Source organism: Delftia sp. 60, from assembly GCF_002754395.1.
Classification (GTDB): Bacteria; Pseudomonadota; Gammaproteobacteria; order Burkholderiales; family Burkholderiaceae_C; genus Comamonas; species Comamonas acidovorans.
Genome location: NZ_PEFD01000001.1, coordinates 5,711,917 through 5,768,358, shown reverse-complemented (window position 1 = coordinate 5,768,358; position 56,442 = coordinate 5,711,917). Strand labels below are relative to the sequence as shown.

Genomic DNA, 56,442 nt, shown 5'->3' with positions numbered 1-56,442 from the left:
TGCGCAGTGCGGCCTCCTTGGCTTCGCGCTCGCTGCGTTCCTTTTCCTGCAGGCGCGCCTGCAGCACCTGCAGGGCCTTGGCCTTGTTGCTGTGCTGGCTGCGGCCGTCCTGGCACTCGGCGACGATGCCCGTGGGCAGGTGGACCACACGCACGGCCGAGTCGGTCTTGTTGATGTGCTGGCCGCCGGCGCCGCTGGCGCGGAAGGTGTCGATGCGCAGGTCGGCCGGGTTGAGCGTGATGGCCTGGGTTTCGTCCGGCTCTGGCATGACGGCCACGGTGCAGGCGCTGGTGTGGATGCGGCCCTGGGTCTCGGTGGCCGGCACGCGCTGCACGCGGTGGCCGCCGGATTCGAAGCGCAGGCGACCGTAGACATCCGAGCCTTCCACGCGCAACACCACTTCCTTGTAGCCGCCCAGCTCGCTCTCGTTGGCGCTCATGATCTCGACCTTCCAGCCCACGGCGTCGCAGTGGCGCGTGTACATGCGGGCCAGGTCGCCTGCGAACAGGGCCGATTCGTCGCCGCCCGTGCCTGCGCGGATTTCGAGGTAGGCGTTGCGCGCGTCATCGGGGTCCTTGGGCAGCAGCAGGCGCTGCAGCTCGTCCTCCAGCTGGACCAGCTCGGCCTCGGCGCTGGCGATTTCCTCCTGCGCCATGTCGGCCATGTCGGGGTCGGAGAGCATGTCCCGCGCGGCGGCCAGATCGGCCTCGCGCTGGCGGTGGCGCGCATAGCGGCCTGCAATGGCGGTGACGTCCGCGTGCTCGCGCGAGATGGCGCGGTACTGCTTCATGTCGCCCATGATGTCTTCGCGCGAGAGCAGGAAGTTGAGTTCTTCAAGGCGCTGGGCGTAGCGCTCCAGTTGTTGGCGCAGAAAGTCTTGCATGGTGTGGGGCGTTGGTGCGAAGGGCTGCTCGGGCAGCACTGCAGCGGGAAACGTGGGGGCCTGGAAGGGCGGATGGGCCGTAAAAACCGGGAGGGGCGGGGAGGGTCCGCAAGTGCGGCCGGGGCGCCACAGGCCCGCTGGCGCGCGGCCCTGCGCAGGGGCGGCGAGCGCCGCTAGAGCGCCTTGTCGGGGGCCGTGCCGCGCGGGCCGCTTTGGGCCGAGCGCAGGAACAGGCGCGAGACCGTGTCCATGGTCTGGCTGCGCTGGTCGGCATCGCCCTTGTGCAGCTCGGCCAGGGTGCCGTGCAGCATTTTCTGCGTGAGGCCGCGCGACAGGGCCTCCAGCACGGTGTCGATGTCTTCGCCCTTGGCCAGCAGCTTCTTGGCGCGCGCAATCTCCAGCGCACGCCATTCATCGGTCTGGGTGTTGAGCTGGCGGATCAGCGGCACCACGCCGGCCTGCGGGCGGCGCTGGTCCAGCCAGTGCATGAAGCTTTGCACGCCGTGGTCGATGATGACTTCGGCCTGCTCGACCGCTGCCTGGCGCTGGGCCTGGCCCGTGCGCACCACGGTGGCCAGATCGTCCACGGTGTAGAGGTAGACGTCGCGCAGGTCCTTGACCTCGGATTCGATATCGCGCGGCACGGCCAGATCGACCATGAACATGGGGCGGTGCTTGCGCTTCTTGAGCGCGCTTTCCACGGCGCCCAGGCCGATGATGGGCAGGCTGGACGCCGTGCAGCTGATCACGGCATCGTATTCATGCAGATGGTCGGGCAGGTCGGCCAGCCGCATGGTGCCGGCGCCGAACTGGGCAGCCAGCTTCTCGCCGCGCTCCAGCGTGCGGTTGGCGATCATGATCTGCTTGGGGTGGCGGGCCGCGAAGTGGGTGGAGACCAGCTCGATCATCTCGCCCGCGCCCACGAACAGCACGCGGATCTGGGACAGGTCTTCGAACAGCTGGCCGGCCAGCCGCACGGCGGCAGCGGCCATGCTGATGCTGTGGGCGCCGATCTCGGTGGAGCTGCGCACTTCCTTGGCCACCGCGAAGCTGCGCTGGAACAACTGGTTCAGCGTGCTGCCCAGGGCGCCTGCGTTCTCTGCGGCGCGCACGGCATTCTTCATCTGGCCCAGGATCTGGGCCTCGCCCAGCACCATGGAATCGAGCCCGCTGGCCACGCGGAAGGCATGGCGCGCCACATGGCCGTCTTCCAGCAGATAGGAGTGCGAGCGCAGCAATTCGGACGAAATACCGCCGCTGTTGGCCAGCCAGTGCAGGGTATGGTCCATGGCCGGCATTTCGGCCGCACAGTAGATCTCGGTACGGTTGCAGGTGGAGAGAATGGCGGTCTCGACGGCGCTGTGCTGGCGGCCGGGGCCGGTCAGCGATTCGCGCAGGCCCTGCAGCGTGGGCACGATCTGGTCAAGCGCGAACGCGAAACGTCCCCGCATATCAAGCGGAGCCGTGTGGTGGTTGATGCCGAGTGCCCAGACTGCCATAACCCGGGATTATAAAATTTCGCGCAGTTTCAGGCATCCCTGATCACAACACCCTGGAATCGGAGCCCGCACATGGGATGGATTGCGAGTACGAATCATTGGCTGAACTTCCTGGCGCCTGCACTTTTCCTGTCGCCGGCCCTGATGTTGTGCGCGCTTTTGATCTATGGAAAATCGCAGCAATCCCTTGCCTGGTGGTTGCAGGTTGCTATCAATTTGGTTGTTGGTGCGCTGGTGTTGCTGGCCGGTTTGTGGTGGTTCGGGCGCGATGCAAAGATGGCCACCTACACCGCCCTGGTACTCGTGATGGCGCTTTGCCAGTGGGTGCTTTCGCGCGGCTGGCGCTGATGGCTGACAGCAAAGATTGATGCAGATCAACGGAAGAGGGCGTTTCTCCCGGCGATCAGGGGCCTGAGACTGCGGCTGGAGGCACGGCACCCGGCGCGGCCTGCTCCAGCAGCCATGCGCGGAACTGCACAAACGCTTCGGAAGGCGCACGCGCGGCCGGCCGGCACAGAAAGTAGCCGCGTTCGATGTGGACGGGTGCAGGCAAGGCAAGGGCCACGCGGCCGGCGGCCAGGTCTTCCTCCACCAGGCAGCGCTGCACCAGGGCCACGCCCATGCCGGCGGCCACGGCCTGGACCAGCAGGGCCACCAGTTCGAAGTCCGCCGCTGGCGCGGGGCAGGGCCCGGGCAGGCCGAGGTGGCTCATCCAGCGCGCCCAGTTGCCCGGATAGTTGGTGTGAAACAGCAAGGGGCGCGCAAGCACATCCGCTGCGCTGCGAATGGCTTGCGGGCCCTGCAATTCGCGCGGATGGCAGATGGGCACCAGATCGCGGCCCACCACATAGTCGGCTACCACATGGGCGGGCCAGGGCTCGCTGCCCACGCGCAGCCAGCCGTCGATCTCGGCGGCGGACAGCGGGTCATCGCGCCGGTAGGGGGCGAACGAAAGGACGATGCCCGGATGCAGGGCATTGAATCGCGGCAGGCGTGGAATCAGCCAGTGGCTGAACAGCGTGGGAACGACCGACAACCGCAGTTGCGGGCCGAAGTGGCGCCTGCGTGCGGCGGCCGAGGCCGATTCAATGGACTGGACGGCAGGCTCGACGGCCTGCAGATATTCACGGCCAGCCTCGGTCAGCACGCTGCGCCGGCCCTGGCGCTCGAAGAGGGCAAAGCCCAGGTGCTCTTCCAGCCGGGCGATGGCGCGGCTGATGCCGCCCTGGGTGACATACAGCTCCTGGGCTGCCAGCGAGTAGCTGCCCAGGCGCGCCGCCGCCGCAAAGGCGTGCAGCTCGGAAAGCGAGGGAGAGTGCATGCGCATGACGGACGCAATTATGACGGTTTGTCATAGTTGCTTGCCGTCTTGTCTCTTTTCGCGCGTGCGGCGGCTGTCCAGAATCGGCGCCTGTTCCGCGAAGCCCTGCCCTGCAGCAGGCCGCTCTTTCATCCATCACGAGAGGAAACACACCATGGCAATGCGCCGCACCCTGTTGTCCAGCCTGGCCGCCTGCGCCGCCACTGCTCTTTTGGCTCCCGTCGCCTGGGCCCAGGGCCCGGCTGCCGACTATCCCAGCCGGCCGATCCGCCTGGTCGTGCCGTTTGGCGCGGGCGGCTCCACCGATATGGTGGCGCGTCTGCTGGCCGAGAAGATGAGCGTGATCCTGGGCAAGTCCGTGGTGGTGGACAACCGGGGCGGGGCGGGCGGCTCCATTGGCGCCTCCGAAATTGCGCGTGCTGCGGCCGATGGCTACACCATCGGCATGGCCACGGTGAGCACGCATGGCTCCAACCCGGCCATCTTCCGCAAGCTGCCCTACGACCCGATCAAGGACTTCGCGCCCATCACCAATGTGATGTCCGTGCCCAGCGTGTTCGTGATCAACGCCAGCGTGCCCGCCAAGACCATGAAGGAGTTCATCGCCCTGGCCAAGGCCAACCCGGGCAAGTACAGCTTTGCCTCGCCGGGCACAGGCTCCCTGGGCCACGCCAACATCGAGAATTTCATGAACCTGGCCGGTATCGACCTGCTGCACATCCCCTACAAGGGCGCGGGCCAGGCCATCACCGACGCGCTGGGCGGCCAGGTCAATGCCATGACGGACAACCTGCCCTCCACGCTGCCCCACATCAAGGACGGCAAGCTGCGCCCGCTGGCCGTGCTGGCCTTCAAGCGCGTCGACGTGCTGCCCGACGTGCCCACCTACACCGAGCTGGGCTTCCCGCAGATGGGTGATGGCGGCTGGTTCGGCCTGGTCGCACCTGCCGGCACGCCGCGCCCCATCATCGACAAGCTCAATGCGGCTGCGCACAAGGCCATGGCCATGCCTGACTACCTGGAAAAGCAAAAATCCATCTCGGGCGAGTCCATGGGCAACACGCCCGAGGAATTTGCCAAGCAGATCAAGGCTGCCATCGAGCGCTACACGGCCGTGGCCAAGCGCGCCAACATCAAGCTCGACTGATGGACCGCATGGCACAGACCGATTTCCTGCGCCCCCGGCCGGACACCCCGGTCGTGGTGCATCCCGCCACCGGCGAGGTGCTGCCCATCGTCTGCGACTCGCCGCACAGCGGCACGTCCTATCCCGAGGATTTCGGCCATGCCGTGCCCATGTCCCTGCTGCGCCGTGGCGAGGACACGCATGTGGCCGCGCTCTGGGACCGGTGGCCCGCGCATGGCGCAACGCTGATCGAGGCCACCTTTCCGCGCACCTACATCGACCCCAACCGCAGCGAGGCCGACCTGGACCCCGCCCAGATCGACGGCCAGTGGCCCGTGCCCCTGGCGCCCAGCGTCAAGACCCGCCAGGGCCTGGGCCTGATCTGGCAGCGCATCAGCCGCGACGGCGTGGCCACGCCGCTGTATGAACGCCCGCGCACGGTGGCCGAGGTGGAGCACCGCATCGCGCGCTACTGGCGTCCCTACCATGCGGCGCTGGCGCAGGCCATTGATGACAGCGTGCAACGCTTTGGCGGCGTCTGGCACCTGAACCTGCACTCCATGCCCAACGATGTCTACAAGCGCCTGGGCCGCACCGATGCGCCGCCACTGGCCGACTTCGTGCTGGGCGACCGCGACGGCACGACCTGCGCGCCCGAGTTCATCCAGCTGGTGGGCGAGACGCTGGCGGGCTTTGGCTACAGCGTGGCCTACAACGAGCCCTACAAGGGCGTGGAGCTGATCGGCCGCATAGGCCAGCCGCACCTGGGCCGGCACAGCCTGCAGATCGAGATCCGCCGGCCGGTCTACATGGACGAGGACACGCGCGAGCCCAACGCGGGCTTCGAGCCGCTGCGCGGCCATCTGCGTGAGCTGATGGCCGTGGTCGCGGCGCATGTGCGCGCTGAAATGGCCGGGCGAGGCTAGGCCGGGCTGGCGGGGTCGCCGGGCAGGGGCGGCGTGCCCGGTGTGCCCGGCATGCCTGTCACCACCGGCGCCGCCACCGAGGTGGTGGCCGGTGGCGACAGGTACAGGCCCGCGCCCTTGAGCGAGGCAAGGATGCTGAACAGCACATCGCTGCGCACCCCGCCCGCATTGCGCGGGTTGCCCACGTAGCCGATGGCCAGGAAGGTCAGCGTGCCGTTGGCAATGCCTTCGAGCTGCACCACAGGCTCGGGCGTGTCCAGGATGCCTTCATGCGTGCGAAAGGCTTCCAATATCAGGGTGCGCATGCGTTCGGCATCGGTGTCCAGCGGTGCGGGCAGGCGCAGCAGCACGCGCCCGGGCGCGCCGGCCAGCGTCATGTTGCGCACGGTCTTGGTGATGAATTCCGAGTTGGGCACGATGACGGTGGAGCGGTCGCCCAGCTGGATCTCGGTGGCGCGCACGTTGACGCGGCGCACGTCGCCCTCGGTATCGCCCAGCACCACCCAGTCGCCCACTTTCACGGGCCGCTCGGCCAGCAGGATCAGGCCCGAGATGAAGTTCTGCACGATGGCCTGCAGGCCAAAGCCAATGCCCACCGACAGCGCGCTGGCCACCCAGGCAATGCGCTCCACGCTGATGCCCAGCCCCGCCAGCGCCACGGCCACCACGAAGATGCCGCCCACATAGCCCAGCAGCGTGGTGATGGAGCTGCGCATGCCCGGCTCCAGCGAGGTGTTGGGGAAGTAGCGGTCCGTCAGCCAGCGCTTGATCACGCGGATCACGATCAGGCCCGTGACGATCACGGCGAATGCGGTGAACAGGGCCTGCGGCGCCATGGTGAAGTCACCCACCTTGAGGCTGTGGTTCACCGTGCTGCCGCGGCGAAACACTTCGTCCGGCCCCGTGCCCAGCGGGGCCAGCAGGGCGATCACCATGTAGAACAACAGGGCCACGCGCAGCAGGCCCGAGACCAGGACCGAGGCCTGGTCCAGCAGCCGGCCCTCGATACCCAGGCTCTGGTTCAGCCGGGTGCCGAAGCTGCCCTTGGACGACAGCAGGGCCTCGCACAGATCGTCGCCCAGCTGGAACAGCAGGTAGGTGGTGGCAAAGACCACGCCGGTCCACACCATCTGGCGCGCCAGCGTTCCGGCCAGCGCCACGTAGCCGGTCACGGCCAGCGCAATGGTGGCAATGCTGGCCACCGCCGCGCAGGCCACGAGCAGGCCCACCCACAAGGGCCGGGGCGGCGCAGGCTCTGCCTGGGCGCCGTCTTCCTGCGCCACTGGCGCCGGCGCGCGCAGATGCCGCAGGGCCAGCATGACCACGGCCGAAATCAGCAGGGCCGACAGGGCGTGCACCGTGACCTCGGCGGCCAGGCTGGCGCCGATGATGGCGTTGACTTCGGTCACCAGGCCGTTGAGCGCGGCTCCGGCGGCAATCCACCAGGGATAGGGGCTGAGCCGCTCGGCCAGCTCGTCCGACACGCCGGGCAGGCGCCAGGAACTGCGCCTGCGCGACAGCAGGGTCTGGCCCAGCGACACCACGAAGGCGCCGAACAGCGTGACCTGCACACTGGCCTTGGCCAGCGCGTCCAGCGATTCGCTGAAGCCATCGCCGGCCTTGAGCACGCTCCAGGCCAGTTGCGCTGCCAGGCCGATCAGCAGCGTGTTGATCAGCACGGTGGCCGCCGCGCGCAACGAGCGGCGCAGGCGGCCGCTGGGCAGGCGCGCGGGCGCGGCGCGCACCAGCAGACGCTCGGCCAGCCAGGGGCCGAGCAGGGCGATCAGCAAGGCGGCGGCCAGGCTGGCGATGAAGCCGCCCCGGCGATCGGACGCCAAGGTGGAGGCGACGGCCTGTCGCAGCTCGCGCCCCAGGCCCTGCAGGCGCGCCGCGTCCAAAGGCGCGGCAGCGCGCAGGTTGCGCCAGAAGGGCCGGCCCAGCGGCGAGTCGGTGCGGGCCGTCAGTGCGGCCTGGAATTGTTCGCGGCGCTGGCGTATCAGCTCGTTGCCGCGCTGGTCGGCATCGACCGACACCAGCCGCGCGAGTTTGAGTTCGGAATCCACGGCACTGCGCTGCCTGGCCAGGCTGGCGCGCTGCTCGGCCACATCGGGCGCATCGGCAGGGGCGCCTTTTTCGGGCGCGGGGCCCAGGCCGGCCAGGCGCGAATCGATGTCGGCCAGTTCCTCTGTGCGGCGGGCTGCGACCTGGTCGGCCGCCGTGCCTATGGCCGCAGCCTCGTCCAGCAGCTTGCGGCCGTCATCGTCCTCGGCCAGCTTGCGGGGAATGGCGTCCAGCTGCTTGCGCAGATCGTCCACGCTGGGCAGGGCGGGCCTGCCGTCGGGCGCCGCCGTGGCCGCCGCTGCCGTGCGGTCCTGCGCATGGGCCGGAGCGGGCGCAGTGAGGACCAGCATGGCCAGGACCATCAGGCCAGTGGCCAGGCATTGGCGCAAGGCCTGCGCCCACGTAGGGCGCAGCGGGAGAGGGCACGGGCGGGGCGGTGTCATGGACGCACATTGTGCGGCGGGCCGCCGCGACGGTTGTTTCCAAAGGTCCGGCCCCGCCAGCCGGCAGCCGTCTCAGCGCGATGCGGGACTGAACATATCGACACGGTCGGTGATGACGCCGTCCGTGCCCAGGTCGATCAGGCGCTGCGCGGCCCACTCATCGTTGACCGTATAGCTGCTGCAGCGCAGGCCCGCGCCATGCACCTTGGCGACCAGAGCGGCATCCCACAGCGCATGGTTGAGCACCATAGCCGCGCAGCCCAGGTCCAGCGCGGTGCGCAGGTCGGCGTCGCCCGTGGCATCGGCCAGCTTGTCCACCAGCAGGCCCCGCGGAATGTGCGGTGCCGTGTCGCGTGCGCCCTTGAGCGCATCGGTCTTGAACGAAGTGAACAGCGGCTGGATGCGGTCCCTGGGCCAGATGCGGTTCATCAGCTCGCCCGTGGCGCGGCCCGTGGCCTCTTCCTGGCCGGGCGTGGGCTTGATCTCCACGTTCAGGAAGAAGTGGTTGGCCAGGCACCAGCGCGCCAGGGCTTCCAGCGTGGGCAGGGCCTCGCCCGCAAAGGCGCGCGAGTGCCAGCTGCCGGCGTCCAACTGGGCGATCTCGCCCATGGACAGGTCGCCACCCGTGCCGTGGCCGTTGGTGGTGCGCTCCAGCGTGGCGTCGTGCATCAGGAACAGCACGCCGTCGGCAGACAGCTTGGCATCGCACTCGAACATGCGATAGCCATGCGCGGCGCCCAGGCGGAAGGCGGCCATGGTGTTCTCGGGCGCCAGCTTGCCTGCGCCGCGGTGGGCCACCCACAGGGGGTAGGGCCAGGATTTCAGGTTCTCGGTCATAGCGAGTCCGTCAAAAGAAGGGAGCTTGGATGGAAAAAGAGAGCCTCTGGGGCTCTCTTGGAAAAGGTCGGAGAGCCGGCCTTCAGGGGATCAGATCCGCTTTCCGGATTCTGCGTCGAACCAGTGCAGGCGACGCTCTTCGGAAGGACGCACGCGCATGGTCTCGCCGGACTTGGGGAAGGGCGCGCCTTCGTCGATGCGCACCGTCATCGTCTCGCCATTGAGCGAACCATAGACCAGGCGCTCGGCACCCAGCATTTCAACGGTGTCCACCTTGATTTCCCAGCCGCCTTCGCTGACGACGACCAGGTGCTCGGGGCGGATGCCCAGGATGCGGCCGGCCGTGCCGCCGGGCGCGTTCTTGAGCAGGTTCATCGGGGGCGAGCCGATGAAGCTGGCCACGAAGGTGGAGGCGGGCGTGTGGTAGACCTCTTCGGGCGTGCCGAACTGCTCCATCACGCCGCCGTTCATGACGATCATGCGCTGGGCCAGGGTCATGGCCTCGACCTGGTCGTGGGTCACGAACAGGCTGGTGATGCCCAGCTCGGCGTGCAGCTTCTGGATCTCGATGCGGGTCTGGCCGCGCAGCTTGGCGTCCAGGTTGGACAGCGGCTCGTCGAACAGAAAGACCTTGGGTTGGCGCACGATGGCGCGGCCCATGGCCACGCGCTGGCGCTGGCCGCCCGACAGCTGGCGCGGCTTGCGGTCCAGCAGGTGGGACAGCTCCAGGATCTTGGCGGCCTTGTCCACGCGGCGCTTGATCTCCTCGGGCGGCACCTTGGCGATCTTCAGGCCGTAGGCCATGTTCTCGTAGTTCGACATATGCGGGTACAGCGCATAGTTCTGGAACACCATGGCGATGTCGCGCTTGGCTGGTTCCACGTCGTTGACCACCTTGTCGCCGATCAGCAGCTGGCCGTCGGAGATCTCCTCCAGGCCCGCCACCATGCGCAGCAGGGTGGACTTGCCGCAGCCCGAAGGGCCGACGATGACGACGAACTCGCCGTCCTTGATTTCGGCGTTGACGCCGTGCAGTACCTGGTTGGCCGACGGGCCCTGGCCGTAGCGCTTGATCAGGTTGCGAAAGGAAATGGATGCCATACGAAGATTCTGGTTGAGTCGCAGAGCGAAGGGCGCTGGCGCTTGCTCTGCGGGGTTCTATACGGTGGGTTGGGGCGGTGGCGGGCGGTTTACTTTTCGGTGTCCACCAGGCCCTTGACGAACCAGCGCTGCATCAGGATCACCACGGCGGCGGGCGGCAGCATGGCCAGCAGGGCCGTCGCCATCACCACGTTCCAGTCGTTGCCGGTATCGCCGCTGGCCACCATGCGCTTGATGCCGATGACCACGGGGTACATGTCTTCCGAGGTGGTCACGAGCAGCGGCCACAGGTACTGGTTCCAGCCGTAGATGAACTGGATCACGAACAGCGCCGCGATCGAGGTCTTGGACAGCGGCACCAGCACATCCTTGAAGAAGCGCATGGGGCCTGCGCCGTCGATGCGGGCGGCCTCCACCAGCTCGTCCGGCACCGTCAGGAAGAACTGGCGGAACAGGAAGGTGGCCGTGGCCGAGGCGATCAGCGGAATCGTCAGGCCGGCGTAGCTGTTGAGCATGCCCAGCGTGGAGACGACTTCGTAGGTGGGGCCGATGCGCACTTCCACCGGCAGCATCAGGGTCACGAAGATCAGCCAGAAGCAGATCTTCTTGAACGGGAAGCGGAAGTACACCAGCGCGAAGGCCGACAGCAGCGAGATCGCGATCTTGCCCACGGTGATCACCATGGCCGAGACGAAGCTGATCCACATCATGCGTGCCACGGGCGCGCTGGAGCCGGGGCCCGAGCCGCCGAACAGCGCGGCCTTGTAGGTTTCCCAGAAGTTGCTGCCGGGCACCAGGGGCATGGGCACCTGGATGATGTCCTGCGGCGTGTGCGTGGAGGCCACGAAGGCCAGGTACAGCGGAAAGCCGACGATGATCACGCCCAGCACCATGATCAGGTGCGAGAAAAAGGAGAGAAGGGGACTGCGTTCAACCATGATCAGTACTGCACTTTCTTCTCGACATAGCGGAACTGGATCACGGTCAGTGCAACCACGATCACCATCAGCACGACGGATTGGGCAGCCGAGCCGCTCATGTCCATGGCCTTGAAGCCGTCGTGATAGACCTTGTAGACCAGGATGGAGGTGTCCTGTCCCGGACCGCCCTGGGTCGTGGCGTCCACGATGCCGAAGGTGTCGAAGAAGGCATAGACCACGTTCATCACCAGCAGGAAGAACGTGGTGGGCGACAGCAGCGGGAACTGGATGTCCCAGAAGCGGCGCATGGGGCCCGCGCCGTCGATGGCGGCGGCCTCGATCAGCGACTTGGGGATGGACTGCAGGCCCGCAAGGAAGAACAGGAAGTTGTAGGAAATCTGCTTCCAGATCGCGGCGATGACGATCAGCGTCATGGCGTTGCCGGAGTTCAGCAGGTGGTTCCAGTCATAGCCGATCATGCGCAGCGCATAGGCCACGACGCCGATGGACGGCGAGAACATGAACACCCACAGCACACCCGCCACGGCGGGCGCAACGGCATAGGGCAGCAGCAAAGCTGTCTTGTAGGCAAGCGCGCCCTTGATCACGCGGTCCGCAAAAATGGCCAGCATCAGCGACAGCGCAATGCCGAACACCGCCACCAGCACGGAAAAGATGGCCGTGGTCTTGAACGAGGCCAGGTAGGCAGGGTCATCCAGCAGGTGCTGGAAGTTGGCAAACCCCACCCATTCGGTGGAGAAGCCAAACGTATCCTGCGCCTGGAACGACTGCACGATGGCCTGGCCTGCAGGCCAGAAAAAGAAGACCAGCACGATGACCATCTGTGGTGCTATCAGCAACCACGGCAGCCAGGCGGATCGAAAAAGAACGCGTTTTTCCATGACGGAACTCGGTAGAACAAAACAGCCCGCAAACCGGATGGCCGTGGGGCCGCCGGTTGCGGGCCTGTGATGCACGGTGCGGGCTGCCTGCGCAGCGGCCACACCGCAGATCACATGGGAGGATTACTTGTTGGCCCGGGCGAAGCGGCCCAGTTGCTCGTTGCCACGGGTGACAGCGGTGTCCAGGGCTTGCTGGGGAGTCTTCTTGCCAGTCCAGATCTGTTCGGTTTCCTCATCGATGATGGTGCGGATCTGAACGAAGTTGCCCAGGCGGATGCCGCGCGACTTGTCGGTGGTCTTGCGGATCATCTGCGTCACGGCGGTGTCGGTGCCGGGATGCTTTTCGTAGAAGCCCGAAGCCTCGGTCAGCTTGTACGCAGCGGTGGTCACGGGCAGGTAGCCGGTGCGCTGGTGGCTGGCGGACTGGATCTTGGTGTTGTTCAGGAAGTTGAAGAAGTCAGCCACGCCCTTGTAGCGTTCGGCGCTCTTGCCGGCCATCACCCACAGGGAGGCACCGCCGATGGCCGTGTTCTGGGGCGCGCCCTTCACATCGGCGTAGTAGGGCAGTTGCGACTGGCCGAAGGCGAACTTGCCTTCCTTGACCACGCGGGCATACAGGCCGGAGGAGCCGGTGATCATCGCGCACTCGCCGGAAGCGAAGGCTGCGTCAGGCACGTTGCCGCGGCCCTTGTAGACGAAGCTGCCATCCTTGGCGGCCTTGGCCAGGTTCTCGAAGTGCTTGACGTGCAGCGGCGAGTTGAACACCAGCTTGGCATCGGTGCCGTCAAAGCCGTTGTTCTTGGTCGCGTACAGGGTGTTGTGCCACAGCGAGAAGCTTTCCAGCTGGGTCCAGCTCATCCAGCTCGTGGTCAGTGCGCAGCGGTGGCCCGAGGCCTTGAGCTTTTCGGCGGCGGCGAACACTTCGGGCCAGGTCTTGGGCGGCTTGTTCTCGTCCAGGCCTGCCTTCTTGAAGGCGTCCTTGTTGTAGTAGAAGATGGTGGTCGAGCTGTTGAGCGGATAGCTCATCATCTGGCCGTTGGGGGCGGTGTAGTAGCCGGCCACGGCGGAGATGTACTCGCCCTGGTCGAACTTGAAGCCGCCGTCGTTCATGATCTTGGTGACGGGCACCACGGCGCCCTTGGAGGCCATCATGGTGGCCGTGCCCACTTCGAAGACCTGCAGGATGTCAGGCGCGTTGCCGGCGCGGAACGCGGCGATGGCGGCCGTCATCGACTCGTCATACTGGCCCTTGTACGTCGGCACGATCTTGTACTGGGTCTGGCTGGCGTTGTACTCCTTGGCCAGGTCGTTCACCCAGTCGCCCAGGGCTGCGCTCATCGAGTGCCACCACTGGATTTCGGTTTGGGCTTGTGCCGAGATGGTGGTGGCCGCGATCGCGGCTGCCATGGCCAGTTGCTTCAGTTGCATGAGGACTCCTCTAGTTCGGTGACGGTTTCAGACCGCTGCCACGGTAAGGCAGGGGCATGACATGTCTGTGTCATTGTTTTCGGATGCTTCGTACCGCACTACAGGCCAAACCCGGTGAGCCGCTGGTCCCGTATGTCAGTCGTGTGACAAAAAATGACACGCGAAGCGGCGCTATTTTAGGTCAATACCATTTCGTTTCAAAAGCCGGGTTGTTCGTATTGGCTCGTTTGTGCTCTTTCTGTATAAGGCACCTTCATCGGGCTCCGCAAGATCCCGCCACGTTGGCGAGGGCAGGCTTCGCGGGCCGAGACGGCGCGCCGTCCAGAGCCCCGTGGGAAGCGCATCCTCGGGGCGCTCGCTTAAAATTGCGCTCCCACTTGGCTTAGCGGCGCCCCGAGAGCGCCAGACACGGTCTACCCCATGAATGTACCGATTGCGTTGGCAGCCCTGCAGGCACAGGCTGCCGAACCTGCGCGTCTGCGAGAGATTCCCTACAACTACACCTCGTTTTCCGATCGCGAGATCGTGATCCGCCTGCTGGGCACGTCCATGTGGGATGTGCTCAACCAGCTGCGCCAGGAGCGGCGCACGGGCCGCTCCGCCCGCATGCTCTACGAGGTGCTGGGGGACATCTGGGTCGTTCAGCGCAATCCCTACCTTCAGGACGACCTGCTGCACAGTCCCGACCGCCGCAAGTCGCTGGTGGAGGCCCTGGAGCACCGCCTGGGCGAGATCGACAAGCGCCGTGCTCCGCAGCAGGACCCCGTGCGCGATGCGCTGGTGGGCCAGCTGGTGGATGCAGCGCGCCGCGCCGTGCATGAGTTCAACGCCACCTTCGTCGAGGCCGAGCAACTGCGCCGCCGGGTGCAAAAGAGCCTGGGCCGCCACACGGCCAAGGACAACATCAAGTTCGACGGTCTGTCGCGCGTGGCCCATGTGACGGATGCCACCGACTGGCGCGTCGAATACCCCTTCGTCGTGCTCACCCCCGATACCGAAGCCGAGATGGCCGCCCTGGTGCGCGCCTGTATCGAGCTGCGCCTGACCATCATTCCGCGCGGCGGCGGCACGGGCTACACGGGCGGTGCGATCCCCCTGACCTGGCGCAGCGTGGTGATCAACACCGAAAAGCTCGAAGCCATGACCGAGGTGGAGATGCGCCGCATTCCCGGCGTGGACCACGAGGTGCCCACCATCTTCACCGAAGCCGGCGTGGTCACGCAGCGCGTGGCCGATGCGGCCGAGCGCGCGGGCTTCGTCTTCGCCGTGGACCCCACATCGGCCGAGGCCTCGTGCATCGGCGGCAACGTCGCCATGAATGCGGGCGGCAAGAAGGCCGTGCTCTGGGGCACGGCGCTGGACAACCTGGTGTCCTGGCGCATGGTCACGCCCGATGCGCAGTGGCTGGAAGTCACGCGCGTGGGCCACAACCTCGGCAAGATCCATGACGCCGAGATGGCCAGTTTCGAGCTGCAGTACTTCGAGGCAGACGGCAAGACCCTCATCCGCAGCGAGCGCCTGGATATTCCCGGCCAGAAATTCCGCAAGGAAGGCCTGGGCAAGGACGTGACTGACAAGTTCCTGTCGGGCCTGCCGGGCATCCAGAAGGAAGGCTGCGACGGCCTGATCACCAGCGCGCGCTGGGTGGTGCACCGCATGCCCGAGCACACGCGCACGGTCTGCATGGAGTTCTTCGGCAACGCCAAGGACGCCGTGCCCAGCATTGTCGAGATCAAGGACTTCATGTTCGCCGAGCAAAAGCGCTCGGGCGTGCTGCTGGCCGGCCTGGAACACCTGGACGACCGCTACCTGAAGGCCGTGGGCTACGCCACCAAGAGCAAGAAGGGCAACGGCCATCTGCCCAAGATGGTGCTGCTGGGCGACATTGCCGGCGACAACGCCGACGATGTGGCCCGCGTGGCCGCCGAGGTGGTGCGCATTGCCAACTCGCGCAACGGCGAAGGCTTCACGGCCGTCAGCGCCGAGGCGCGCAAGAAATTCTGGCTGGACCGCAAGCGCACGGCCGCCATCTCGCGTCACACCAACGCCTTCAAGATCAATGAAGACGTGGTGATCCCGCTGCCCCGCATGTGGGAGTACACGGACGGCATCGAGCGCATCAACATCGAACTGTCGCTGCGCAACAAGCTCAAGCTGTGCGATGCGCTGACGGACTTCTTCCAGCACGGCGACCTGCCGCTGGGCAAGCAGGACGATGCGGGCGACATCCCCTCGGCCGAGCTGCTGGAGGACCGCGTGCAGCAGGCCCTGGCTCTGGTGGCCGACGTGCGCACGCTGTGGCAGGGCTGGCTGGACGATGTCGAGAACCTTTTCCCGCAGCTGCAGGACCATACGCTGCGCGCCAGCTGGAAGACTCAGCTGAAGGCGCCCATGGCCCAGATCTTCGCGGGCGCGGCCTTCCAGCCTCTGCTGGCCGAAGTCAACGCCATCCACCAGCGCGTGCTCAAGGGCCGTGTCTGGGTGGCGCTGCACATGCACGCTGGCGACGGCAACGTGCACACCAACATTCCGGTCAACAGCGACGACTACGAGATGCTGCAGACCGCCCATGAGGCCGTGGCACGCATCATGGTGCTTGCGCGCCATCTGGACGGCGTGATCTCGGGCGAGCACGGCATCGGCATCACCAAGCTGGAATTCCTCAGCGACGACGAGCTGGCGCCCTTTGCCGCCTACAAGCAGCGCGTGGACCCCGAAGGCCGCTTCAACAAGGGCAAGCTGATCCGCAACGAGAAGCTGCAGGCCCTGGTGGGGCAGAGCCATGACGGCCGCTCGCCGCGCGAATCGCTGATGTTCGCCGACCTGACCAACGCCTACACGCCCAGCTTCGGCCTGATGGGGCACGAGTCCCTGATCATGCAGCAGAGCGACATCGGCGCCATCGCCGACTCGGTCAAGGACTGCCTGCGCTGCGGCAAGTGCAAGCCCGTGTGCGCCACCCACGTGCCGCGCGCCAACCTGCTGTACAGCCCGCGCAACAAGATCCTGGCGACCTCGCTGCTGGTCGAGGCCTTCCTCTACGAGGAGCAGACGCGCCGCGGCGTGTCGCTGCGCCACTGGCAGGAGTTCGAGGACGTGTCGGACCACTGCACGGTCTGCCACAAGTGCTTCAACCCCTGCCCGGTGAAGATCGACTTCGGCGACGTGACCATGAACATGCGCAACCTGCTGCGCAAGATGGACAAGAAGAGCTTCCGGCCCGGCAACAAGCTGGCCATGGCCATGCTCAACGCCACCAATCCGGACACCATCAAGTTCATGCGCTCGGCCATGGTCGGCGTGGGCTTCAAGGCCCAGCGCCTGGCCTCCGACGTGCTGCACAGCCTGGCCAAGAAGCAGACCCAGCGTCCGCCGGCCTCGGTGGGGCGTGCTCCCCTCAAGGAGCAGGTGATCCACTTCGTCAACAAGAAGCTGCCCGGCGGCCTGCCCAACAAGACGGCGCGCGCCCTGCTGGACATCGAGGACAAGGACTACGTGCCCATCATCCGCAGCCCGCAGACCACGAGCGCGGACACCGAGGCGGTGTTCTACTTCCCCGGCTGCGGCTCCGAGCGCCTGTTCAGCCAGGTGGGCCTGGCCACCCAGGCCATGCTCTGGCATGCCGGCGTGCAGACCGTGCTGCCACCCGGCTACCTGTGCTGCGGCTATCCCCAGCGCGGCAGCGGCCAGTTCGACAAGGCCGAGAAGATGATCACGGACAACCGCGTGCTCTTCCACCGCGTCGCCACCACGCTCAATTACCTGGACATCAAGACCGTGGTGGTCAGCTGCGGCACCTGCTACGACCAATTGCAGGGCTACGAGTTCGGCAAGATCTTCCCGGGCAGCCGCATCATCGACATCCACGAGTACCTGCTGGAAAAGGGCGTGACGCTGCAGGGCAAGGAGGGCTACCTCTACCACGACCCCTGCCACTCGCCCATGAAGCTGCAGGACCCGATGAAGACCGTCAAGGCGCTGGTGGGTGAGGGCGTGGTCAAGAGTGAGCGCTGCTGCGGCGAATCGGGCACGCTGGGCGTCACGCGCCCCGACATCTCCACGCAGATCCGCTTCCGCAAGGAAGAGGAACTCAAGAAGGGCGAGGCCGCGCTGCGCGCCAGCGGCGCCCTGGCCGAGAAGGACAACGTGAAGATCCTCACCAGCTGCCCCAGCTGCCTGCAGGGCCTGTCGCGCTACGGTGGCGACATGAACAACGGCCTGCTGGAAGCCGACTACATCGTGGTCGAGATGGCGCGCCAGATCCTGGGCGAGAACTGGATGGCTGAATATGTTCAGCGCGCCAACGCCGGCGGCATCGAACGGGTTCTGGTCTGATGGCTGCTCCCGCTTCCTGCCCCCTGTGCGCCACAGACGGCGGCGTGCCCATCTGGCGCGGCCCGCGCCTGCGAGTGATCCGCGCGCAGGAGGAGGGCTTTCCGGCCTTCTACCGCGTGGTCTGGAATGCGCATGCGGCCGAGTTCTCCGACCTGGACGCCGCCGACCGCCAGCACTGCATGGATGCCGTGGTCGTGGTCGAGCGCGTCTTGCGTGAGCGCCTTGCGCCGGCCAAGATCAACCTGGCGGCGCTGGGCAACATGGTGCCGCACCTGCACTGGCATGTGATTGCGCGCTTTGACTGGGACAGCCATTTCCCGGGCGCGGTCTGGGCCCCGGCCCAGCGCCCGCGCAATGGCGAGCGCGAGGCCGAGGTGGCAGCGCGCTTGCCAGCCATAGACACGGCGCTGGTCCAGGCACTCGATGCCTGGCAGCAGCACCCCGCCACTGAATGAGGAGCACCGCATGGCCGGCCTGACCCCTGACACCCCAACCCCAGAAGCCCTGACCGTGCACGGCGCATCGCGCGTGCTGGAAGTGGCCTACTCCGACGGCGCAAGCTTTCGCATCCCCTTCGAGCTGCTGCGCGTGTACTCGCCCTCGGCCGAAGTCCAGGGCCATGGCCCGGGCCAGGAAGTGCTGCAGACGGGCAAGCGCGAGGTGTCCATCACGGCCATCGAGCCCGTGGGCAACTACGCCATCAAGCCCTTCTTCAGCGACGGGCATGAAAGCGGCCTGTACACCTGGGAATACCTCTACGAACTGGGCCGCCGCCAGGACGAGTTCTGGGCGCAGTACCTGGACCGGCTGCAGGAGTCCGGCATGGACCGCGACACGCCCATGCCCGGCAAGGCCAGCGGCGGCGGACACGGCTGCGGCAGCCACTGACGCCGCGCACGGGTGCGCGCTGTATGGCGCCGTTCCCCTCGCACCACATTCCGGACCTCTGTACGGCACAGGGTTATTGGGGGTGGTGCTATATTTAAAATAGCTTGAAAGTCTTTGTTTGAAGGCGTTTCAAGCTGTTTGTTCTTGATAACCCTTGCCCGGCAAAGCCCGTGGCCACACGGGGTTGTCGCTGTACGCATTACTACTGCTTGCTTAGCATCGTTGTTATGAGCACCACACATTTCGGATTCCAGTCGGTGGACGAGCGCGAGAAGGCCAGCCGCGTGCGCGGCGTGTTCGACTCGGTCGCTTCGCGCTACGACGTCATGAACGACCTGATGTCGGGTGGTCTGCACCGTGCCTGGAAGGCCTATACGGTGATGGTGGCCAACCTCAAGGAAGGCGACAAGGCACTGGACATCGCGGGTGGCACGGGCGATCTGGCCCTGGCCTTCGCCAAGAAGGTCGGCTCCACCGGCCAGGTGGTGCACACCGATATCAACGAAGCCATGCTGCGCGTGGGCCGCGACCGCCTGATCGACAAGGGCGTCATCCTGCCCACCATGGTCTGCGATGCAGAAGCCCTGCCGTTTCCCGACAACCATTTCGATCTGGTCAGTGTGGCCTTCGGCCTGCGCAACATGACCCACAAGGATGCGGCGCTCAAGGAAATGAACCGTGTCCTGCGCCCCGGCGGCAAGCTGCTGGTGCTGGAGTTCTCCAAGGTGGCCAAGCCTCTGGAGAAAGCCTACGACTGGTACTCCTTCAAGATTCTTCCGGCCATGGGCAAGCTCGTGGCGGGCGATGACGCCAGCTACCGTTATCTGGCCGAGTCCATCCGCATGCACCCCGGCCAGGAGGAACTCAAGCGCCTGATGCAGGAATGCGGCTTCGGCCATGTGGACTATCACAACATGACGGGCGGCATTGCGGCCCTGCATGTGGGAATCAAGTGCTGAGCGCGCGAGGCGTTCGGTGAGGTGACGGCAACACGATTATTCGAGGAGATGACATGAAAAAGCTATGGTCTATGGTCTTGGTCGCGATGCTGGTGGTGGTCCACGGCACGGCCGACGCCAAGCGCATGGGCGGTGGCGGATCGGTGGGCAAGCAGTCGAGCAATGTGACGCAGCGTGAAGCTACGCGCGCGCCGGCGCAGAACACGCCGCCGCAGAACGCCGCCACACAGAACGCTGCGGGCAAGCCTGCCACGCCGCCTGCGGCCGCTCCGGCCAAGAAGCCCTGGGGCGCCATGCTCGGCGGCCTGGCCGCCGGCCTGGGTCTGGCATGGCTGGCCCACTCGCTGGGTCTGGGCGCCGCCTTCGGCCAGTTCCTGCTGATCGCCCTGCTGGCCCTGGTCATCATGGTCGTGGTGGGCATGGTCATGCGCTCGCGCCGTGCAGCGGCCGGCGCGCAGCAGGCATCGTCCAGCCCCTTCGCCTTCCAGAACGCGGCCCCTGCGGGCGCGGGCAACATGGGTGGCAACGTGGACAGCGCACCGCTGGCACGCCAGTACAACCCCGAGAAGGTCGGCAACGACGCCTCGGCCCGTCCCTGGGAGCAGAACCACCAGCCGGCCGCCCTAGCCTCGGGTTCCGGCGTGCAGATCGGCTCTGCCCTGGCAGGCTCGCAGAACTGGGGTGTGCCTGAAGGCTTCGATACCGAAGGCTTCCTGACGGCTGCCAAGCGCAACTTCGTCACCCTGCAATCGGCATGGGACCGCTCGGACATCGCTTCGCTGCGCGCCATGATGACCGACGAGATGCTGACCGAGATCCGTGGCCAGCTCAGCGAGCGCGAAGTGCAGCGCCCTGGCCAGCCCAACCAGACTGACGTGGTCATGATCGATGCCCAACTGCTGGGCATCGAGGATCTGGGCAATGACTACATGGCCAGCGTGGAATTCTCCGGAATGATCCGCGAGGACGCCTCGGCAGGCCCCACGCCCTTCCGCGAGGTCTGGAACATGACCAAGCCCAAGAGCGGCAGCAGCGGCTGGCTGGTCGCCGGCGTCCAGGCACTGCAGTAAGTAATTTGCAGAGGACCGGCGCAAGCCAGGGATGCGACAGGGGTCACGCCATGGGCTGGCCACTTGTCTCGACCGGATTTGCGTCGGCCGCATCCTCTCACTTCGGGAATAATCGGGGACTATGGCAACACAGTCCCCTTTTTCTTTTCTGAACGGTCTCATGGAACGCGTGATGGCCGGTCCGCAACCGCCGCAATGGCTGGTCAGCGAGGTGCATCAGCGCCTCGTGCTGTTCCTCAACCATGTGCTGATGCAGGAGAAAGAGGCGATGGAGCGCCTCGTGCGGCAAAAGGGCCGCGTGGCGCGCGTGCAGTGGCGCGGCTACTCCATGGCCCTGCAGATCACGCCCGCCGGCCTGTTCAACGTGGCGCCCGAAGGCGCGCAGCCCGACCTGCTGCTTGAAGTCACCGAGACCTCGCCGCTGGCCCTGGCCCAGGTGGCCCTGCGCGGCGACAAGCCCTCCATCCGCATCGAGGGCGACGTGCAACTGGCCGCCGACATCAACTGGCTGGTGGACCACGTCGAATGGGACGTGGAGGAAGACCTGGCCCGCATCATCGGCGATGCGCCCGCGCACACCGTGGCCAAGGTCGCGCGCAGCGCCGCCCAGGCGCTGCGCCAGTTCGTGGGCGCCCGCATGGCCGGCAAGCCCGATGCCGATGCCCCCGCCCCAGAGGCCGCACGTGCGGCAGCGCCCGCCAGCGCGCCCGTTGGTTCCCCCGTGGTATCCCTGCCCGGTTTCGAGAACGACAAGCCATGAGCCGGTTTCTTCGCGGGCTGACCATCCTCTGGGTGGTGTTCCGCTACGGACTCGACGAGCTGGTGCTGTCGAGCTTCGAGCATCCCTGGATGCGCCGCGCACGCGCGGTGCTCACGCTGGGCCGGCGGCTGGACAAACCGCGCGGCCAGCGCCTGCGCGAGGCCCTGGAGGAGCTGGGGCCCATCTTCGTGAAGTTCGGCCAGGTGCTGTCCACACGCAGCGACCTGATGCCGCCCGACGTGGCCGAGGAGCTGGCCCGGTTGCAGGACCGCGTGCCGCCCTTCGATTCGCAGATTGCGGTGGACACCATCGAGCGCGCCTTCCGCAAGAAGCTGGACCAGATCTTCGTGAGCTTCGAGCGCGAGCCGGTGGCCAGCGCCTCCATCGCCCAGGTGCACTTTGCCGTGATCAGCGACCGCAACGGCGTGCAGCGCGACGTGGCCGTCAAGGTGCTGCGTCCGGGCATGAAGACCGTGATCGACAAGGACCTGGCGCTGATGCACATGATGGCGCGCTGGGTCGAGCGCCTGTCGGCCGACGGCAAGCGCCTCAAGCCCCGCCAGGTCGTCGCCGAATTCGACAACTACCTGCACGACGAGCTGGACCTGATCCGCGAAGCCTCCAACGCCGCGCAGCTGCGCCGCAACATGGAAGGGCTGGACCTGGTGCTGATCCCCGAGGTGTACTGGGATTTCTGCCGCAACGACGTGATGGTCATGCAGCGCATGACCGGCGTGCCCATCAGCCAGGTCGAGCGCCTGCGCGAAGCCGGCGTGGACATCCCCAAGCTGGCACGCGACGGCGTGACCATCTTCTTCACCCAGGTCTTTCGCGATGGCTTCTTTCACGCCGACATGCACCCGGGCAACATCATGGTCAGCCTGGAGCCCGAGACCTTCGGGCGCTACATCTCGCTGGACTTCGGCATCGTCGGCACGCTGACCGAGTACGACAAGGAATACCTGGCGCAGAACTTCACGGCGTTCTTCCGCCGTGACTACAAGCGCGTGGCCGAGCTGCACATCGAAAGCGGCTGGGTGCCGCCGAGCACGCGCGTGGACGAGCTGGAGGCCGCCATCCGCGCCGTCTGCGAGCCGTACTTCGACCGTCCGCTGGCCGAGATTTCGCTGGGCATGGTGCTGATGCGCCTGTTCCAGACCTCGCGCCGCTTTCAAGTCGAGATCCAGCCGCAACTGGTGCTGCTGCAAAAGACGCTGCTCAACATCGAAGGCCTGGGGCGCCAACTGGACCCCAACCTGGACCTGTGGAGCACGGCCAAGCCCTTCCTCGAAAAATGGATGCTGGACCAGATGGGCCCGCAACGGCTGTGGCGCGAGCTGCTGGCCGAGGCGCCGCGCTATGCCAAGCTCATTCCCGAGCTGCCGCGCCTGATCCATCGCCGGCTCACGCGCAACTCCGGCGAGCACGACGAACTGCTCAAGGAGCTGCTGCAGCAGCAAAAGCTCACCAACCGCCTTTTGCAGGCCATCGTCAGCGCCGGCATCGGCTTTGTCATCGCGCTGATCCTGTTGCAACTGGTGGTGCGGCTGCGCTGGTACTGAGAACACTGACGGGTTTCCGGACCTCTCCCTTTTCCCACTTTGAAACAGGAGTGCCAGCGTGCTGCTCTCTATGGTGATCGCCTACCTGTTCGTGACCATCGCCATTGGCCTGTTGGCGGCCAGGCGGGTCAAGAACACGGCCGACTTCGCAATTGCCGGGCGCCATCTGCCCATGTACATGATCATCACCACCACGTTTGCCACGTGGTTCGGCTCGGAGATCGTGCTCGGCGTGCCCGCCAAGTTCATCGAGGGCGGCCTGCGCGGCGTGGTCGAAGACCCGTTCGGCGCGGGCATGTGCCTGATCCTGGTGGGCCTGTTCTTCGCGGGCAAGCTGTACCGCATGACGCTGCTGACCATCAGCGACTACTACCGCCACCGCTATGGCCGGTCCATCGAGATCGTCTGCTCGCTGATCATCATGCTCAGCTACCTGGGCTGGGTCTCGGCCCAGGTCACGGCCCTGGGCCTGGTGTTCAACCTGCTGTCGGGCGGCACGGTCAGCATTCCCGTGGGCATGGCCATCGGCGTGGTGTCCATCCTGGCCTATACGCTGTTCGGCGGCATGTGGTCGGTGGCGGTGACGGACTTCCTGCAGATGATCATCCTGGTCGTCGGCCTGGTGGTGCTGGCCTGGTTTGCCAGCGACATGGCTGGCGGTGCCGGCAAGGTCATCGACCTGGCCGTGAGCCGCGATCTGTTCCAGTTCTGGCCCGAGCCCAGCTGGCATGAAATCCTCTTCTTCTTTGGCGCGGCCATCACCATGATGCTGGGCTCCATTCCCCAGCAGGACGTGTTCCAGCGCGTGATGTCGGCCCACAGCGAGAAGGCCGCCACGCGCGGCACCGTCATCGGTGGCTCGGCCTATATCTGCTTCGCCTTCGTACCCATGTTCCTCGTGGCCAGCGCGCTGATCATCATGCCGCAGGAGGCAGCGGAGTTGCTCAAGCAGGACCCGCAGAAGGTGCTGCCCACCCTGGTCATGGACAAGATGCCCTTCGTCATGCAGGTGCTGTTCTTCGGCGCGCTGCTGTCGGCCATCAAGTCCTGTGCCTCGGCCACGTTGCTGGCGCCCAGCGTGACCTTCACCGAGAACATCTGGCGCCAGTTCCGCACCCAGGCCAGCGACCGGGAAATGCTGCTGGCCATGCGCATCAGCGTGCTCGTCTTCAGCATCTGCGTGCTGGCCTACTCGATCAAGATGGAAGGAACGCCCATCTATGAGCTGGTCTCCAGCGCCTACCAGGTGCCGCTGGTCGGCGCCTTCGTGCCGCTGGTCTTCGGGCTGTACTGGAAGCGCGCCACCACGCAGGGCGCCATTTGCGCCGTGGCACTGGGCATTGGCGTGTGGGTGGTCTTCATGACCACTCCTGCTTTGCACGAGGCATTTCCGCAGCAATTGGCGGGCCTGCTGGCGGCTGTGACGGGGATGGTGGCCGGGTCACTGGCACCGCAGTGGCTGGCCAATCGCAGCGCAGACATTCTTGAATTCAGCCCCGAAAGGTAAGCGCAGCTGCCTCGTTATTTGCGAAAACAATTGATGACAGTCATCAATAGTTATTAACTATATAGTCGGCGGCTGGGATTGTGGAGGTCCCGGAATGCTGACTTGGGTGGTGTGAAGCACAGGTCGTGACAGTACGGCGGACCTCCGAATAGCAAACGCTTGGGAGGAAGCACCGTCATGAAAACACTCAAACTGATTGCGAGGGCTCGCCGGCTGAAGCTGCGGCCTGTCGCTGGCGTCCGGTTCCGATGGAGTTGGCTTGGAGGCGCCTTGCTTGTGCCAGCCCTGTGCGGCCAGGTGGCAATGGCTGCGCCGAGGATCCCGGTCGCGCCGGTCATTGTCTGGAGCGAGGACTTCGAAAACCCGCAGACACCCCCATCACCACGGAGGGGCGGGATCTGCTGGTCTACCAGGGCGCGGACCCTGCGGGGCAGATGTATACCGCCGACCCCCTGTACCGGATGAGCGCCAACCAGTGCAATGGCATAGTCACGTCCTTCAACCAGGATCCAACTTCGGCGACGATGAGTGCGGCCTGCGGTTCCCAAGGCAATTGGAACGCCCTGCAGCAGATGGCGGAGGTCGCAGGGCGCTATCAGGGCCAGAGTGCGGCGGATGCGGTCAAAAATCACGTCATGGCGATGCTTACAGCGAATGGGACCTTTCCTGCTGGCGCAACTGCCTTTCGCACCAAGGCCAATATTCCGCAAAGTTCCGGCAGCAGATTCCTCACGGCCCGTGCCGATGTGGTGGCGAACTTCTGCTCGTCAGGATTCGTCGCTCCGTTGCTGCGTTTTTCTCTTGTCAATGACGCTAATGCGGAACTGCCCATCTCCATGAACGCTGTCGATCCATGCGTGGATGGTGTGTCGTTCAATACGATGCCTATCGGTATTGGGATCATACAAACGGCCAGGGCCCAGACAGTGACCTCTCCCGGAGCCCTGCTCTTCAGCGGAGCCTCTGTCGGGTTTGTTCTGCACAACGACCAGACCAGCTCCATGGGCAACGATTCGTCGATCGACAACGCGCAGATCATCGATGTCACGCCGCAGCTGGACAAGGCCTTCTCGCCTGCCAGCATCCAACTCGGCCAGGTCTCCCAGCTGACCATGACCATCACCAATACGACCGATCTGCTGCGCAAGCGAGGCTGGTCGTTTACCGACAACCTGCCTGCAGGACTGGTCGTCGAGGGCAATGCCAGCACCACCTGCCCCGGCACGACCGTGCAGGCGGCAGCAGGCGGCAGCACCGTGACCGTGTCCAACGGAGACCTGGCCCAGGGCGCCGCCTTCTGCGAGGTGAGCCTCGACGTGCGCCCGACCGCGGCAGGCAGCTTCACCAACGGTCCTTCCAACCTCTCCCTGATCGGCCTGAACCAGCCGGCCACCCTGGTCGTGCTGGCGGTTGCGCCAGCGGCCGACATGCAGGCCACCTCCATCACGCTTCCCCTGACCATGACGGTGGGCGCGCCGGTGTCCGGCAGTTTCAGCTGCACCAATGCCGGCCCCAGTGCGGCCACGGCGGCCTCGTGCGTGATCTCCGGCCTGCCCGCCGGGGCGACCACGTCCTGCACACCCAGCGTGCCCACGGCCTCGCCATTGGCATCGGGCGGCAGCATCGCCTGCACAGTGCAGTTCACGCCCACCACAACGGGCACCATCGCGGCCTTGGTGACGGCGAGCAGCAGCACGGTGGATCCGGTGCCGGCCAACAACACCAAGGCCCACCCCTTCAACCCCGTGGAGCGGGCCGATATGCAGGCCACCAGCGTCACGCTGCCGGCCACCGCCAACGTGGGTGTTCCCGTGAAGGGATCGTTCGTCTGCACGAATGCCGGCCCCAATGCGGCGGCCTTTGCCAATTGCTCCATCGCAGGGCTGCCGGCAGGTGCCAGCACCTCATGCACGCCTGCGGTGCCGACAGGCACACCGCTGGCCTCTGGCGCAAGCATTTCCTGCACGGTGAGCTTCACTCCCACCACGCAGGGCAGCCTGACGGCCACGGTGACGGCGGTCAGTGGAACCACGGACCCGGAGCCGGCCAACAATTCGCGTGACCAGGAGTTGGTGGTTGCTGCCGCATTGACGCCGGAGCCGGTCCCCGCCACCGGGGTGCCCGCCCTGGTGCTGATGGGCCTTGCCGTCATGCTGGCCGGTATGGGGATGCAGCGGCGCCGGGCACGGCGCTGAACATGGACGCGGCAGGCGCCCCGGCAGCGGGGCCGGCACCGCCCTGATGGAATGCCAGTCCGCGCGACTGGCATTTTGCATTTCGGGCCATCAGGTACCGACTGATGCATGCGGCTTGCGGCTCTCCGGCCTGGGCCTTTGGGGGCAAGGCAGCCGCAGTATCGGGCGGATGCCTATAATCGAAAGTTTTGCATCTTCTCTCGTATAAGCATTAGCGCCATGCCTATTTATGCATACAAGTGTGGCTCCTGCGGTCATGCCAAGGACGTGCTGCGGAAAATCTCGGATGCTCCGCTGACGACCTGCCCGGCCTGTGGTGCCGAGGCCTTTTCCAAGCAGCTGACGGCTGCCGGCTTCCAGCTCAAGGGCTCGGGCTGGTACGCGACCGACTTCAAGAACAGCGGCAGCAAGAGCGCCGCCACGCCGGCTCCTGCGGCAGACACCCCGGCCTCGGATACATCTGCCGCACCTGCGGCAACTGCGCCTGCTGCGGCCCCCGCATCTGCTCCCGCACCCTCCACGGGCCATTAATCAAGGCTTGCATTTCTCATGTCCGCTCTGCGCAAATGGCTGTTCGCCGGCCTGCTGGTGATTGTTCCTCTGGTGATCACGCTGGGCGTGCTCAACTGGATCATCGGCACGCTGGACCAGACGCTGGCCATCCTGCCCGAGGCCTGGCATCCGGACCGACTGCTGGGTTTCCACATTCCCGGCTTCGGCGTGGTGCTCACGCTGCTGATCCTGCTGGTGGTTGGCGCTGCGGCCAGCAACTTCATCGGCCGCAAGCTTGTCTCCTGGGGCGATGCGGTGGTCAGCCGCATTCCCGTGGTGCGCTCCATCTATTCCAGCGTCAAGCAGGTGTCCGACACCGTCTTCTCGGACAGTGGCAATGCGTTTCGCACCGCCGTGCTGGTGCAGTGGCCGCGCGAAGGCGTCTGGACCGTGGCTTTCGTCACCGGCTCGCCCAGCGGAGAGGTCGCCGCCTATCTGCGTGACGAATACCTGAGCGTCTTCGTGCCGACAACGCCGAACCCGACGGGCGGCTATTTCGTCATCGTTCGCAAGAGCGATTGCATCGAGCTGGAAATGAGCGTGGATGCCGCGCTCAAGTACATTGTTTCGATGGGCGTGGTGACTCCTCCGGATCTCACACTGCCCGCGGAATCCAAATAACAAACTGTCGCGCCCATCCCGGGCGCAGGAAGCTTTTCATCATGGCCATGCGCTCCCATTACTGCGGTCTAGTGACCGAAGCCCTGATGGGCGAAACCGTTACCCTGTGCGGCTGGGTGAACCGTCGCCGCGACCATGGCGGCGTGATCTTCATCGACCTGCGCGACCGCGAAGGCTATGTGCAGGTGGTCTGCGACCCCGACCGTGCCGAGATGTTCAAGACCGCCGAAGGCCTGCGCAACGAGTTCTGCGTGCAGGTCAAGGGCCTGGTGCGCGCACGTCCCGAAGGCACGACCAACGACAAGCTCAAGAGCGGCCAGATCGAAGTGCTGTGCCACGAGCTGAACGTGCTCAACGCCTCGGTCACGCCCCCGTTCCAGCTGGACGACGAGAACCTGTCCGAGACCGTGCGCCTGACCAACCGCGTGCTGGACCTGCGCCGCCCCTACATGCAGCGCAACATGATGCTGCGCTACCGCACGGCCATCCAGGTGCGCAACTTCCTGGACAAGGAAGGCTTCATCGACATCGAAACGCCCATGCTGGGCAAGAGCACGCCCGAAGGCGCGCGCGACTACCTGGTGCCCAGCCGCGTGCACGATGGCGAGTTCTTCGCCCTGCCGCAGTCGCCCCAGCTGTACAAGCAGATGCTGATGGTGGCCGGCTACGACCGCTACTACCAGATCACCAAGTGCTTCCGCGACGAAGACCTGCGCGCCGACCGCCAGCCCGAGTTCACGCAGATCGACTGCGAGACCTCGTTTCTGGACGAAGAGGAAATCCGCGCCATCTTCCAGCGCATGATCACCGAGGTCTTCAAGACCCAGCTGGACGTGGATCTGGGCGAGTTCCCGATGATGACGTACCAGGATGCGGCCTTCCGCTTCGGCTCGGACAAGCCTGACCTGCGCGTCAAGCTCGAGTTCACCGAACTGACCGAAGTCATGAAGGACGTGGACTTCAAGGTGTTCTCCACCCCCGCCACGACCAAGGGCGGCCGCGTGGTCGCGCTGCGCGTGCCCGGCGGCTCGCAGATCTCGCGCGGCGAGATCGACCAGTACACCGAATTCGTCAAGATCTACGGCGCCAAGGGCCTGGCCTGGATCAAGGTCAACGAAGTGGCCAAGGGCCGCGATGGCCTGCAGTCTCCCATCGTCAAGAACCTGCATGACGCGGCCATTGCCGAGATCCTCAAGCGTACGGGCGCACAGGACGGCGACCTCATCTTCTTCGGCGCCGACAAGGAAAAGATCGTCAACGACTCCATCGGCGCGCTGCGCCTGAAGGTGGGCCACAGCGAATTCGGCAAGGCCAACGGCCTGTTCGAGAACCGCTGGGCGCCGCTGTGGGTGGTGGACTTCCCCATGTTCGAGCACGACGAGGAAAACGACCGCTGGGCGGCCGTGCACCATCCCTTCACCTCGCCCAAGGACGGCCACGAGGAACTCATGGTCACCGACCCGGCCAACTGCCTGGCCAAGGCCTACGACATGGTCCTGAACGGCTGGGAGCTGGGTGGCGGCTCGGTGCGTATCCACCGCGCCGACGTGCAGAGCAAGGTGTTTGACGCGCTCAAGATCTCGCCCGAAGACGCTCGCGCCAAGTTCGGCTACCTGCTGGACGCGCTGCAGTACGGCGCGCCCCCGCACGGTGGCCTGGCCTTCGGCCTGGACCGCCTGATCACGCTGATGACGGGTGCCGACTCCATCCGTGACGTGATCGCCTTCCCCAAGACCCAGCGCGCCCAGGACCTGCTGACGCAGGCACCTTCGCCCGTGGACGAAAAGCAGCTGCGCGAGCTGCACATCCGCCTGCGCAACCCGCTGGCAGCCACCCAGGGCTGAGGACCGGGCCTGGCGGCTTGATACGGACGGCAGAAGCTGGCACAGCTTCTGCCGTTTTTCTTTTTGCGGAGAGCTTTCATGCGTTTTCAAGGCATTGCATCGCTGGCGCTGGCTGTGCTGGCAGGGCTGGGCCTGTCCGGCTGCGGGGAAAAGAAGACCGAGCTGGGGCAGGGTGGCTCGGAGATCACCGGCTCCGCCGGGCCCCTGGGCGCGAACAATGGCTCGCGCGAACTCGTGCGCTGCGACGCGCCCGTGGCCACGCTGGCCCTGGCCGAGAATCCCAACGGCTACGTCATGGGGTCGGGCTACCAGCTGCCCGCCTCGCCCGTGCCGCTGATCAAGCTGCTGGCCCAGCAAAGCGGCTGCTTTCGTGTGGTGGACCGGGGCGCGGGCCTGCGCGGCACGGTGCAGGAGCAGGACCTGAAGAACGCCGGCGTACTGCGCGAGAACTCCACGGTGCGCAAGGGCCGTGGCTATGAGGCGCAATACACGCTGACGCCCAGCCTGACCTTCAGCGAGCAGGACGCGGGCCGGGGCCTGGCCGGCGTGGTTGCCATGATTCCGGTGCTGCGGGACATCGCGGGGCTGGCCGGCATGGTCGAGCAGGTCAAGTTCAAGGAGGCGCAGACCGCGCTGCTGCTGTCGGACAACGAAACCACCGAGCAGGTGGCCGCTGCCACGGGCGCCGCCCGCACCACCGATCTGGGCGTGGGCGGCATGGTGCTGGGCCGCCTGGGCGCGGCGGGCGCGGGCTGGAGCAATACCAACGAGGGCAAGGTCATCGCCGCCGCCTTTCTGGATGCGCACAACCAGCTCGTGCATCAGGTGCGCGCGCTGCAGGCCAAGGAGCTGCCACCGCCCGTGGCGACCAAAGCGGTCCAGGGCAAGGGCTGATGCCTGCCATGCCAGGCTACAAGATCCCTGAATCGGTGCTGGTCGTCATCTACCGCGATGACGGGCAGGTGCTGCTGATGCGCCGCACGGCACCGGCGCCTGAGGGCGGGGAGTTCTGGCAGTCGGTGACGGGCAGCAAGGACCATGAAGGCGAGTCCTGGCGCGAGACCGCAGTGCGCGAGGTGCGGGAAGAAACCGGCATCGATCCCGAGGCGCCCGGCTGCCTGCTGCAGGACTGGGCGCTGGAGAACATCTACACCATCTACCCGGCCTGGCAGCACCGCTATGCGCCCGGTGCATGGCACAACCGCGAGAGGGTTTTCGGCCTGCGGATTCCGTCCTACACCCCTGTGTTCTTGAATCCGAGGGAACATACCGCATCTGCTTGGCATCATTGGCATGACGCTGCCGAGCGCTGCTACTCCCCGTCCAATGCGGAAGCCATCCTGATGCTGCCGCGATTCGCTTCACTGGAGCTGGACTGATCCCGATCCCTGTGTTCCTGACCGCCTATGACTGACAACGTGAAATCCTCCCACGAGGTGGACCCCGGCCCGTCCATACTGCGCGTCGCGACCTACAACATCCACAAGGGCGTGCAAGGCATGGGTCCCGTGCGCCGCCTGGAGATCCACAACCTGGGACACGCTGTGGAGCAGCTCGATGCCGACATCGTCTGCCTGCAGGAAGTGCGCAAGATGAACCACAAGGAGGCCGCCTACTTCGAGCGCTGGCCCCAGGTGTCGCAGGCGGAGTATCTGGCTCCCCTGGGCTACGAGGCCGTCTACCGCACCAATGCCTACACGCGCCATGGCGAGCATGGCAATGCGCTGCTCACCCGCTGGCCCGTGGTGGGCCACCAGCACGAAGACATCTCCGACCACCGCTTCGAGCAGCGGGGCCTGCTGCATGTGGAGGTGGAAGTGCAGAACCGGCGCGTGCACACCATCGTGGTGCACCTGGGCCTGATCCCCGGCAGCCGCGTGCGCCAGGTCTCCCAGCTCAAGCGCTTCATCGAGCGCGAGGTGCCGCCCGGCGCGCCCGTGGTGGTGGCGGGCGACTTCAACGACTGGGGTGGCCAGATCAAGCGCATGCTCGGCGGTTTCGGCCTGTACGAGTACGACGAATTGCCCAGCGTGCCCACCTATCCCTCGCGCCTGCCGCTGGCCCAGCTGGACCATGTCTACGTGCGCGGCCTCACCCCGCTGGGACTGCATGTGCCCAAGGGACGCATCTGGTGGCGCATGTCCGACCATCTGCCGCTGATTGCCGAATTCCGCCTCTAGCCCCGGGTTCTGTCACACAAGCCATTCTTTTGCTATTGAAATGATAGCTTTCGGCGCGGGCAGAACCTGCGTTTGGGTGGAAAATCCCTTGCGTGCCATGCGGCGGGTTTCGCTGTTACCATGCCAGCCATGTTCAGAGAACTAGTCGACATGAAACAAGACAGCCAGGCCGAGGGCACCCCCGTCTCGGTCAAGATCCGCGAACGGTTGAAGCAGGCGCAAAAGCGCTTTCATGCGAACGACAACATCTCCGAATTCATCGAGCCCGGTGAACTCGAGCTGCTGCTCGACGAAGTCCAGGACAAGATGCAGGGCGTGCTCGACAGCATGGTCATCGACACCACGCACGACCACAACACGCGCGCCACGGCGCGCCGCGTGGCCAAGATGTATGTCAACGAGGTGTTCCGCGGCCGCTATGTGGCGCAGCCCGCCATCACCGAGTTCCCCAACGCCGAGCACCTCAACGAGCTGATGATCGTCGGCCCGATCACGGTGCGCAGCGCCTGCAGTCACCATCTGTGCCCGGTGATCGGCAAGATCTGGATCGGCGTGCTGCCCAACAAGAACACCAATGTCATCGGCCTGTCCAAGTACGCGCGGCTGGTGGACTGGATCATGGGCCGCCCCCAGATCCAGGAAGAGGCCATCATCCAGCTGGCCGACCTGATCCTCGACAAGACCCGCCCTGACGGCCTGGCCGTGGTCATGGAGGCTTCGCACTTTTGCATGTCCTGGCGCGGTGTGCGCGAGATGGACAGCAAGATGCTGAACTCCGTCATGCGCGGCGCCTTCCTCACCAATCCTGAACTGCGCCGCGAGTTCCTCTCGCTGGTGTCCAGCCGCAGGTAACTCCCCGGGGTGGCGTCCCCGGACGCCTCAAGCAACACCCCAGGCTGCGCAGTGCGCGGCCTTTTTTCTTTCCCGCGCCACGCCCCGCTTTCCCCGGACCTGCCCATGTCGCTGCAAGCCTTTGCCCTGATCATCATTGCCGGCCTCATCCATGCCGGCTGGAACATCGTGGCCAAGAAGGCGGGCGGCGACTCGCGCTTCGCTTTCTTCACCTCGGTCATCATGATGGTGATCTGGGCACCGCTGGGCTGGTGGGTGGGGCGCGATGTGGTGCCCACATGGGGCCGCAACGAATGGCTGGTGGTGCTGGCCAGCGGCCTGCTGCACGTGGCCTACTACGTGACCTTGCTGCGTGGCTACCGCAGCGCGGACCTCACCGTGGTCTATCCGCTGGCGCGCGGCTCGGGGCCGCTGCTGTCGTCCATGGTGGCGGTGGTCTTCCTGGGGGAGCAGATTTCCTCGCTGGGCGTGCTGGGCATTGCCGGCGTGGTGGTTGGCGTGTTCCTGATCGCGGGCGGCCCCGGCCTGCTGCGCGCACGCCATGACCCCGAAGCGCGCGAGCGGCTGCGGCTGGGCCTGTGGTACGGCCTGCTGACGGGCGCCTTCATCGCCAGCTACACCGTGGTGGACGGCTACGGCGTGAAGATGCTGCTGATGTCGCCCATCCTCATCGACTACATGGGCAACTTCGTGCGCGTATTCCTGCTCGCTCCCGTGGTGCTGCGCGACCTGCCCACTGCGCGCAGCCTGTGGCGCACGCAGTGGCGCTTCGCGGCCCTGGTGGCGCTGATCAGTCCCATCGCCTATGTGCTGGTGCTCTACGCCATGCAGGATGCACCCATGTCGCACGTGGCGCCTGCGCGCGAAGTCTCCATGCTGTTCGCGGCGCTGATCGGCGGGCACATGCTGCGCGAAGGCGACCGCCTGGCGCGCATTGCGGGCGCGGTGTGCATTGCCGTCGGCGTGACGGCGCTGGGCCTGGGCTGAGCGCCATGGCGGCAATGCGGGTGCTGGGCTGCGATTTCAGCAGCCGGCCTACGGCGCGCAAGCCCATCACCATGGCCCTGGGCCACCTGCTGGCTGGCGACACGGTGGTCCTGCAGGATTTGCTGGAGTTCGCCTCGCTGGACGCATGGGCCGCCTGGCTGGCCCGGCCCGCCGATTCGGCGCAGTCGGCGCAGTCGGCCTGGGTGGGCGGATTCGACCTGCCTTTCGGCCTGCCGCGCGAACTGGTGGAGCAACTGGGCTGGCCCACGGACTGGGCGGCGTGCATGGATCACTACGCCGGCCTCACGCGCCAGAGCCTGCGCGAGCAGTTCAAGGCCTTTTGTGCGGCGCGGCCCGCAGGCGGCAAGTTCGCGCACCGCGCCACGGACGGGCCTGCCAGTGCCAGCCCTTCCATGAAATGGGTGAACCCGCCCGTGGCCTACATGCTGCATGCCGGGCTGCCCTTGCTGCGCGCGGCCGGCGTGCATCTGCCGGGCCTGCAGCCGCCCGGCGAAGGCGATGCGCGCCGCGTGGCGCTGGAAGCCTACCCGGGCATGCTGGCGCGCGCCGTGATCGGGCGCCTCAGCTACAAAAGCGACGAACCCGTGCGGCAAACGCCCGAACGCCATCAGGCGCGTGTGCAATTGCTGGCGGCGCTGGAGAGCGGCGACAACCCGCTGGCGCTGCGCCTGCGTATCGACGCCGAAGAAACCCGCAACCAGTTGCTGGCAGACGGCAGCGGAGACCGGCTGGACGCCGTGATCTGCATGCTGCAGGCCGCCTGGGCCGCGGCCCGCCATGCACAGGGCGATGCGCTCTATGGGTTGCCGCATGACCTGGACCCGCTGGAAGGCTGGATCGTCACGGCGCAAGCCTGACCCAAGCCGCGCTGGAACATGCGATGAATCAAAAAGAGAGAAGCGATGCCGACCTTTGAAACCCTGCTGGCCTTTTTTGGCGTGGCCGTGCTGCTGGGCCTGAGCCCGGGGCCTGACAACCTGTTCGTGCTCATGCAATCGGCCCAGCGCGGCTGGCGCGTGGGCCTGTGCGTGGTGCTGGGCCTGTGCCTGGGGCTGGTGGTGCATACGGCGGCGGTTGCGTTGGGACTGGCGGCGCTGGTGGCTGCATCGCCCCTGCTGTTCACCGCCATCAAGCTGTGCGGCGCGGCCTATCTGGCCTGGCTGGCCTGGGGCGCGCTGCGCGCCGTGGCCCGGCCGGGCGAGATGCCGCTGGCCGGCGCAGCCGACCCGCTGACCCCCGCACGGGCGCTGCGCTGGGTGGTGCGTGGCGTGGTGATGAACCTCACCAATCCCAAGGTGCTGATCTTCTTCCTGGCCTTTCTGCCGCAGTTCGCGGACCCCGGGCGCGGCAGCGTGGCCACCCAGGTGATGGTGCTGGGCTGCGTGTTCATGCTGGCGGCGCTGCTGGTGTTCGGCGCCATCGCCTGCTGTTCGGGCTGGTTCGGCGTGCTGCTTCAGCGCTCCGTGCGCGCCCAGAACTGGCTCAACCGCGTGGCCGGGCTGGTCTTTCTGGGCATGGCCGTGCGGCTGGCCCTGGTGCAGCGTTAGGAATACTCTGCTTTTCGCTGGGGGCCACGGCGCAAGGGCCGGGCCGTGGCACAGTCCACGCCATGCTTTCCCGATTGCGCAATCTTTCATGGCCTGCCGCCTTGCTGATGGCGGGATTGTCCGGATTGGCCCTGCTGATGGCGGCGGCCTGGCTGGTGGGCAGCCTGTTGAGCCAGCCGGACCACCAGCCTGTCGGCGCGCCGCCCGCGGACTGGCCGGTCCAGACGCTGCAGTTGCCCACCGACGAGGGCGGGCAGGTCCGGGGCTGGTTCGCCAAGGGGCAGCCGGGCCATGGTGCCGTGCTGCTGCTGCACGGCGTGTACGCAGACCGGCTGGCCATGCTGGCGCGTGCGCGCATGCTCCATCGGCAGGGGTACTCCGTCTGCCTGATCGACCTGCCCGCGCACGGCGAAAGCAGTGGCGAGCGCATCAGCTTCGGCATGGTCGAAGGCGCAGGCGTGCGTGCCGCCATGGCCTATGTGCGGCAGCAGCTGCCGGGCGAGAAGGTGGCGGTGATCGGCACATCGCTGGGCGGCGCGGCCCTGCTTTTGTCCCATGTGGAGCCGGGGCCGGATGCGGTGGTGCTGGAGTCCGTGTTCCCTGACATCCGGCAGGCCATAGACAACCGCGTGCGCGCGCACATCGGCTGGCTGGCGGACGTGGTCACGCCCTTGCTGGCGTGGCAGCTGCCGCTGCGCCTGCATCTGGAGCTGGCGCAACTGCGTCCCATCGACCATGTGAAGGCGCTGGGCGCTCCCGTGCTGATCGCGGCCGGCCTGCAGGACCGGCACACCACGCCCGCAGAAACGCGCGAGCTGTTCGATGCGGCGCGTGAACCCAAGGCGCTGTGGATGGTGGAGGGCGCCGCGCATGTGGACCTGTACGACTACGCGCCCAAGCCCTACGAGCTGCGGGTGCTGGGATTCCTGGATCGATATCTGGGCCATTGATGGAGACAATGGCTGGCAGGCCTTGACCTGCCCATCTGACGCCGTCTCCACCAAGCCCATGCCACAGACCACGGCCCACACCATTGCCATTGCCCAGGTCCTGCAGATCGTGCAGGGCGTGCAGCGCAATGGCATGGATGTGCCAGCCATCCTGCGCCGCGCCGGCATTGCGCCGGCCCTGCTGGAGGCGCCGCTGTCGCGCGTGACCCAGGCGCAGTACGCGGCGCTGATCCGCGTGCTGCGCCGCGTCTGCCGTGACGAGCTGTGGGGCCTGTGCCGCCATCCGCTGCCCGTGGGCAGTTTTGCCCAGGCCTGCCGCACCATGCTGCCCTGCCGCACGCTGGGCGAGGCATTGCAGGCCGGGCTGCGTTTCTACCGCCTGGTGCTGCGCGACTTCGCTCCCCGGCTGCAGGTGGTGGATGGCGTGGCCCGCATCGCCATGGTGTCGCTGCGCGAGCGTGATGCGCCGCTGGCCTATGCCGAGCGTTCCTTTTGCTTTCTGGGCTATGGCGTCATGTCCTGGCTGGTGTCGCGCAGGATTGAGCTGACGGGCGTGTGCGCGCCGGCCGGAGCCAGCATGCCGTATGGCACGGAGGCGCAGCGCCTGTTCCTGGCGCCGCTGCAGCGTGACCGCGACTTCACGGGGCTGGAGTTCGATGCGCGCTGGCTGGAGCTGCCCGTGGTGCAGACCCCGGAGAGCCTGGCCGAATTCCTGGACCAGGCGGCCATGGGCCTGGTGATCCGCTACCGCGACCGCACGCGACTGGGCGAGCGCATCCGCCGCCTGCTGCGCCGAGACCTGGCGGGGGAACTGCCTTCGCTGGAGCAGGTCGGCGCCGCGCTGTCCATGACACCGCAGACGCTGCGCCGCCGCCTGCGCGACGAAGGCCTGGGCTTCCAATCCCTCAAGGACGACCTGCGCCGCGACGCCGCCATCGAATTGCTGAACCGCCCGGATCTGACCCTGGCCGACATCGCGGCCCGCGTGGGGTTTGCGGAGGCCAGCACCTTTCACCGCGCCTTCAAGGGCTGGACCGGCCTGCCACCGGGCGCTTACCGGCAGGCCCAGCATCGCGGCCGCTGATCTTTTTTGCCAATCATTTTGAGACGATCGGCGATTGGTGGCTGAAGGCCCGGTGGCCACACTGTCCATGGACCCTGCCACTGCGGCAGGGCACACCGCCCCGCCAACGAGGGCGGAGCACCGAAGGACAAGGAGACAAGCCATGGAATCGAGCCGACGCGGCTGCCTGCTGGCGGCGCTGGCATGCGCCGCCAGCGCCTCACTGGGTGCCGCCCTGGGAACGGCATCGCCGATCGCCTTTGCACAGCCGGCAGGCGGTGCCTATCCATCCAAGCCGCTGCGCATGGTGATTCCCTATCCGGCGGGTGGCGGCACGGACATCATCGGCCGCATCATTGCCCAGCAACTGAGCCAGGCCTGGGGCCAGCCCGTGGTGGTGGAGAACCGGCCGGGCTCCAGCGGCATCATTGGCGGCGATGTGGTGGCCAAGTCGGCGCCCGATGGCTATACGCTGCTGCTGGGGATAACGGCCATGATCCAGGCGCCTGCGCTGTACGCCAAGATGCCTTATGACGTGCTCAAGGACTTTGCCCCCGTATCGCAGGTGGCCTTGTCCTCGGACCTGTTCGTGGTGCCGCGTGACGTGCCGGCCACGACGCTGCAGGAGTTCATCGCCCTGGTCAAGGCCCATCCGGGCAAGTACAGCAACGGCAACTACGGCAACGGCACCTCCTCGCACATGCATGGCGAGCTGCTGCGTGCCAGGGCCGGGCTGGATCTGGCGCTGATTCCCTACAAGGGCGCGGCGCCGCTGGTCAACGATGTGCTGGGCGGGCAGCTGTCGTCGGGCTTCATCGACGTGTCCTCGGCCAATGCGCACCTGAAGTCCGACAAGATCCGCATCCTGGCCATCACCGGCATGCAGCGCCATCCGGCGCTGCCCGAGGTGCCTACCTTTGCCGAGCTGGGGCTGGCGGGCTTCGAGGCCAATGGCTGGTTTGCCACCTTCGTGGCGGCGGGAACGCCCCGGCCCATCGTGGACAAGCTCTCGGCCGAGGTGCGGCGCATCGTGGCCTCGCCCGAACTCAGCGGGCGTCTGGCGGCCATGGGGCTGCGCCCGGTGGGCGGCACGCCCGAGGACCTGTCAGCGGCCATGGCGCGCGACCTGCCGCGCTGGGCGCGCATCGTCAAGGATGCGGGAATCAGGCTGGAGTAGCCGGCACTGCGCGTGCCCGCGCCTGTGCCCCGTCTTCGCTGTCGCCAGTGCCCCGGCCCGGCGGCAGGGGCTGTGGCCAGGCAGGCTGCGGCGGCCGCAACTGCTCCAGCACACGGCTGAGCCGCAGCACGCCCAGGTCGTCAAAGCGCCGGCCCGCGATCTGCACGCCGATGGGCAACTGCCCGTCATGCCCGCAGGGCACGGACGCGGCGGGCTGCTCGGACATGTTGTAGGGCACGGTGAAGGCAATGTGCTCCAGCGGTCGCAGCGGGTCGTTGGTGGGGCTGGGCAGGTGGGCCGGGAAAGCCGTGATGGGCGCCACGGGCGACAGCACATAGTCGAAGGCCGCCGTGGCACGCACCGTGGCCACGCGCAGCAGGTGCGATTGCTGGCTGGCCACGAACAGCTGGGTGGCGGTGATGGACCCGGCACTGTCGGCCCAGTCGCGGATGAAGGGCAGGACCACGCGGCGCTGGGCGTCCGGCAGCGACTGCATTTCCACATGCGAGCGCATGCGCCAGAAATGGTCGAGGCCGTCGAGCATGTCGCGGGTGAGCCAGGGCTGGATGATCTCGATATGGGCGCCGGCCGATTCCAGCCAGGCCGCAGCCTGCTCCACCACGGCACGCACGCGGGGCTGCAGGGGCAGGCCGCAGCCGGCATCCAGCAGCAGGCCTATGCGCAGGCCGCGCACCTGGGCGGGGTCCATGTCGAAGCCGCTCCAGGCAATGTCCTGGTGCGGCAGGCCCATGCTGTCGCGCGCATCGGGCAGGGACAGGGCCTGCATCATCAGCGCGGCATCGGCCACGCTGCGCGTCATGGGGCCGGCGCAGCGGCCGGTATAGGGCGGGTCGATGGGCACGCGGCCCAGGCTGGGCTTGAGGCCGAAGATGCCGCACCAGCCTGCGGGCAGACGGATGGAGCCGCCAATGTCCGTGCCCACATGCAGCGGCCCGTAGCCGGCCGCCGCAGCGGCGCCCGCGCCTGCGCTGGAGCCGCCCGGCGTCTTGTCCAGATCCCAGGGGTTGAAGGTGTTGCCGTGCAGCGAGGACAGGCCCGAGGACAGCATGCCGTAGTCGGGCATGGTGGTCTTGGCGAAGAGGATGGCGCCCGCCTCGCGCAGGCGCGCTGCGGGCGGGGCATCCAGCGGGGCCGCGACCTGCGGCATGGCGGCCGTGCCCACGGGGGTGGGGTCGCCGCGCGTGGCGATGTTGTCCTTGACCGTGGCGGGGACGCCGTCAAGCAGGCCTGCCGGCTCGCCGCGCAGCCAGCGGGCCTCGCTGGCGCGTGCCTGGGCCAGTGCGGCCTCGGGGCGCAGCAGGTAGGTGGCGCCCAGGGCCGGTTCCCAGCGCTGCACATGGGCCAGCAGCTCGTGCATGACCTCGACGGGCGAGAGGCTGCGCTCCCGGTAGGCGCGCAGCAGCGCATGGGCGGGTAGGTCGTGCAGGGCCTGTGTCGTTCCAGTCATCGCGGCTTCCTTGAGGATGGCGGTTCCAGCGGCAGATCTGCCGCAGTGTGGACCGGGGCCACCGGCGCGCCTGTCGCCTGTGGCTCAGCCGGTGCGCGGTTCAGGTGGCCCAGGACAGTGCCGAGAGATCGTTGACGAAGATGGGCATGTCCTTCCACAGTCCGCGCAGGTTCTTGTTGGCCACGGTGACCCATTGCGGCGTGTAGAGGAAGGCGTGCACGCAATCCTGGGCCAGCAGGCGCTGGGCATCGCCCAGCAGGCGCGAGCGGTCGGCGGGGCGCGAGGCGTTCTTGATCTTGTCGTACAGCTCGTTGAACTGGGCGGACTCGTAGCCCCAGTAGTAGTCGGGCTTGGCGAAGTTGCCCAGGTCGAAGGGCTCGACATGGGAGATCAGCGTCAGGTCGTAGTTCTTGAGGGTGTAGGTGCCCGACAGCCACTGCGCCCATTCGACGTTCTGCAGCTTGGCGCGGATGCCGATCTTGGCCAGCTGCGCGGCAATCACCTCGCCGCCCTGGCGCGCGTAGGGCGTGGGCGGCAGCGTCATGGTCAGCTCCAGCGGGGTTTTGACGCCGGCCTCGGCCAGCAGCGCCTTGGCCTTTTCCACGTCGAAGGGGTTGATGCCCGTGGTGTCCACATAGCCAAAGGCCGTGGGCACGTAGTAGCTGCCGATGGGCAGGCCGTAGCCGTCGCCCGCGCCGTCGATCACGGCCTTGCGGTCGATGGCCGCGGCGATGGCGCGGCGCACGCGCGCGTCGCCGAGGGGCTTGCGTGCGTTGTTCATGGCCAGGATGGTCTTGGCGCGCGAGCCGCTGACCACGACCTGGAAGCGCCCGTTGGCCTTGAACTGGGCCACGCTGCGCGGCGTCACGCGCGGGAAGGCATCGACGTCGCCAGCCAGCAGCGCAGCGACCTGTGCCGCAGGGTCGGAGATGAAGCGAAAGCTGGCGCGGCGAATGCGCAGGCCGGAGGCCATGCGGTGCTGCGGCCAGGCCGTGAGCGTGACCGAGGCGCCCTTGCTCCAGTTGCCCAACTGGTAGGGACCCGTGCCCACGGGACGCGTGGCGTTGGTGGCCGCGCTCTTGGGCTCGACGATGATGGAAGTCGCCTGGCCGAGCACGAAGAGGAAGTCGGGATCGATGTCCTTGTTGATCACGACCACGGTGTGGTCGTCCACCACGCGCGTGGACAGGGAGGCGAAGGTCCGCTTGTCCTTGTTGGTGCTCTTGTCGTCGCCCGCCCGGTCGAAGGAATACTTCACGCTGTGGGCGTTGCAGGGCTCGCCGTTCTGAAAACTCACGCCCTTGCGCAGGCGGAAGGTGTAGGTCTTGAGGTCGGGCGAGACCTCCCAGCTCTCGGCCAGCAGCGGCGAGACGCTGCCGTCCGGGTTGATCTTGGTCAGCGTCTCGAACAGGTTGTAGAGCACGATCTCGCCGATGGACGATGCGGCCCCGGCCGTGGGGTCCAGCCCCGGGGGCTCCAGCGTCATCGCCAGCGTGATGCTGTCCTTGCGGCTCTGGGCCAGCGCAGGCCAGGGCATCAGCAGGGGCAGGCCGGCAGCAGCGGAGCTGGCCAGCAGGGAACGGCGGTTGAACATGAACAGGTCTCCGGAAATTCTTGCAGATGGTTCTCGGGCCGCTGTCTGCGGCCTGCAGCAGTGTTTTTACACCACGGCGCACGGGTGCGTGGCCCTGGGGGCCTGGTCCGCGCGGGCGGCCGTCAGCTTTCAGGCCCGGTGCTGCAGGGCGATGCGCGGCACGGCCCGGACCAGGGCCTGCGTATACGGGTGCTGCGGGGCGTGGAACAGCTGCTGCGGCGCTCCGCGCTCGACGATGCGGCCCTCGCTCAGCACGATGGCGTCATCGCACAGGTGCTGGACCACGGCCAGGTCGTGGCTGATGAACAGATAGGACAGGCCCAGCTGCTGCTGCAGATCGTGCAGCAGGTTCAGCACCTGGGCCTGCACCGATACGTCCAGCGCACTCACGGGCTCATCGGCCACGATGAGGCGGGGCCGTGTGATCAATGCCCGCGCAATGGCGATGCGCTGGCGCTGGCCGCCCGAGAACTCGTGCGGGTACTTGTCCAGATCCTGCGCACGTAGGCCGACCTGTTCCAGCGTGGCGCGGGCCAGGTCGCGCCGGGCGCTGCGTTCGGGCGACGCAGGCTGTGCGAGCAGGGGTTCGCAGACGATGTGCTCCACCGTCATGCGCGGGTCCAGCGAACCGTAGGGGTCCTGGAACACCATCTGGAAGTCGCGGCGTGCCGTCCGCAGTGCCTGGCGGTCCAACTTGTGCAGATCCTGGCCCAGCAGCCGCACGCTGCCGGCGCTGGGCGTGTCCAGCGCCATGACCAGGCGTGCCAGCGTGGACTTGCCTGAGCCCGACTCGCCCACCACGCCCAGGCTGCGCCCCGCCGTCAGCGTGAAATCCACGCCGCGCAGCGCATGCACCTGCTCCGGCGCGCGCCACAGCGACCGGCGCGGCAGCTGGTAGCTGCGGGCCAGGCCTGTCACTTGCAGCAGGGGTACATCGGAGGCCGATGGCGTCTGGCCCGGTGGCGCCTGGAGGGGGTGCCCTGTCATGCGCATTCCTGTGCAGGCAGGCCCTGTGCAATGGCCTCGGGGCGCAGGCAGCGCACCACATGCGGCTGTGCCCAAGCCTGCAGGGATGCGGGCGTGGGCCGCTGCGGGCGCTCCAGTACCACGGGGCGCGGGCGCTCGCTGTGGCAGGCCGGCTCGGTGAAGCTGCAGCGGCCCGCGAAGGCGCAGCCGGCCGGCAGGTCCACCAGCTCGGGCACGGTGCCGGCAATGGTGGGCAGCCGGGCAGGTGGCAGGCTGCCGGGGGCGGACAGGTCCAGCTGGGGCCTGGCCGCGAACAGGCCGCGCGTATAGGGATGGGCGCGGCGCGCGAAGATGGCCTCGGTCATGCCGCTTTCGACCACGCTGCCGCCGTACATGACCAGCAACTGCTCCACGTTCTGCGCGATCACGCCCAGGTCGTGCGAGATCAGCAGCAGGGCCATGGAATGCTCGGCCACCAGTTCCTGAAGCAGGTCCAGGATTTGCTGCTGAACGGTCACGTCCAGCGCCGTCGTGGGTTCGTCGGCAATCAGCAGGTCGGGCCCGCAGGCCAGGGCCATGGCGATGGTGATGCGCTGGCGCTGGCCGCCCGAGAACTGGTGCGGATAGTCGTCATAGCGCTGGGCCGCACGGGCAATGCCCACGCGCTCCAGTAGCGCCACCGCATGCGTGCGCGCGGCCTGGCGGCCCAGGCGCAGGTGATGGCGCAGCGGCTCGGCCACCTGGCGGCCGATGCCGTGCACGGGGTTCAATGCCGTCATCGGCTCCTGGAACACCATGGCCATGCGGTTGCCGCGCAGGCGGCACAGCGCGTTCTCGTCCATGTCCAGCAGCTCCTTGCCGTTGAGCTGGATGCTGCCGTCCACCTGGGCATGCTCTGGCAGCAGGCCCATCAGCGCCAGGGCGGTCAGCGACTTGCCGCAGCCCGACTCGCCGATCAGGCCCAGCGTGGCGCCGCGCTCCAGGATGAACTCCAGGTTCTGCACGGCGCGCGCGCGGCCGCGCGGGGTCTGCAAGGTGATGGTGAGGCCGGAGACTTCGAGCAGGGGCATGGGCGCGTGCCTTCCTCAGCGCTGGCGCGACAGGCGCGGGTCGAGCAGATCGCGCAGCCCGTCGCCCAGCAGGTTGAGCCCGAGCACCGACAGCGCAATGGCCAGGCCCGGCCACACGGCCAGCAGCGGTGCCTGGAACATGAGGGTCTGCGCCTCGCTGAGCATGCGGCCCCAGGAGGCCTGGGGCGGCTGCGTGCCCAGGCCCAGATAGGACAGGGCGGCCTCGGCCAGAATGGCCAGCGCGAACTGGATGGTGGCCTGCACCACCAGCACCGGCAGGATGTTGGGCAGCACGTGGCGCCAGGTGATGCTGGCGCGGCCATGGCCGCAGGCGCGTGCGGCCAGCACGTATTCGCGTGCCCACACGGCCTTGGCCGATGCCCGCGTGATGCGTGCGAAGGTGGGGATGTTGAAGATGCCGATGGCAATGATGGCGTTGACGATGCCCGCGCCGAACACGGCCGTGAGCATGATGGCCGACAGCAGCGCGGGAAAGGCAAAGCTGAAATCGGCCAGCCGCATGATGGTCTCTTCCACCCAGCCCCTGCAGGCTGCCGCGACCAGGCCCAGCGCCACGCCCATCGACAGCCCGATGCCCACGGCAATCACGCCGACCAGGATGGAGCTGCGCGCGCCCAGGAACAGCAGCGAGGCCACGTCCCGCCCATAGGCGTCGGTGCCCAGCCAGTGCAGGGCGCCCGGTGCAGCCAGCTTGGCGTCCATGTCCATGTCGTAGGCAGAGCCCGGCGTCCACCAGAAAGACAGCAGGGCCGTGAGCAGCAGCAGCGCGGTCAGCACCGCTCCCAGCAGGAAGCTGCGGTGGCCCAGCATGCGCCGGCCCGCTCCGGCGGGCGCGCCCAGGGTGACGGCCCGCGTGGGCCGATGGCCCGCTTGCGAGGCGGAGGGCGGGGGCGAAGGAGGGCTGTGCGGCTGGCTCATACGTCGCTGGCCTCGATGCGCGGATCGATGGCCGCGTACAGCACGTCCACGATGAAGTTGATGACCACCACCATGGCCGCCAGCAGCAGCACGCAGTTGCGCACCACGATCAGGTCGCGGTTGGCGATGGACTGGAAGATCAGCCGGCCCAGGCCCGGCAGGTAGAACACGTTCTCCACCACGATGGTGCCTGCCAGCAACTGGGCGAACTGCAGGCCCATGACCGTGAGCACGGGAATCATGGCGTTGCGCAGCACATGGCCCCAGAGCACGGCACGGCGCGACAGGCCCTTGGCGCGGGCCGTGCGCACGAAGTCCTCGCGCAGCACCTCCAGCACGGCCGAGCGCGTGATGCGCGCCAGGATGGCCGCCTGCACCACGGCCAGCGAGATGGCCGGCAGCAGCAGCGCCTGCAGTGCCTGCAGCGGGCCGCCGCCGTCGGCCTCGCTCCAACCGGGAAAGCCGCCGGCGGAAAACCATTGCAGCTTCACCGAGAACACCAGGATCAGCAGGATGGCAAACCAGAAATTGGGGATGGCGATGCCGACCTGTGCCAGGCCCATGATGCCCAGGTCGCCCCAGCGGTTGTGGCGCGAGGCGGCATAGATGCCGGCGGCCAGTGCCAGCACGGTCGTGATGAGCATGGCCATCACGGCCAGCGGCACGGTGACGGCCAGCCGCTCCAGCACCAGCTCGCTGACCGGCGTGCTATAGGCGTAGCTCAGGCCCATGTCGCCGTGCAGCAGCCCCTGCAGCCACTGCAGGTAGCGCTGCCAGGCCGGCTGGTCCAGCCCCAGTTGCACGGCCAGCGCCTGCACCGCCTCGGGCGCGGCATCGGGGCCCATCAGCGTCTGGGCGGCATTGCCGGGCAGCACTTCCAGCACGCCGAAAACCACGGCCGATGCGCCCAGCAGCGTGGCTGCCAGCATCAGCAGGCGCTTGAGCAGAAAGATGCTCATGGGCAATCGGCCTCGGCAGGGTGGGTGGCGGTCACGTCGGCGGAGTGGGTGGGTTGTTCTTGGAAGGGCCCGAATGGTACTGCGCATGGCCCATGCGCGCAGCATAGCGGCCTTTGAAGCGGCAGGGCCCCGATGGACGGGGACGCGGCCATCGATTTCAGGGCGCCGGGCTTGCCCGTGCAGCCTCCATGCTTATGTGGCGGACAGGATAATGGCGGCATGACTGATGCCACCTTGCTGCAAGGCCCGTTCGGGGCGCATGGGCCCGCCCGGCCCGGAGCGTGGCTGGCACTTGCGAGGGACCTGCCATGGCTTTGATGATCACCGACGAATGCATCAACTGCGATGTCTGCGAGCCCGAGTGCCCGAACGATGCGATCTCCATGGGCGAGGAGTACTACGAGATCGAGCACAGCAAGTGCACGGAGTGCGTGGGGCATTTCGATGAGCCCCAGTGCGTGCAGATCTGCCCGGTGGCCTGCATTCCCGTGAATCCCGCCCATGTGGAAGACCGCGAGACGCTGATGCAGAAGTACCTGCGTCTGCAGTCCCAGGCTCCCGCTTCTTCCTGAACGTTCAGCCCTTGTCGCTCTCGGCCGTGGCCGGGCGTGCGGGCTTGGGGCGCGGCGGCTTGGTGGTGTGGATCAGCAAGGTTGCCTTGTCCATGTTGCCGGCCTGCAGTTCGGGCCAGGCCTTGAGGGAGTGGGCGATGCTGTCCTCGATCAGCTGGCGCTGGTCGGGCGCGGGCTTCTTGAGCACCCAGTTGGCGACTTCGGCCTTGTGGCCCGGGTGGCCTATGCCGATGCGCAACCGCCAGTAGTCGGCCGAGCCCAGCTGGGCATGGATATCGCGCAGGCCGTTGTGGCCGCCGTGGCTGCCGCCGCGCTTGAGCTTGACCTGGCCGGGTTCGAAGTCCAGTTCGTCATGGACCACCAGGACTTCCTCGGGCAGGATCTTGAAGAAGCGCGCCAGCGCGCCCACCGACTTGCCCGACAGGTTCATGAAGGTCTGCGGCTGCAGCAGCCAGACGTTCTCGCCGCGCACGCTGGCACGGGCCATGAGGCCGAAGTAGCTGCGCTCGGGCACCAGATGGACCTTGAGTTCGCGCGCCAGCGCATCAATCCACCAAAAGCCCGCGTTGTGGCGGGTGTCCTCATACTCCGACCCGGGGTTGCCCAGGCCGACAAACAATTTGATCATCGGGCGATTATCTCCATGGCGGCCGCAGCAGGCGGGCGGGGGTGCTCCCCCATGCAAAAGGCCCACGCGAGGTGGGCCTTTTGCAGGTTTGCGGCAGCCGGGGCCACCGCAAGGGAAAGCCAAGAATTACTTCTTGCCCTTCTTGGCCGGAGCGGCCGGGGCTGCCACGGGAGCTGCCGATGCATCAGGAGCCACTTCGGGCAGCTTGATGGAGATCAGGGCGGGGTTCTTGTTGGAACCGCGCACCACGGCCTTCACGCCGTTGGGCAGCTTGACGCCTTGCAGGCCCAGGGTGGACTTGGAAGTCAGGCCGCTCAGGTCCACGGTGATGAACTCGGGCAGTTGGGCGGGCATGCACACCACGTCCAGTTCATGGACCAGGGGAGTGATCGTGCAGTTCTCGACCTTGACGGCCTGGGACTGTTCCATGCCTTCGAAGTGCAGCGGCACCTTCAGGTGAACCTTGGTCTTGTCGTCAACGCGCTGGAAGTCCACGTGCAGGATGAGCTGCTTGTAGGGGTGGAATTGCACGTCGCGCAGCACGACCTTGGAGGTCTGGCCGTTGACTTCCATGTCCAGGATGCTGGAGTGGAACACTTCCTTCTTCAGGGCGTGCCACAGGGCGTTGTGATCGATTTCGATCAGTTGGGCTTCGGCAGCACCGCCGTAGACGATGCCAGGGGCCTTGCCCGAATTGCGCAGACGGCGGCTCGCACCCGTACCTTGCTTGGCGCGCTCAAAAGCGACGAATTGCATAACTAACTCCTAGATGGATGGACCGCGACCAGCCTCATCCGTTGATAAAAGAACGCCTGTCCGATGCGGACCAGGCTGCTCTTGCGGTGTCCCGGGGTGGTCCTGAAACCACTCCGGAACGCGCAAACCTCCCGAAGGAGGTTTGCTGGGTTCCGACCACAGGGGCCGATATTTTATTCAGAGAACAGGCTCAACACCGAATCACCGGTGGAAATCCGCTGGATCGTCTGGGCAATCAGGGGTGCCACGGACAGTTGGCGGATCTTGCCGCAGGCCTGTGCCTCGGCGCTCAGGGGAATGGTGTTGGTCACCACGACCTCGTCCAGGGCGTTGCCGTTGCCGATGCGCTCGATGGCCGGACCCGAGAAGATCGGGTGCGTGCAGTAGGCATAGACACTCTTGGCGCCGCGCTGCTTGAGCACTTCGGCCGCCTTCACCAGCGTGCCGGCGGTGTCGATCATGTCATCCATGATCACGCAGTTGCGGCCGTCGATATCGCCGATGACATGCATGACTTCGGAGACATTCGCCTTGGGGCGGCGCTTGTCGATGATGGCCAGGTCGCAGCCGAGCTGCTTGGCCAGCGCACGTGCGCGGACCACGCCGCCGACGTCAGGGGAGACGACGATCAGGTCTTCGTAGTTCTTCTGGCGCAGATCGCCCAGCAGCACCGGCGTGGCATAGATGTTGTCCACGGGGATGTCGAAGAAACCCTGGATCTGGTCTGCGTGCAGGTCCATGGTCAGGACGCGCTCGACGCCCACGGCCTGCAGCATGTTGGCCACGACCTTGGCCGTGATCGGCACGCGGGTGGAGCGCGGGCGGCGGTCCTGGCGGGCGTAGCCGAAGTAGGGAATCACCGCGCAGATGCGCTCGGCCGATGCACGCTTGAGCGCGTCCACCATGACCAGCAGTTCCATCAGGTTGTCGTTGGTCGGTGCGCAGGTGGATTGCACGACGAAGACGTCGCGCGTACGCACGTTCTGCTTGATCTCGACGGCGACTTCTCCATCGGAGAAACGACCCACGTCGGCTGCGCCCAGCGTGGTGCCGAGGTGCTGAACGATTTCAGTGGCCATGCCAGGATTGGCATTGCCGGTGAAGACCATGATGTCAGGATGATGTGAATGCATTGAGCGCCCCAGTACGATGGGTTTGCCTTGACGCGAAAGACGTTTGGCAGGGGAGGAAGGACTCGAACCCTCGCATGCCGGAATCAAAATCCGGTGCCTTTACCAACTTGGCGACTCCCCTACACAGGCCTTCTGCCGCAGGCAGACAGCCTATAAACTTTCATCTTTCAGCCAATCCTTGAGAGGATGGGCCTGCAGATTGCTGCAAACTCTGACGTTCCAGGCGCCAGGGGCATCCTTTAAGTCAATCGTTTGCGTCAGTGGTGCAAATACTGCACTTCCTGAGCCCGTCATTCTAGCATGCAGTTTTAGTGATTTTAGCCAATCGATGGCTTTTTTCACTTCAGGCTGCAGCCTTTCGGCGACAGGCTGCAAGTCGTTTTGGCCAAAGCCATAGTGATCTGCAGCAAAGTCTTCGATTGTAGCATGGGCATGATCGCGCTTGAGGGTTGCGTCGCGGAAGATGGACAGGGTCTCCAGCCCCGCCTCGGGCTTGACCACCACGAACCGCTGGGGCGGCAGGGCATTGGCCTGTTCCAGCGGCGTGATGTGCTCGCCTATGCCTTCCACCCAGGCGGAGTTGCCGCACAGAAAGAAGGGCACATCGGCGCCCAGGTCCAGTGCAATGCGCTGCAGCTCGCGCCGCGTCAGGTTCAACTGCCACAGGCGGTTCAGTGCGATCAGGGTCGATGCCGCATCCGACGAGCCCCCGCCCATCCCCGCCTGCGCCGGCAGGCGCTTTTCCACGCCGATATGCACGCCCGCGCTGCAGCCGGTGGCCTGCTGCAGGGCCCGTGCGGCCCGCACGATGAGATCGTCGGCAGGAAGTGCCATGCCCGACAGGTCCTCGCGGCTGATCTGGCCGTCGCCACGCCTGTCGAAATGCAGCGTGTCATGCCAGTCCAACAGCATGAAGACCGATTGCAGCAGGTGATAGCCATCGGCGCGGCGGCCGGTGATGTGGAGGAACAGGTTGAGCTTGGCCGGAGCCGGCACGTCGTGGAGCGAGCGCATGGGCTGGAGAGGATGAGGAAAAAGAGGCAGGGGCGGCCGGTGGGGATGGAGCAGGCGCGCCCGGCGGAAATCAGGGCGTGTCGAGCACGATGCGCAGCGCGGCCGGCGGCTGCGGGTCATTGCGCCGGGCGGACAGGCGGCCCTGCTCCATGCGGGAGAGGTCGACCTGCCAGCCTGCGGCTGCGGTGGCCCGGCCCTGCAGCCAGTCGAACAGGGCGGCAATGGGCAGATCGCTACCCGTCAGCTCCTGCACCAGGGCGGGCAGCGAGTCCGAGGTCTTGCGCTCCTCGCCTTGCTGCAGGCTTGCCTGACCCGGCTCCCAGAGCAGGCGCGCCAGTGTCGAGCCCAGGGGCGTGAACAGCAGCAGCTCGCCGCGCTGGGGGGTGCCCAGCAGCTCGAAGCCTGCGCTGAAGGATTGGTTTTGCGCATCTTCCACCTGCAGCGCCAGCCGGCCCGCCCAGTGGCCTGCAGCGGTGGGGGCGGTTGCGTCGGCCTGCAGCTGGCGGGGTGGCAGGGCGCAGCCGGCCAGGGCCAGCAGTGCGGCGGCGGCCGCCGTGGCGCACAGCTGCCGGCGTGCAAGGGCGGGATGCGGCAACCCGGGCACGGCGCGGTAGCTCAAAGCGAGACGCCCAGGCGGCGCAGGGTTTCGCGCAGGGTGGTGTTGTCGGGACTGGTGGCCAGGCCCTGGCGCCAGATCTTCTGCGCGCGTTCGCGATCACCCTTGGCCCAGAGCACTTCGCCCAGGTGTGCGGCGATCTCCACGTCGGGGCGTGATGCGTAGGCGCTTTCGAGCAGCCTGAGGGCTTCGTCCAGGTCGCCCCGGCGGAATTTCACCCAGGCGAGGCTGTCGGTGATGAAGGGGTCGCCAGGCGACATTTCCAGCGCCTTGCCGACGAGCTTTTCGGCTTCATCCAGATGGATGCCGCGTTCGGCGAAGGAGTAGCCCAGCGCGTTGTAGGCGTGCTGGAAATCGGGCTGGCGCGCGATGATGCCGCGCAGCAGCCGCTCCATTTCGTCATGCTTGCCAATGCGCTCCGCCAGCAGGGCGGTGTCATAGGCGAGCTCGGCGTCTTCAGGGTCCTGCTTTTGCAACTCGGCCTGCAGCGCGTAGGCCTGGGCATTCTGATTGGCATCGCGCAGCAGCTGCACTTCGGCCAGGCGCTTGAGCCGCTGCTGGCTGGGGCCGCTGGCGGGCACGGCCTCGATGAGGGCGCGGGCTTCCTTGAGCTTGCCCTGGCGCGCGAGCAGGGCGGCACGGCGCGCCTGCACGCTCAGCAGGTTGGGCGCGTCGTCGATGCGGCGCAGCAGGGCGTCGGCCTCGGCGAACTTGCCCTGCTTTTCTGCAATCTGGGACTGCAGCAGGTAGTACTGGGACTGGGCCGCACTGCGCGCCACACCGGCGGGAATCTGCGGCACGAGCTTGCCGAAGCGCTCGGTGGACGCCTGGGCTGCGTCCACATCGTTGGACTGCAGCTGCAGTGCGGCCAGGGTGGCCCAGGCTTCGGCGTAGTCGGGGGAATCCACGGTGATGGAGACCAGCTGCTGGCGGGCCTCGTCCATGCGCTGCTGGCCCAGCAGCACGCGGGCATAGGCCATGCGCATCTGGGCTGAAGGGTTCTTGGCCAGGTAGCGTTTGACGATGGGCTCCGCCTCGGGCATGCCGGCTTCCAGCAGTTCCATGGACAGCAGGGCCACGGGGCCGGTATCGAGTGTCAGCGCCTGTGCCTTTTGCACGGCCTGCATGGCGGCAGCCTTCTGCCCGGCGCCCAGGCGCATGTGGCCGATGGTGGCCCAGGCAAGGGGGCCGCTGGCGGGGTTGTCGGTCTCGCCAGCCATTGCCTGCTCGACCACATCGGCCGCCAGGGCCTTGTCGCTGGCGTTGTTGTAGAGCTGGGTGATGCCCAGGTAGGTGGCGGGCTTGGAGGGCGCAGGCGTGGCCTCGATCTCCCGCTTGAGATAGCTGCCGGTATCGGCGATGCGGTTCAGTGCCACCAGGATCTGGAGCACGAAGCGGTTGGCGTCGCGGGACTGGGGAAAGGCGTCGAGCCAGGCACGGGCATTGGCCAGGGCGCGTTCACCTGAGCGCGACTGCAGCGCCAGCTCGGTGCCGCGCCGGTACAACTGCTCGCTGCCGCTGGTGCGTGCGGCCTCCATCATCATGGCCTGGGCGTCGCCCAGCGCACCTTCGCTGGCGGCGATCTCGCCGACCAGGATCTCGTAGAACAGCTCGGCGTTGAGGGCGGCGCGATCGTCCTCCGCAGAGGCGGCGGCGGACGAGGGAGGTTCGGGGGATTCCGTCTCGATGGTGGCTGCGGTCTTGCCCGGGAGTGCCCAGGCAGTGGCGGAACCCATGGCCAGGGCTGCTGCCACGGCAAGTCCCTGAAGGCGAAGGCGATGATCCATCGAACCATAATAATCGAAGCCCAGACCACATTTCGCACAACTACAGCACAACCCGGATCGCATGCCTGAATTGCCAGAAGTAGAAGTCACGCGGCGCGCTTTTGCCGCGCAGATCGCCGGAGCGCGCATTGAATCCGTGGCCTTGGGCAAGCCCTTGCGCTGGCCGTTGGGCATTGCCCCCGAGCTGCTGGCCGGGCGCGATGTGCACGGCGTGCGCCGGCGCGGCAAGTATCTGCTGATGGAGCTGAGCGAGGGCCTGCTGATGCTGCACCTGGGCATGTCGGGCAGCCTGCGTTTCGTGGCCCCCCATGAAGCACCGCTGGGGCCAGCAGGAACGCATGACCATTTCGACCTGCAGACCAGCAAGGGCCTGCTGCGGCTGCATGATCCGCGGCGCTTTGGTGCGGTGATGTATGTGGCGGCCGAGAGCGATCCCTGGGCGCGCAGGCTGCTGGATCATCTGGGGATGGAGCCGCTGGATGACAGCTTCTCGTTCGAGACCTTCCGGGCCGGCCTGAAGGCCAGCCGCACGCCCATCAAGCAATTGCTGCTGAACGGCAGCGTGGTCGTGGGCGTGGGCAATATCTATGCGTCCGAGGTGCTGTTCATGGCGCGCATCGCGCCCACGCAGCCGGCCTGCGAGGTCGGGCCGCGCAAGGTGCGCCGGTTGTTCGAGGAGATCCGCCGCGTGCTGGCCCTGGCAGTGGAGCAGGGCGGCACGACGCTGCGCGATTTCTCCGCGCCCGACGGCATGGCTGGCCACTTCCAGCTGCAGGCCAAGGTCTATGGCCGCGAAGGCCTGCCCTGCACGCATTGCGGCTCGCCCGTGCAAATGCTGCGCCAGGGGCAGCGCAGCACCTACTTCTGCGCGCGGTGCCAGAAGGCGGGATGATCGCTTCAAAAAACGGAGCGAATTCTCAACGTCTCGTAACGCCTGTTGCGGCTGCATTGCGGGAGGTCCCGCGAAGCATTTGCCGAAAACGCCTGTTTCTGTAAATTTCAGGCACCAACCGCTGCGGATTGATGGTGAAATATTGTTTCATTTGTAAATAAACGATATTTTGTCCTTAATCCCCCCGCTCCAGGGGCCGGCCTTGGGGCGCCGCAGCAGGCAAAACGGGGCGACGGTGCTATATTTTGAAGAGAACAGGCATCACGCTTGCGGCGCAATGTCGAGGCGATCACTAGGCATCGGCAGACATTGGCGATGCAATGGCGGGGGAAACACGTGGGACCATCATTCAACGAGCAATTCGACCAGCACGGCGCATGGCGCCGCGGCTTTGCGCAGCAATTGCATGCGCTGCGCGAATGGCTGCAGTCCCAGGAGCTGCTGGATGTCGCGGTGCAGGAGCGGCTGCAGCGGCTGGAAGCCCAGGTGCGTGGCGACAAGGTCATGGTGGCCTTCGTGGCCGAGTTCTCGCGCGGCAAGTCCGAGCTGATCAATGCGGTCTTCTTCGCCCACTATGGCCGCCGCCTCATGCCGGCCAGCGCAGGGCGCACGACCATGTGCCCCGCCGAGCTGGGTTGGGAAGCAGAGCTGCAGCCCAGCCTGCGCCTGCTGCCCATCGATACGCGCGAATCGCTGGAAAGCCTGGGCCAGTGGCGCGCCCGTCCCGAGGCCTGGCTGCAACTGCCGCTCGACGTGAACAATGCCCAGCAGATCGCCGACACGCTGGCCAAGGTGGCCGAAGTGCGCAAGGTTTCCGTGGAACTGGCGCGGACCTGGGGCTTCTGGCATGACGAGGACCAGGGCGGCAATCCCTTCGTGGATGAGCAGGGCCTGGTCGAGGTGCCCATGTGGCGCCATGCGCTGATCAACATGCCCCATCCCCTGCTCAAGCAGGGTCTGGTCATTCTGGACACGCCCGGCCTGAATGCCGTGGGCGCCGAGCCCGAGCTGACCGTCAACCTGATCCCCCAGGCCCATGCCGTGGTCTTCGTTCTGGCGGCCGATACCGGCGTGACCAAGTCCGATCTGGCCATCTGGCGCGACCATGTGCTGCCGCCCGATGTGGCTTCCGGCCAGCATGCGCTGGCCGACTCCCGCCTCGTGGTGCTCAACAAGATAGACACGCTCTGGGACAGCCTGAGTTCCGCGTCGCAGGTGCAGGCGCAACTGCAGCGCCAGCGTCAGGAGTCGGCACAGATGCTGGGCCTGCCCATGGAGCGGGTGCTGCCCGTGTCGGCGCAAAAGGGCCTGGTGGCCAAGGTCTCCAGCAACGATGCGCTGCTGCAGGCCAGCGGACTGCCCGTTTTCGAGAACATGCTGGCCGAAGGCATCATGGGCCAGCGCCAGAAGGTGCTGCAGACGGCCGTCAGGGCCAATGTGCAGCAGTTGCAGGTCGAGGTGGAGCGCGTGCTCAACATCCGCCGCCGCGACCTGGACGACCAGATGGCCGAGCTTCGCAGCCTGCGCGGCAAGAATGCCAGCGTCATCGCCTCCATGCGCCACCGCATCGAGAGCGAGCAGCAGGATTTCGATGCCAGCGCCGCCAGGATCCAAGCCGTGCGGCTGGTGCACATGCGCATGCTGCGCGACATCTTCCGCCAGTTGGGTTCCAGCGCGCTCAAGCAGGAACTGGTCGATCTCAAGGATGCGCTGGAGCAGCGCGGCCTGAAGCTGGGCGCCCGCAAGGTCTATGCCGAAACCTTCGAGCGCCTGCGCACCGTGGCGACCCGGGCCCAGGCGCAGGCCGGAGAGATCCAGTCCATGCTGGGCGCGACCTTCAAGGAACTCAATGCCGAGTTCGGCTTCTCGCTGCAGGCTCCGGCCCAGCTGGAACTGGCCGAGTTCGGCGGCGACCTGCAGCGCATCGAGGCCAGCTATACCCAGTACCTGGGCCTGGGCCACGCGCTCAGGCGCAGCAATCCTGCGTTTGCGCAGCGCCTGATCAAGGCGCTGGCGATGCGGCTGCGCACGGTGTTCGAGTCTGCGGCCAACGACGTGGACATGTGGAGCAAATCCGCCACGGCCCAGCTCGATGCCCAATTGAAGGAGCGCAAGCGCAGCTTTGCCCGCCGCATCGAAGCGGTGGACCGCATCCAGAATGCGGCCTCGGGCCTGGTGGAACGCATTGCCGAGATCGAGACCGCCGACGAACAGCTCACGGCCTTGCAGCTGCAGCTGGGGCAGGCCACCATGGAACTGCTGCAACCCCTGTCGCCCACGCCTGCCTTCCCCGGCCTGGCAAAGGCTGCACAGGAAACCTCACTGACTGCTTGATATCTTGACCTTTCCCTCGATTGCCACGCCCGTCGTGCAGTGGCAGGCGTCGCATGGACGCAATCACCTGCCCTGGCAGCAGACGCGCGATCCCTACCGCGTCTGGCTCTCCGAAATCATGCTGCAGCAGACCCAGGTGAGTACCGTGTTGGGCTACTACCAGCGCTTTCTCGATGCCTTCCCCGATGTCGCCAGCCTGGCGGCCGCACCGCAGGACGCGGTGCTGGCGCTGTGGAGCGGCCTGGGCTACTACAGCCGCGCGCGCAACCTGCACCGCTGTGCCCAGGCTGTGGTCGAGGACTGGGGTGGTGCCTTTCCCGGCAGGGCCGAGGATCTGGCCACGCTGCCCGGCATAGGCCGGTCCACGGCGGGCGCCATCGCCTCCTTTTGCTTTTCCGAGCGTGTGCCCATCCTCGATGCCAACGTGCGGCGCGTGCTCACGCGCGTGCTGGCCTTCGATGCCGATCTGGCTGTTGCCAGGAACGAGCGCGAACTGTGGGACCTGGCCGAGCAACTGTGCCCCACCGAGGACCTGCAGCAGGCCATGCCCCGCTATACCCAGGGCCTGATGGACCTGGGTGCCACCATCTGCACGCCGCGCAAGCCCAGCTGCCTGGTCTGTCCGCTGCAGCCGCAGTGCCGCGCGGCGCGCTTTGGCAATCCCGAAAACTATCCCGTGCGAACGCGCAAGCTCAAGCGCAGTTCCGAGGCCTGGTGGCTGCTGATCGCCGTGGACGGGCAGGGCCGCGTCTGGCTGGAGCGCCGTCCGCAGCAGGGCATCTGGGCGGGGCTTTATGCGCCGCCCGTGTTCAACGGGCGCGAGGCGCTGGAGCAGGCGGCGGCACAGCATTGGCCGGGAACGGCGCCCCTGGACTGGACCGATCTGCCCGCCTTCCTGCATGTGCTCACCCACCGCGATCTGCACCTGCATCCGGTGCGCCTGCGCGTGCAGGGCGGCGGCATCGATGCCGCCACGCCGGACGGCCAGGGCTGCTGGGCCGATGCCGGGGCCTGGGCCGACATGGGCCTGCCAGCCCCCGTGCGCAAGCTGCTGGATGCGCAATTCGCGGGCTGAGGCCACGGCCGGACCTGCTGGCTAGAACCTGCGGCGCGGCAGCAGCAGGGCGCATCGCAGCAGCATCCAGGCCAGCCATTGTTCCCGTGCGCCGGGCGTGCGCCTGGCGCGTGCGGTGGCGT

The 56,442-nt window shown here is 66.7% G+C and carries 51 protein-coding genes and 1 tRNA gene (2 of these 52 cut by a window edge); 29 read left to right on the top strand and 23 right to left on the bottom strand.

What is annotated here, in order from left to right; genetic code table 11:
- Together prfA and hemA are read right to left on the bottom strand one after the other, a co-directional pair.
- A protein-coding gene (gene prfA, locus CLV01_RS25970; RefSeq protein WP_099735051.1) for a peptide chain release factor 1 crosses the window boundary here: on the bottom strand, nt 1-883 show its 5' portion. The gene continues 200 nt to the left of window position 1, outside the view; 883 of the gene's 1,083 nt are visible here — the first part of the coding sequence; its start codon is at nt 881-883; its stop codon lies beyond the left edge, outside the window.
- Between the two features lie 173 nt (nt 884-1,056).
- Nucleotides 1,057-2,382, bottom strand: coding sequence for a glutamyl-tRNA reductase (gene hemA / locus CLV01_RS25965; RefSeq protein ID WP_012207273.1), 1,326 nt, complete (start codon nt 2,380-2,382; stop codon nt 1,057-1,059).
- 72 nt (nt 2,383-2,454) lie between these two features.
- Between hemA and CLV01_RS25960 the strand changes: the two genes are divergently transcribed.
- A complete protein-coding gene (locus CLV01_RS25960; protein ID WP_013800828.1) occupies nt 2,455-2,730 on the top strand; it encodes a hypothetical protein in 276 nt (91 codons plus the stop codon).
- A gap of 55 nt (nt 2,731-2,785) precedes the next feature.
- Here CLV01_RS25960 and CLV01_RS25955 read toward each other — a convergent pair whose 3' ends face one another.
- On the bottom strand, nt 2,786-3,709 hold the full coding sequence (locus CLV01_RS25955) for a LysR substrate-binding domain-containing protein (RefSeq protein WP_099732894.1): 924 nt from the start codon (nt 3,707-3,709) through the stop codon (nt 2,786-2,788).
- A gap of 148 nt (nt 3,710-3,857) precedes the next feature.
- Between CLV01_RS25955 and CLV01_RS25950 the strand changes: the two genes are divergently transcribed.
- Together CLV01_RS25950 and CLV01_RS25945 are read left to right on the top strand one after the other, a co-directional pair.
- Nucleotides 3,858-4,850: a tripartite tricarboxylate transporter substrate binding protein BugE gene (locus CLV01_RS25950; RefSeq protein ID WP_099732895.1), complete on the top strand. Its 993-nt coding sequence runs from the start codon at nt 3,858-3,860 to the stop codon at nt 4,848-4,850.
- A complete protein-coding gene (locus CLV01_RS25945) occupies nt 4,850-5,755 on the top strand; it encodes an N-formylglutamate amidohydrolase (protein WP_099732896.1) in 906 nt (301 codons plus the stop codon). The genes CLV01_RS25950 and CLV01_RS25945 overlap by 1 nt, the downstream gene beginning before the upstream one ends.
- On the opposite strand, the gene CLV01_RS25940 is transcribed toward CLV01_RS25945, so the two are convergent.
- The 6 genes from CLV01_RS25940 to ugpB all read right to left on the bottom strand — a co-directional run bounded on the left by CLV01_RS25940 (nt 5,752) and on the right by ugpB (nt 13,447).
- Complete coding sequence (locus tag CLV01_RS25940; protein WP_099732897.1) at nt 5,752-8,178, bottom strand: DUF3772 domain-containing protein; 2,427 nt, start codon at nt 8,176-8,178, stop codon at nt 5,752-5,754. The genes CLV01_RS25945 and CLV01_RS25940 overlap by 4 nt on opposite strands.
- Nucleotides 8,179-8,331: 153 nt before the next feature.
- Complete coding sequence (gene ugpQ / locus CLV01_RS25935) at nt 8,332-9,096, bottom strand: glycerophosphodiester phosphodiesterase (RefSeq protein WP_012207267.1); 765 nt, start codon at nt 9,094-9,096, stop codon at nt 8,332-8,334.
- A 90-nt stretch (nt 9,097-9,186) separates the two neighbouring features.
- On the bottom strand, nt 9,187-10,197 hold the full coding sequence (gene ugpC / locus CLV01_RS25930) for a sn-glycerol-3-phosphate ABC transporter ATP-binding protein UgpC (protein WP_034396898.1): 1,011 nt from the start codon (nt 10,195-10,197) through the stop codon (nt 9,187-9,189).
- Between the two features lie 89 nt (nt 10,198-10,286).
- A complete protein-coding gene (gene ugpE, locus CLV01_RS25925; protein WP_012207265.1) occupies nt 10,287-11,135 on the bottom strand; it encodes a sn-glycerol-3-phosphate ABC transporter permease UgpE in 849 nt (282 codons plus the stop codon).
- A gap of 2 nt (nt 11,136-11,137) precedes the next feature.
- The gene (ugpA, locus tag CLV01_RS25920; protein ID WP_012207264.1) at nt 11,138-12,019 is read right to left on the bottom strand and encodes a sn-glycerol-3-phosphate ABC transporter permease UgpA; all 882 of its coding nucleotides are present in this window, start codon (nt 12,017-12,019) and stop codon (nt 11,138-11,140) included.
- Nucleotides 12,020-12,142: 123 nt separating this feature from the next.
- On the bottom strand, nt 12,143-13,447 hold the full coding sequence (gene ugpB, locus CLV01_RS25915) for a sn-glycerol-3-phosphate ABC transporter substrate-binding protein UgpB (protein ID WP_013800834.1): 1,305 nt from the start codon (nt 13,445-13,447) through the stop codon (nt 12,143-12,145).
- 420 nt (nt 13,448-13,867) lie between these two features.
- Between ugpB and CLV01_RS25910 the strand changes: the two genes are divergently transcribed.
- From CLV01_RS25910 to CLV01_RS25805, 22 genes are all read left to right on the top strand, one after another.
- Nucleotides 13,868-17,782 carry a DUF3683 domain-containing protein gene (locus CLV01_RS25910; protein ID WP_099732898.1) on the top strand — a complete coding sequence of 1,305 codons (3,915 nt, stop codon included), beginning with the start codon at nt 13,868-13,870 and terminating at the stop codon, nt 17,780-17,782.
- The gene (locus CLV01_RS25905; protein WP_099732899.1) at nt 17,782-18,237 is read left to right on the top strand and encodes an HIT family protein; all 456 of its coding nucleotides are present in this window, start codon (nt 17,782-17,784) and stop codon (nt 18,235-18,237) included. Before CLV01_RS25910 ends, CLV01_RS25905 begins: the two co-directional genes overlap by 1 nt.
- Nucleotides 18,238-18,247: 10 nt before the next feature.
- Nucleotides 18,248-18,670 (top strand): gamma-butyrobetaine hydroxylase-like domain-containing protein, encoded by a 423-nt coding sequence (locus CLV01_RS25900; protein WP_013800837.1) that lies wholly within the window; start codon nt 18,248-18,250, stop codon nt 18,668-18,670.
- Between the two features lie 227 nt (nt 18,671-18,897).
- The gene (ubiE, locus tag CLV01_RS25895; protein ID WP_088163872.1) at nt 18,898-19,629 is read left to right on the top strand and encodes a bifunctional demethylmenaquinone methyltransferase/2-methoxy-6-polyprenyl-1,4-benzoquinol methylase UbiE; all 732 of its coding nucleotides are present in this window, start codon (nt 18,898-18,900) and stop codon (nt 19,627-19,629) included.
- Nucleotides 19,630-19,682: 53 nt separating this feature from the next.
- Entirely contained in the window at nt 19,683-20,699 is a 1,017-nt protein-coding gene (locus CLV01_RS25890) for a Tim44 domain-containing protein (RefSeq protein ID WP_012207258.1), read from the top strand.
- A gap of 121 nt (nt 20,700-20,820) precedes the next feature.
- A complete protein-coding gene (locus CLV01_RS25885) occupies nt 20,821-21,459 on the top strand; it encodes a ubiquinone biosynthesis accessory factor UbiJ (protein WP_065345757.1) in 639 nt (212 codons plus the stop codon).
- Entirely contained in the window at nt 21,456-23,021 is a 1,566-nt protein-coding gene (gene ubiB, locus CLV01_RS25880) for a ubiquinone biosynthesis regulatory protein kinase UbiB (protein ID WP_013800840.1), read from the top strand. Before CLV01_RS25885 ends, ubiB begins: the two co-directional genes overlap by 4 nt.
- Before the next feature lie 58 nt (nt 23,022-23,079).
- The gene (locus CLV01_RS25875) at nt 23,080-24,528 is read left to right on the top strand and encodes a sodium:solute symporter family protein (RefSeq protein WP_099732900.1); all 1,449 of its coding nucleotides are present in this window, start codon (nt 23,080-23,082) and stop codon (nt 24,526-24,528) included.
- Between the two features lie 434 nt (nt 24,529-24,962).
- Nucleotides 24,963-26,723 (top strand): DUF7933 domain-containing protein, encoded by a 1,761-nt coding sequence (locus tag CLV01_RS25870; protein WP_257221516.1) that lies wholly within the window; start codon nt 24,963-24,965, stop codon nt 26,721-26,723.
- A gap of 219 nt (nt 26,724-26,942) precedes the next feature.
- A complete protein-coding gene (locus CLV01_RS25865; RefSeq protein ID WP_099732902.1) occupies nt 26,943-27,254 on the top strand; it encodes an FmdB family zinc ribbon protein in 312 nt (103 codons plus the stop codon).
- Between the two features lie 18 nt (nt 27,255-27,272).
- Nucleotides 27,273-27,896, top strand: a complete 624-nt coding sequence (locus CLV01_RS25860) for a DUF502 domain-containing protein (protein WP_012207252.1) — start codon at nt 27,273-27,275, stop codon at nt 27,894-27,896.
- A gap of 41 nt (nt 27,897-27,937) precedes the next feature.
- The gene (aspS, locus tag CLV01_RS25855; RefSeq protein WP_013800843.1) at nt 27,938-29,740 is read left to right on the top strand and encodes an aspartate--tRNA ligase; all 1,803 of its coding nucleotides are present in this window, start codon (nt 27,938-27,940) and stop codon (nt 29,738-29,740) included.
- A gap of 78 nt (nt 29,741-29,818) precedes the next feature.
- The gene (locus CLV01_RS25850; protein WP_099732903.1) at nt 29,819-30,634 is read left to right on the top strand and encodes a CsgG/HfaB family protein; all 816 of its coding nucleotides are present in this window, start codon (nt 29,819-29,821) and stop codon (nt 30,632-30,634) included.
- A gap of 8 nt (nt 30,635-30,642) precedes the next feature.
- Nucleotides 30,643-31,119, top strand: coding sequence for a dihydroneopterin triphosphate diphosphatase (gene nudB, locus CLV01_RS25845; protein WP_099735052.1), 477 nt, complete (start codon nt 30,643-30,645; stop codon nt 31,117-31,119).
- 27 nt (nt 31,120-31,146) lie between these two features.
- Nucleotides 31,147-31,920, top strand: coding sequence for an endonuclease/exonuclease/phosphatase family protein (locus CLV01_RS25840; protein ID WP_012207248.1), 774 nt, complete (start codon nt 31,147-31,149; stop codon nt 31,918-31,920).
- A 129-nt stretch (nt 31,921-32,049) separates the two neighbouring features.
- On the top strand, nt 32,050-32,772 hold the full coding sequence (folE, locus tag CLV01_RS25835) for a GTP cyclohydrolase I (protein WP_013800846.1): 723 nt from the start codon (nt 32,050-32,052) through the stop codon (nt 32,770-32,772).
- Nucleotides 32,773-32,877: 105 nt separating this feature from the next.
- A complete protein-coding gene (locus CLV01_RS25830) occupies nt 32,878-33,759 on the top strand; it encodes an EamA family transporter (protein WP_013800847.1) in 882 nt (293 codons plus the stop codon).
- Nucleotides 33,760-33,773: 14 nt separating this feature from the next.
- Nucleotides 33,774-34,637, top strand: coding sequence for a DUF429 domain-containing protein (locus CLV01_RS25825; protein WP_099732904.1), 864 nt, complete (start codon nt 33,774-33,776; stop codon nt 34,635-34,637).
- 45 nt (nt 34,638-34,682) lie between these two features.
- Nucleotides 34,683-35,327, top strand: coding sequence for a LysE family translocator (locus CLV01_RS25820; RefSeq protein ID WP_099732905.1), 645 nt, complete (start codon nt 34,683-34,685; stop codon nt 35,325-35,327).
- A gap of 62 nt (nt 35,328-35,389) precedes the next feature.
- Nucleotides 35,390-36,277, top strand: a complete 888-nt coding sequence (locus CLV01_RS25815) for an alpha/beta hydrolase (protein ID WP_099732906.1) — start codon at nt 35,390-35,392, stop codon at nt 36,275-36,277.
- Nucleotides 36,278-36,335: 58 nt separating this feature from the next.
- Complete coding sequence (locus CLV01_RS25810; protein WP_099732907.1) at nt 36,336-37,361, top strand: AraC family transcriptional regulator; 1,026 nt, start codon at nt 36,336-36,338, stop codon at nt 37,359-37,361.
- A 142-nt stretch (nt 37,362-37,503) separates the two neighbouring features.
- Nucleotides 37,504-38,517: a Bug family tripartite tricarboxylate transporter substrate binding protein gene (locus CLV01_RS25805; protein WP_099732908.1), complete on the top strand. Its 1,014-nt coding sequence runs from the start codon at nt 37,504-37,506 to the stop codon at nt 38,515-38,517.
- Here the strand turns inward: CLV01_RS25805 and CLV01_RS25800 are convergent.
- The 6 genes from CLV01_RS25800 to CLV01_RS25775 all read right to left on the bottom strand — a co-directional run bounded on the left by CLV01_RS25800 (nt 38,504) and on the right by CLV01_RS25775 (nt 45,513).
- Nucleotides 38,504-39,985 (bottom strand): amidase, encoded by a 1,482-nt coding sequence (locus CLV01_RS25800; protein WP_099732909.1) that lies wholly within the window; start codon nt 39,983-39,985, stop codon nt 38,504-38,506. The two genes, CLV01_RS25805 and CLV01_RS25800, sit on opposite strands and share 14 nt — an antisense overlap.
- A 100-nt stretch (nt 39,986-40,085) precedes the next feature.
- Nucleotides 40,086-41,579: an ABC transporter substrate-binding protein gene (locus CLV01_RS25795; RefSeq protein ID WP_013800854.1), complete on the bottom strand. Its 1,494-nt coding sequence runs from the start codon at nt 41,577-41,579 to the stop codon at nt 40,086-40,088.
- A 129-nt stretch (nt 41,580-41,708) separates the two neighbouring features.
- Nucleotides 41,709-42,566: an ATP-binding cassette domain-containing protein gene (locus CLV01_RS25790; protein WP_099735053.1), complete on the bottom strand. Its 858-nt coding sequence runs from the start codon at nt 42,564-42,566 to the stop codon at nt 41,709-41,711.
- Nucleotides 42,563-43,615: an ABC transporter ATP-binding protein gene (locus tag CLV01_RS25785; protein ID WP_099732910.1), complete on the bottom strand. Its 1,053-nt coding sequence runs from the start codon at nt 43,613-43,615 to the stop codon at nt 42,563-42,565. The genes CLV01_RS25790 and CLV01_RS25785 overlap by 4 nt, the downstream gene beginning before the upstream one ends.
- Nucleotides 43,616-43,630: 15 nt before the next feature.
- On the bottom strand, nt 43,631-44,554 hold the full coding sequence (locus CLV01_RS25780; RefSeq protein WP_034396870.1) for an ABC transporter permease: 924 nt from the start codon (nt 44,552-44,554) through the stop codon (nt 43,631-43,633).
- Nucleotides 44,551-45,513 carry an ABC transporter permease gene (locus tag CLV01_RS25775; protein WP_013800857.1) on the bottom strand — a complete coding sequence of 321 codons (963 nt, stop codon included), beginning with the start codon at nt 45,511-45,513 and terminating at the stop codon, nt 44,551-44,553. The genes CLV01_RS25780 and CLV01_RS25775 overlap by 4 nt, the downstream gene beginning before the upstream one ends.
- 308 nt (nt 45,514-45,821) lie before the next feature.
- On the opposite strand from CLV01_RS25775, the gene CLV01_RS25770 reads away from it, so the two are divergent.
- Nucleotides 45,822-46,085 (top strand): YfhL family 4Fe-4S dicluster ferredoxin, encoded by a 264-nt coding sequence (locus CLV01_RS25770; protein ID WP_012207234.1) that lies wholly within the window; start codon nt 45,822-45,824, stop codon nt 46,083-46,085.
- A 4-nt stretch (nt 46,086-46,089) separates the two neighbouring features.
- On the opposite strand, the gene pth is transcribed toward CLV01_RS25770, so the two are convergent.
- The 7 genes from pth to CLV01_RS25735 form a co-directional block, all read right to left on the bottom strand.
- Nucleotides 46,090-46,713, bottom strand: coding sequence for an aminoacyl-tRNA hydrolase (gene pth / locus CLV01_RS25765; RefSeq protein WP_099732911.1), 624 nt, complete (start codon nt 46,711-46,713; stop codon nt 46,090-46,092).
- Nucleotides 46,714-46,839: 126 nt separating this feature from the next.
- Nucleotides 46,840-47,469 carry a 50S ribosomal protein L25/general stress protein Ctc gene (locus CLV01_RS25760; RefSeq protein WP_013800859.1) on the bottom strand — a complete coding sequence of 210 codons (630 nt, stop codon included), beginning with the start codon at nt 47,467-47,469 and terminating at the stop codon, nt 46,840-46,842.
- Between the two features lie 173 nt (nt 47,470-47,642).
- On the bottom strand, nt 47,643-48,602 hold the full coding sequence (locus CLV01_RS25755) for a ribose-phosphate pyrophosphokinase (RefSeq protein WP_012207231.1): 960 nt from the start codon (nt 48,600-48,602) through the stop codon (nt 47,643-47,645).
- A gap of 44 nt (nt 48,603-48,646) precedes the next feature.
- Nucleotides 48,647-48,723, bottom strand: a tRNA-Gln gene (locus tag CLV01_RS25750).
- 29 nt (nt 48,724-48,752) lie between these two features.
- Nucleotides 48,753-49,616, bottom strand: coding sequence for a 4-(cytidine 5'-diphospho)-2-C-methyl-D-erythritol kinase (gene ispE, locus CLV01_RS25745; RefSeq protein ID WP_099732912.1), 864 nt, complete (start codon nt 49,614-49,616; stop codon nt 48,753-48,755).
- 70 nt (nt 49,617-49,686) lie between these two features.
- Nucleotides 49,687-50,235, bottom strand: coding sequence for an outer membrane lipoprotein LolB (locus CLV01_RS25740; protein ID WP_254662014.1), 549 nt, complete (start codon nt 50,233-50,235; stop codon nt 49,687-49,689).
- Nucleotides 50,232-52,019 (bottom strand): tetratricopeptide repeat protein, encoded by a 1,788-nt coding sequence (locus CLV01_RS25735; RefSeq protein WP_180288454.1) that lies wholly within the window; start codon nt 52,017-52,019, stop codon nt 50,232-50,234. The genes CLV01_RS25740 and CLV01_RS25735 overlap by 4 nt, the downstream gene beginning before the upstream one ends.
- A gap of 61 nt (nt 52,020-52,080) precedes the next feature.
- Between CLV01_RS25735 and mutM the strand changes: the two genes are divergently transcribed.
- The 3 genes from mutM (at nt 52,081) to mutY (ending at nt 56,320) form a co-directional block, all read left to right on the top strand.
- Nucleotides 52,081-52,911, top strand: coding sequence for a bifunctional DNA-formamidopyrimidine glycosylase/DNA-(apurinic or apyrimidinic site) lyase (gene mutM / locus CLV01_RS25730; RefSeq protein ID WP_012207227.1), 831 nt, complete (start codon nt 52,081-52,083; stop codon nt 52,909-52,911).
- 336 nt (nt 52,912-53,247) lie between these two features.
- Complete coding sequence (locus CLV01_RS25725; RefSeq protein WP_013800863.1) at nt 53,248-55,245, top strand: dynamin family protein; 1,998 nt, start codon at nt 53,248-53,250, stop codon at nt 55,243-55,245.
- A gap of 4 nt (nt 55,246-55,249) precedes the next feature.
- Nucleotides 55,250-56,320: an A/G-specific adenine glycosylase gene (gene mutY, locus CLV01_RS25720; protein WP_099732914.1), complete on the top strand. Its 1,071-nt coding sequence runs from the start codon at nt 55,250-55,252 to the stop codon at nt 56,318-56,320.
- A gap of 21 nt (nt 56,321-56,341) precedes the next feature.
- On the opposite strand, the gene CLV01_RS25715 is transcribed toward mutY, so the two are convergent.
- On the bottom strand, nt 56,342-56,442 hold the final stretch of the coding sequence (locus CLV01_RS25715; protein ID WP_099732915.1) for a hypothetical protein. Its footprint extends 142 nt past the window's final position; the window shows 101 of its 243 coding nt (coding positions 143-243); its start codon lies off the right edge, out of view; it ends in the stop codon at nt 56,342-56,344.

Coding starts and splice junctions, on each gene's coding strand:
- hemA (WP_012207273.1), bottom strand. CDS start 2,382: ATGGCAGTCTGGGCACTCGGCATCAACCACCACACGGCTCCGCTTGAT.
- CLV01_RS25960 (WP_013800828.1), top strand. CDS start 2,455: ATGGGATGGATTGCGAGTACGAATCATTGGCTGAACTTCCTGGCGCCT.
- CLV01_RS25955 (WP_099732894.1), bottom strand. CDS start 3,709: ATGCGCATGCACTCTCCCTCGCTTTCCGAGCTGCACGCCTTTGCGGCG.
- CLV01_RS25950 (WP_099732895.1), top strand. CDS start 3,858: ATGGCAATGCGCCGCACCCTGTTGTCCAGCCTGGCCGCCTGCGCCGCC.
- CLV01_RS25945 (WP_099732896.1), top strand. CDS start 4,850: ATGGACCGCATGGCACAGACCGATTTCCTGCGCCCCCGGCCGGACACC.
- CLV01_RS25940 (WP_099732897.1), bottom strand. CDS start 8,178: ATGGTCCTGGCCATGCTGGTCCTCACTGCGCCCGCTCCGGCCCATGCG.
- ugpQ (WP_012207267.1), bottom strand. CDS start 9,096: ATGACCGAGAACCTGAAATCCTGGCCCTACCCCCTGTGGGTGGCCCAC.
- ugpC (WP_034396898.1), bottom strand. CDS start 10,197: ATGGCATCCATTTCCTTTCGCAACCTGATCAAGCGCTACGGCCAGGGC.
- ugpE (WP_012207265.1), bottom strand. CDS start 11,135: ATGGTTGAACGCAGTCCCCTTCTCTCCTTTTTCTCGCACCTGATCATG.
- ugpA (WP_012207264.1), bottom strand. CDS start 12,019: ATGGAAAAACGCGTTCTTTTTCGATCCGCCTGGCTGCCGTGGTTGCTG.
- ugpB (WP_013800834.1), bottom strand. CDS start 13,447: ATGCAACTGAAGCAACTGGCCATGGCAGCCGCGATCGCGGCCACCACC.
- CLV01_RS25910 (WP_099732898.1), top strand. CDS start 13,868: ATGAATGTACCGATTGCGTTGGCAGCCCTGCAGGCACAGGCTGCCGAA.
- CLV01_RS25905 (WP_099732899.1), top strand. CDS start 17,782: ATGGCTGCTCCCGCTTCCTGCCCCCTGTGCGCCACAGACGGCGGCGTG.
- CLV01_RS25900 (WP_013800837.1), top strand. CDS start 18,248: ATGGCCGGCCTGACCCCTGACACCCCAACCCCAGAAGCCCTGACCGTG.
- ubiE (WP_088163872.1), top strand. CDS start 18,898: ATGAGCACCACACATTTCGGATTCCAGTCGGTGGACGAGCGCGAGAAG.
- CLV01_RS25890 (WP_012207258.1), top strand. CDS start 19,683: ATGAAAAAGCTATGGTCTATGGTCTTGGTCGCGATGCTGGTGGTGGTC.
- CLV01_RS25885 (WP_065345757.1), top strand. CDS start 20,821: ATGGCAACACAGTCCCCTTTTTCTTTTCTGAACGGTCTCATGGAACGC.
- ubiB (WP_013800840.1), top strand. CDS start 21,456: ATGAGCCGGTTTCTTCGCGGGCTGACCATCCTCTGGGTGGTGTTCCGC.
- CLV01_RS25870 (WP_257221516.1), top strand. CDS start 24,963: ATGTATACCGCCGACCCCCTGTACCGGATGAGCGCCAACCAGTGCAAT.
- CLV01_RS25865 (WP_099732902.1), top strand. CDS start 26,943: ATGCCTATTTATGCATACAAGTGTGGCTCCTGCGGTCATGCCAAGGAC.
- CLV01_RS25860 (WP_012207252.1), top strand. CDS start 27,273: ATGTCCGCTCTGCGCAAATGGCTGTTCGCCGGCCTGCTGGTGATTGTT.
- aspS (WP_013800843.1), top strand. CDS start 27,938: ATGGCCATGCGCTCCCATTACTGCGGTCTAGTGACCGAAGCCCTGATG.
- CLV01_RS25850 (WP_099732903.1), top strand. CDS start 29,819: ATGCGTTTTCAAGGCATTGCATCGCTGGCGCTGGCTGTGCTGGCAGGG.
- nudB (WP_099735052.1), top strand. CDS start 30,643: ATGCCAGGCTACAAGATCCCTGAATCGGTGCTGGTCGTCATCTACCGC.
- CLV01_RS25840 (WP_012207248.1), top strand. CDS start 31,147: ATGACTGACAACGTGAAATCCTCCCACGAGGTGGACCCCGGCCCGTCC.
- folE (WP_013800846.1), top strand. CDS start 32,050: ATGTTCAGAGAACTAGTCGACATGAAACAAGACAGCCAGGCCGAGGGC.
- CLV01_RS25830 (WP_013800847.1), top strand. CDS start 32,878: ATGTCGCTGCAAGCCTTTGCCCTGATCATCATTGCCGGCCTCATCCAT.
- CLV01_RS25825 (WP_099732904.1), top strand. CDS start 33,774: ATGCGGGTGCTGGGCTGCGATTTCAGCAGCCGGCCTACGGCGCGCAAG.
- CLV01_RS25820 (WP_099732905.1), top strand. CDS start 34,683: ATGCCGACCTTTGAAACCCTGCTGGCCTTTTTTGGCGTGGCCGTGCTG.
- CLV01_RS25815 (WP_099732906.1), top strand. CDS start 35,390: ATGCTTTCCCGATTGCGCAATCTTTCATGGCCTGCCGCCTTGCTGATG.
- CLV01_RS25810 (WP_099732907.1), top strand. CDS start 36,336: ATGCCACAGACCACGGCCCACACCATTGCCATTGCCCAGGTCCTGCAG.
- CLV01_RS25805 (WP_099732908.1), top strand. CDS start 37,504: ATGGAATCGAGCCGACGCGGCTGCCTGCTGGCGGCGCTGGCATGCGCC.
- CLV01_RS25800 (WP_099732909.1), bottom strand. CDS start 39,985: ATGACTGGAACGACACAGGCCCTGCACGACCTACCCGCCCATGCGCTG.
- CLV01_RS25795 (WP_013800854.1), bottom strand. CDS start 41,579: ATGTTCAACCGCCGTTCCCTGCTGGCCAGCTCCGCTGCTGCCGGCCTG.
- CLV01_RS25790 (WP_099735053.1), bottom strand. CDS start 42,566: ATGACAGGGCACCCCCTCCAGGCGCCACCGGGCCAGACGCCATCGGCC.
- CLV01_RS25785 (WP_099732910.1), bottom strand. CDS start 43,615: ATGCCCCTGCTCGAAGTCTCCGGCCTCACCATCACCTTGCAGACCCCG.
- CLV01_RS25780 (WP_034396870.1), bottom strand. CDS start 44,554: ATGAGCCAGCCGCACAGCCCTCCTTCGCCCCCGCCCTCCGCCTCGCAA.
- CLV01_RS25775 (WP_013800857.1), bottom strand. CDS start 45,513: ATGAGCATCTTTCTGCTCAAGCGCCTGCTGATGCTGGCAGCCACGCTG.
- CLV01_RS25770 (WP_012207234.1), top strand. CDS start 45,822: ATGGCTTTGATGATCACCGACGAATGCATCAACTGCGATGTCTGCGAG.
- pth (WP_099732911.1), bottom strand. CDS start 46,713: ATGATCAAATTGTTTGTCGGCCTGGGCAACCCCGGGTCGGAGTATGAG.
- CLV01_RS25760 (WP_013800859.1), bottom strand. CDS start 47,469: ATGCAATTCGTCGCTTTTGAGCGCGCCAAGCAAGGTACGGGTGCGAGC.
- CLV01_RS25755 (WP_012207231.1), bottom strand. CDS start 48,602: ATGCATTCACATCATCCTGACATCATGGTCTTCACCGGCAATGCCAAT.
- ispE (WP_099732912.1), bottom strand. CDS start 49,616: ATGCGCTCGCTCCACGACGTGCCGGCTCCGGCCAAGCTCAACCTGTTC.
- CLV01_RS25735 (WP_180288454.1), bottom strand. CDS start 52,019: ATGGATCATCGCCTTCGCCTTCAGGGACTTGCCGTGGCAGCAGCCCTG.
- mutM (WP_012207227.1), top strand. CDS start 52,081: ATGCCTGAATTGCCAGAAGTAGAAGTCACGCGGCGCGCTTTTGCCGCG.